Consider the following 54423-nt stretch of genomic DNA (forward strand, 5'->3'; position numbering starts at 1 on the left):
CGTCTCGGTCGCCGCCGTCCACCAGGGCCCCAGCGGGGGCGGCCCGGTCGCCGCCATCGCCGACCTGGGCTGAGTGCCGGGGCTTTTGTCCCTGGTGTCGGTGTTTGATCGTAAGGTGACTCCGGTGAACGTGATCGGCGGATACGTGCTCAGGCGTGAGCTTGGCCGGGGCGGCATGGGCGTGGTGCACCTCGCCACCACCCCGACCGGCGGCCTGGCCGCGGTGAAGGTGATCCATCCCCGGCTCACCGACGATCCGGCCTTCGTCCGGCGCTTCGAGCGCGAGGTGGCCGCGGCCCGCAGGGTGGCCAGGTTCTGCACCGCCCCCGTCCTCGACGCCGGGATCGACGGGGACGTCGCCTACCTCGTCACCGAGTACGTCAAGGGCCCAAGCCTGGCGCAGGCCGTACGGGAGCAGGGGCCGCTGACCGGCGCCAACCTGGAGGCGCTCGCGGCCGGGATCGCCACCGCGCTCCACGCCATCCACGAGGCCGGGGTGATCCACCGCGACCTCAAGCCGTCGAACGTGCTGCTGTCCCCGCTCGGCCCGCGGGTGATCGACTTCGGCATCGCACGACTCGCCGACGAGGAGAGCCTGGCCAGCCAGGCGATCCTGGGCACGCCCGCGTTCATGGCGCCCGAGCAGGTGCGCGGTGAGCCGCCGACCCCCGCGGCCGACGTCTACGCGTGGGGCGGGGTGATCGCGTTCGCGGGCACGGGCCGCCTGCCGTTCGGCGGAGGCTCCCCGCCCGAGGTCCTGTACCGGATCGTCAACGAGGGGCCGAACCTCGACGGCCTCGAAGACCGGATGCGCGCGGTCGTCGAACGGGCCATGGCCAAGGACCCCGCGCGCAGGCCGAGCGCCGGGCGGCTGCTGGGCGAGCTGATCGGCGGCAGCCCGACCCCGGCGACCGCCACCCAGGCCGTAGAACGCTCCTGGACGGTCACCGCTCAGGAGGAGCCCGCCGTCCCTGACGGGCCCGCCGTCGCCGAGCCGGGGAAGAGGGCCCGGCGCCGGTGGCCGTGGGCTCTGGGCGCGGTCGCGCTCGCCACGGCCGTCACCGCAGGCGTGGCCGTCCAGGCCGGTTTCGGCGCCGCGCCCGCCCTGCCCTACCACGCGGACTTCGCCGACTCCTGGGAGGTCGGCGTGACCGAGGGCGGCCGGAGCGAGCGGGACGGCGCCGCCTACCTGCTGACCGCCAACCCCGGGTGGCGGCTGTGGAAGTCGGCCCCCTTCCCCGGCGAACGCGCGCAGGACGTCGTGGTCAGCTCCTCGGCCCGGCTCGAAGCGGGGTCGGGGGAGTTCGGCGTGTGGTGCCGTGGCGACCTGGGCACCGGCGACCGGTACGAGTTCACGGTCGCGGGTTCCGGAGACGCCTCCATCGTCAAACGGCGCGCGGGGCGGGGCGTCGTCCTGGACGGGCCGGTCCGGGTACGGGGAACGGCGGACAGCCGTGTCGTGGCCCGATGCGGTCAACGGGGTACGGCGACCGCCCTGAGCATGTGGGTCGACGACGTCCTGGTCGCCGAGGCCGTCGACACACGCGATCCGTACGGCCCCGGCGCGGCCGGAGTCCACGCGGCGCCGGACACCGGCGCCCCGGTCCGGGTCAGGTTCCGCTCGTTCGACCTCAGCGGGCCGAAGGGCTGAGACGGTGCGGTTCGGCGTGCTGGGGCCGCTGCTGGTCCTCGACGGTGATCGCGACCTGACCCCCGGGCCCGCGAAACACCGCGCGCTGCTGGCCGCCCTGCTGCTGCGGCCCGCGCGGCCGGTGGCCGTCGACCGGCTGGTCGACGAGGTGTGGGACGGACGGCCGCCGGCCTCGGCGGAGGCGGTGCTGCGGGTCTACGTCAGCGCCCTGCGCAAGGTGGTGGAGGGGATTCGCACCGTGCCCGGCGGATACCTCCTCGACGTCGACCCCGACCGGGTGGACGCGCACCGGTTCGAGCGGCTGGTGGCGGAGGCCACGCGAGCCGGGGAGGCGGGCGGGCGGGCCGAGGCGGCAGAGGGGCTGCGCGCGGCCCTCGCGCTCTGGCGGGGGCCCGCGCTGGCCGACGTCGAGTCGGACACGCTGCGGCGCGCGCACGCCGTACGGCTTGAGGAACTGCGGCTGACCACGGTCGAGGAGCGGGTCGAACTGGACCTGGCGCTCGGCCGGGGCGCGCGGGTGACCGGGGAACTGCGCGCGCTCGTGGCGGCCTACCCGCTGCGGGAACGGGCGTGGGGGCAGCTCATCACGGCCCTCGGCCAGGCGGGACGCAGGTCGGAGGCGCTGGGCGCCTACCAGGAGGCACGGCGGCTGCTGGTCGGGGAACTCGGCCTCGAACCGGGGGAGGCGCTGCGCGAGGCGCACGAACGCGTGCTCGCGGGCACCTCGACCCGGGCCGGACAGGTGCCGAACGAGACACCGAACGAGACACCGCCGGACATCGCCGACTTCACCGGGCGTGAACACGTGCTGGACTGGATTCGCCGGTCGGTGCCCGACGCCACGGGCGCGCCCGTCCACCTGGTGCTGCACGGCCCGGCGGGGGTGGGCAAGTCCGCGGTCGCGGTCCACGCGGCCACCGCGCTCGACTTCCCCGGCGGGCGGCTGCACGCCTCGCTCGGCGGCAGGACGCCGGAGGCGGTGCTTGAGGACCTGCTGCGCTCGCTCGGCTGCCAGGAGACGGCGATCCCCGCAGGCCTGGACGGGCGCGTCCGTCTCTACCGCAGCACGGTGAGCGGACGGCGCCTGCTGGTGGTGCTCGACGACGCGGAGCGGGAGGCCCAGGTACGCCCGCTGCTGCCCACCGGGCCCGGCTGCCTGACGCTGGTGACCAGCCGCTCGCCGCTGCACGGCCTGGAGGCGGCGCGCGCCCGCGAACTCGGCGTGTTCGACCGGGACGAGTCCGTGGCGATGCTGGCCGGGGTGGCCGGGCGGCGTCGCGTCGAGGCGGAGCCACGGGCGGCGGCGCGGATCGCCGAGTTGTGCGGCGGGCTGCCGCTGGCCCTCAGAATCGCCGGGTCCAGGCTGGCCAGGCGTCCCGGCTGGACCCTGGAACACCTGGCGGGACGTCTTGAGGACGAACGCGGACGCCTGGACGAGCTCAGCGCGGGTGACCTGGCCGTGCGCGGCAGCCTGGCGCTGGGCTACCGCGCCCTCTCCGAGAGGGAACGCCTGCTGCTGCGCCGTCTCGGCGCGCTGTCGGCCCCCGACTTCGCCCCCTGGGCGGCCTCGGCCGTCCTTGGCGCGCCCGCCGAGGAGACGCTTGAGGCGCTGGCCGGGGCGGGCCTGCTGCAGGCGCGGGGTCTCGACCCGGCAGGTCAGGAGAGGTACGGCTGGCACGACCTGACCAGGCTCTACGCGGCCGAGCGCCTGGCCGCGGAGGAGGGCCCGCCCGCCGGGGTCCTGGCCGCCGCGGCCCCGGAGATCCTCGACCGCGCCCGGCGGGCCAGGACGTTGCTCCTGCCCGCGGAGCCGGGCTCGGGCCTGACCCTGGCCCGTACGGCCGAGCAGGCCGCGGCCGCGGAGACCGCACTCCTTCGGGAGTCGGCCCGCTGGCTGGCCGCGGAACGGAGGTTCCTGGTCGCGACCGTCGCCGACGCGCGGCGGGCGGGCCTGGACGAGGCGGCCTGGCGGCTGGCCTTCTACCTGACGCCCTTCTTCGAACTGGGCGCGCACCGCGAGGACTGGCGCTCGGCCGTGGAGGAGGGGCTGCGGGCCGTACGGCGCGCGGGGCACCGCAACGGTGAGGCGCTGCTGCTCAGATCCCTGGCCGACCTGCACCGTGTGGAGGGCAGGCTGCCCGAGGCGGCCGAGGCACTGCGGCGGGCGCTCGGGCTCGCGGAGCCGGGGGAGGCGGCCCGCGTCCGGTACCGGCTCGGCCTGGTCCACCTCGCCGGGGAACGGCCGTCTGAGGCGCAGGCGTGTTTCGTGGCGTGCCTGGCCGCCTTCTCCGCGGCGGGCGACCGGCGGGGCAGGGCCGACGCGCTGCGCGCCCTCGGCGGACTGCGCCGGGATCGGGACCTGCTCTCAAGGAGCCTGGAGGCCTACCGCGAGCTGGGCGACCCACGGGGTGAGGCGGCGGTCTCGCTCGACCTCGCCGGGCTTCTCCTGGACACGCGGCGGCTTCGGGAGGCGAACGAACGGGCGGAACACGGCCTCGGCCTGGCCAGGCGGCTGGGGGACCGGCTGCCCGAGGCCGCGGCGCTGACGGTCCTGGCCGGGATCGCCCTGGCGGAGGGCAGGGCGGACGTCGCCGGGCAGAACGCGCGGGAGGCGCTGGAGACCTTCCGCGAGCACGGGGACCGCGCCGGTGCCGCGCGGGCGACGCTCACCCTGGCGGAGGCGTTGCTCGGGCTTGATGAGATTGATGAGGCGTTTGATGGAGTAATGCGAGTTATGGGAGAGTTCGACGCTCTCGGTGACCGGCGAGGCCGCGCCGCGGCGGAAGAGCTCGCCGACGAGGTACGACGCCGCCGTGGCCTGCGCGTATAGCGCGCTATACGCGTCCTGAAGGTGGCCCGCCTACGGTCGGGACCGACGCGAACCACGACGGGCAAGAGGTGGAAGCACGATGGGAAGAGGGATCACGCCGGCGCTGGCCGCCGCCGTGCTGGCGGCCGTGCTGAGCGGATGCGGGGCGCTCCCCGGGCAGCGGGGCGGCGGCGGTGAGGAGAGGCAGCCGCTCCCCGCCTCCGCGGCCACGACCGGGGCTGCCGGGCAACCCGCGGAGAGGTCTTCGGAACAGCCCTCGGAGCAGCGGGACGTGCCCGTCGAGCAGGACGTCGAACAGGAGAAGGTGATCGCCGCCAGGAAGGTCAAGGCGGGCGGCGCCGACCTGGTCGTACGGATCACCGGCCTCAGGCGGCAGGGCAGGCTGGCCACGCTGACCTGGACGGTCACCAACACGGGCGACGCCAGATGGCAGATGAGCAACGACATGGGGGACACCCCGGGCGGTCTGGGGCTGACCGTCGGGGGGATCAGCCTGGTCGACCCGGTCAACGGCAAGCGCTACACCGTCGCGCGCACCGGCGCCTATCCCAAGGTCACCTGCCTGTGCTCCAGCTACGACGTGTTCACCGAGCCGGACGAGGTGCTGCCGCTGCACGCGGCGTTCGCCGCCCCGCCGCCGGACGTCACGAAGATCAACGTGGACCTCAAGGTGCTGGGCGTGTTCGCCGATGTCCCGATCTCCTGAACGTCTCACGGCCCTGGCGCTCACACTCGTCCTGACGGTGGGACATCCGGCGGCCGCGTGGGCCGACCCCGCCGACCCCGAGGCGGCCACGGCCGGGGTAGAGGAGATCGTCGCCCGTGTCGAGGACGTCGTCGCCGAGGTCGAGTCGCTCGACGGCGCGGAGAGCGAGTCGAAACGCGGGGAACAGATCACCGTCGCGCTCACCAGCGACGTGCTGTTCGCCCTCGACAGGGCCGTGCTGACCACCGGGGCGAAGCTGCGCCTGCGGCGGATCGCCGAGCGCGTCCGCGCCGAGTCCGCGGGCGGCGAGGTCAGGATCGAGGGGCACACCGACGACCAGGGGAGCGACGCCTACAACGACGCGCTCTCGCTCAGACGGGCACGGGCCGTGGGGCAGGTCCTGCGGGCCACCCTCGCCGGCACCGGGACGACCCTGCTGGCCAGGGGGTTCGGCGAGTCCAGGCCCAAGGTGCCCAACATCGTCGACGGCGCTCCCGTCGAGGCGAACCGCGCGAGGAACCGGCGGGTCGAGATCGTCTTCGACGCCGCCCGGTGACCCTCCCTCGGCCGAGGACCCGCCGGTCACCGAGGGTAGGCTTCGGGGTCGTGCCGAGCATTCCCCAGCCACTGGTCCCCGGCGACGACGGCTCAGCCGACGCCGCCGTCTCGTCCGCGCTCGCCGCCTTCTCCGCGGGCACGGCCGACGTGGGCGCGGTGATCGCCGCCCTCGGCGGGGCGCGGCTGCTCGTCCCGGTCGTGGCCCTGCTGACGGAGTCCGAGGTCGGCGAGCACGGGCTGCGGCAGGAGAAGGAGAGCGAGATGGCCCTGCCGAAGCTCGTCGGCAAGGACGGCAGGCAGGCGGTGCTCGCCTTCACCGGGACCGGCCCGCTGAAGCTGTGGCGTCCCGACGCCCGCCCCATCCAGGCGACGACCCCGCAGGTCTGCCAGGCGGCGGCGCACGAGGACGCCGCGGCCGTGGTGATCGACGTCGCGGGCCCGGTGCCGTTCGTGATCGAGGGAGCCGTGCTGCAGGCGTTCGCCGCGGTCGGGGCCGGCACCCTCGACCGGCTCGGCTCCGAGACCCCCGGGGTCACCGTGGCCCGAATGGAGGCCCGAACGGAGGCCCGGAAGGAGGCCGGATCCGAGACGGCCGTCCCCCGGCGCCGCCGCCTCGGCTGGCCGCTGGTCGGCAGGTCGTCACGCGGCCGGGACTGACCTTCCCGCGTTAGGGTTCGGGCCGTGGACGAACACGGCCGACCTTCCCCGGGGGCGCGGTGAACCACCTCCTGCCCCTCGCCGCCGCCCTGGCCGGGCTGCCGCTCGGCTTCTGGGCGAGAGACCTGGCCATCCGCCACTCGGTCGGGGAGGAGGCCCTCCTCGGGCACGCCTGCCCGCGCTGCGCCACGGCGGTCGGCGGCGGCCCGGTCGCGTCCCTGAGACTCGCGGCCGGGCGCTGCCCGGGGTGCCGGGCACGGATCGGCCCGCCGCCGCTGGTGGCCGAGGTCCTCACCGCGGTGACGCTGGCCGCCCTCGCGTCGCGGTACCCATGGCCCGAGCTGGCCGCCTACGGGTGGCTCACGGCCGTCACGGTCGCCCTGGTCGCCGTGGACGTCGCCGTCCACCGGCTGCCCGACCGGCTCACCGCCGCCGCCTTCCTGGGCACGGTGGCGCCGCTGACGGCCGCGGCCCTGACACGGGACGGCGCCCCGGACCTGGCCAGGGCGCTGCTCGGCGGCCTGGTCCTGACCGGCCTGTACCTCCTGCTCTTCCTGGTCAACCCGGAGGGCATGGGGCTCGGCGACGTCAAGTTCGCGGCGGCGCTGGGCGTGGCGCTCGGCCGGCTCGGCTGGGACGCCCTGGTCACCGGCGCCTTCCTCGGCTTCCTCGCCGGAGGCCTGTACGGCGGCGCCCTGGTGGCCGCGCGCCGGGCGGGACGCGGAAGTGAGATCCCCTTCGGCCCCTTCATGGCCGCCGGTGCCTTCGCGGTCATCCTCACGGCCCAGGGAATCCGCTGACATGCCGGAGCGTCTCAACCAGTGAGCCTCGGCCATTCCAGTGGGCGGCACATGGAAGACTTGTCACCATGTTGCGCTGGTTGACCGCCGGAGAATCCCACGGCCCCGAGCTCGTCGCGATCCTTGAGGGCCTGCCCGCAGGGGTGGAGGTGACCACGGCCGACATCGACGGGGCACTGGCCAGACGCCGCCTCGGTTACGGCCGTGGCGCCCGGATGAAGTTCGAGCAGGACGTGGTGAACATCGTGGGCGGCGTACGGCACGGCCGCACGCTCGGCAGCCCGGTCGCCATCCGCGTCGGCAACACCGAATGGCCCAAGTGGGAGACCGTCATGGCGGCCGACCCGGTCGATCCCGCGCTGCTGGAGGGGCAGGCGCGCAACGCGCCGCGCTCACGCCCCCGGCCGGGCCACGCCGACCTGGCGGGCATGCAGAAGTACGGCTTCGACGACGCCCGCCCCGTGCTCGACCGGGCCAGCGCCCGCGAGACCGCCGCCAGGGTCGCCCTGGGCCAGGTCGCCCGCGCCTTCCTCAAGCAGGCCCTGGGCGTCGACATCGTCAGCCACGTCGTCTCCATCGGAGGGGCGCAGGCGACGCCGGGCGTCCTGCCCGGCCCCGAGGACATGGCCGCCGTCGACGCCGACCCGGTGCGCTGCGCCGACCCCGAGGGCAGCGCCGCGATGGTCGCCGAGATCGACAAGGCCCACAAGGACGGCGACACCCTCGGCGGGGTCGTCGAGGTCGTCGCCTACGGCCTGCCGCCGGGCCTGGGCAGCTACACCCACTGGGACCGCCGTCTCGACGCCCGCCTGGCCGCCGCGCTGATGGGCATCCAGGCCATCAAGGGCGTCGCCGTCGGCGACGGCTTCGAGACCGCCCGCCGTCCCGGTTCCCGGGCCCACGACGAGATCGAGAACACCTCGGACGGCGTGCGCCGCATCACCAACCGCGCGGGCGGCGTCGAGGGCGGCATGACCAACGGCGAGCCGCTGCGGGTCAGCGCCGCCATGAAGCCGATCTCCACCGTGCCCAGGGCACTGGCCACCATCGACGTGCTGACCGGTGAGGCCGCCAAGGCCCACCACGAGCGTTCCGACGTGTGCGCCGTGCCCGCCGCCGCGATCGTCGCCGAGGCGATGGTCGCGCTGGTCCTCGCCGACGCCGCGGTGGAGAAGTTCGGCGGTGACTCCGTCGAGGAGGTCGCCAGGAACCTGTCCGGCTACCTCTCCTCGATGGTGATCAAGTGAGCGTGCGAACCGAGGAGGAACGGTGAGTCCCCGCGTAGTCCTGGTCGGCGCCCCCGGCGCGGGCAAGTCGACCGTAGGCCACCTGCTCGCCGAACGGCTGGGGGTCGCCTTCCGCGACACCGACGCCGACGTCGAGGCCACGGCGGGCAAACCGGTCAGTGACATCTTCGTCGAGGACGGCGAGGAGCACTTCAGGGAGCTTGAGGCGCGGGCCGTACGGCTGGCGCTCGACGAACACGACGGCGTGCTGTCCCTGGGCGGCGGCGCGGTGCTGGCCGAGGCGACGCGGGAACTGCTCGCCGGTCACCCCGTGGTCTACCTGGAGGTCGGCCTGGCGCAGGCGGTGCAGCGGGTCGGTCTGGCCTCGGCCCGGCCACTGCTGGTGCTCAACCCGCGCAGCCGGCTCAAGAAGCTCATGGAGGACCGCCGCCCGATCTACGAGGGGCTGGCCGTCCTCACCGTGGCCACCGACGAGCGCGACCCGGAACAGGTCGTCGACGAGATCGTGAAGGGACTCGGATCATGACGACCTCCAGGATCAAGGTGTCCGGAGAGCCCCCCTACGACGTGGTGATCGGCACCGGGGTGCTCGGCGAGCTTCCCGCCCTGCTCGGTCCCGCGGTCCGCACCGTCGCGGTGGTCCACCCGGCGAGCCTGCCGGAGATCGCCAGGCCCGTGTGCGGGGCGATCGAGGCGGCCGGTTACCAGGTCGTCGCGCTGCCGGTGCCCGACGCCGAGCAGGCCAAGACGGTCGAGGTGGCCGCCGGGCTCTGGTCGGCCTTCGGCGCGCACGGTGTCACACGCTCCGACGCGGTCGTCGGCGTCGGCGGAGGGGCGACCACCGACCTGGCGGGCTTCGCCGCCGCCACCTGGCTGCGCGGCGTCAAGGTCGTGCAGGTGCCGACCACGCTGCTGGGCATGGTCGACGCGGCGGTCGGCGGCAAGACCGGGATCAACACCCCCGAGGGCAAGAACCTGGTCGGCTCCTTCCACCCTCCGGCGGGCGTGCTGTGCGACCTGGCCACGCTGGTCTCGGTGCCCCGCGACGACTACGTCGGCGGCCTGGCCGAGGTCATCAAGGGCGGCTTCATCGCCGACCCGGTGATCCTCGACCTCATCGAGGAGGCCCCGCAGGAGGCCAGGCACCCCGAGGGGCGGCACACCCGCGAGCTCATCGAGCGCAAGGTGCAGATCAAGGCCGACGTGGTCGGCGCCGACCTGCGTGAGGGCGGCCTGCGGGAGATCCTCAACTACGGCCACACCCTGGCCCACGCCATCGAACGGGCCGAGGGGTACCGGATCCGCCACGGAGAGGCCGTCGCCATCGGCATGGTCTACGCCGCCGAGCTGTCCCGCCTGGACGGCCGGATCGGCGCCGCCGTCGTCGAGCGCACCCGGTCCATCCTGACCTCCGTCGGGCTGCCCACGGCCTACCGCCGCGACGCCTGGCCCGGTCTGCGCGAACACATGCGCCTTGACAAGAAGAGCCGCGGCGCCAGGCTGCGCTTCGTCGTCCTCGACGACCTGGCGAAGGTGTCCCCGCTTGAGGACCCGCCGGAGGAGCTGCTCGAAGCCGCCTACGAGGAGATCGCCAGGTGATCGGATGAGACCCGTCTACGTGCTCAGCGGCCCCAACCTGTCGCGACTGGGCACCAGGGAGCCCGACGTCTACGGCGCGGAGACCCTGGCCGACCTGGCGGCGCTGTGCCGGGAGACGGGCCGGGGGCTGGGCCTGTCCGTGGACGTCAGGCAGACCGACGACGAGGCCGAGATGATCTCCTGGCTGCACGAGGCGGCCGACGGCCGGATCCCGGTGGTGCTGAACCCCGCGGCGTTCACCCACTACTCCTACGCGCTGCGCGACGCCATCGCCCAGCGGACCGCGCCCCTGGTCGAGGTGCACATCTCCAACCCGGCCGCCCGTGAGGAGTTCCGGCACAACTCGGTGGTCGCGGGCGTGGCGACCGGCACGATCGCGGGCTTCGGGCTGAGGTCCTACGTGCTGGCGCTGCAGGCCGTGGCGGAGCTCGTGTAGTGGGCCACCGTACCTTCGCCTCCTTCGCCGCGCTGGGCGACAGCTTCACCGAGGGACTGAACGACCCCGGCCCCGGCGGCGAGGGCGGACCCTTCAGGGGCTGGGCCGACCGGGTCGCGGAACGGCTGGCCGCGCTCGAACCGGAGTTCCGCTACGCCAACCTCGCCGTGCGGGGCAGGCTGCTCGGCCAGGTCGTCGAGCAGCAGGTCCCCAGGGCGGTCGAGATGCGGCCCGACCTGGTCAGCCTCTGCGCGGGGGGAAACGACCTGCTGCGCCCCGGCTGTGACCCGGACGCGATGGCCCGGCTGCTGGCGGGAGCCGTACGGGATCTGCGGGCGACCGGCGCGGAGGTGCTGCTGTTCACCGGTGTCGACCCGCGTGACACCCCGATCATGCGCCGTGCCCGTGGCACCTTCGCGATCTTCTATATGCACGTCAGATCCATCGCCGACCTGTACGGCTGCCGCCTGGTCGACCAGTGGTCGATGCAGGGCCTGCGCGACTGGCGCGCCTGGAGCGAGGACCGGCTGCACATGAACGCCGAGGGGCACCGGCTGGTGGCCGCCAAGGTGTGCGACGTCCTGGGGGTCGAGTGCGCGGACGAGTGGCGCAAGCAGTGGCCGCCGCGTGAGCGGGTCACCCCCGGTGAGCGGCGGCGCGAGGACGTCCGGTGGGTCAGAGAGCACCTGGGCCCCTGGGTCGTCCGCAGGCTACGCGGACGCTCCTCAGGCGACGGCCTCGACCCCAAGCGCCCCGACCTGGGCCTTCTCGATCTCTAGGGCCTGTTTCGCGGACCCTCGCCACGGCGAGGATCCGCGAAACGGGCTTCAGCCCTTCCCGAGGCGCCTGAGCGCGTCGCGGACCTTCCCCGGGTCGTTGGTCGGCCAGAAGGGCGGCAGCGAGTCGCGCAGGAAACCGGCGTAGCGGGCGGTGGCGAGGCGGGGGTCGAGGACCGCGACCACCCCCTTGTCGTGCTGGCTGCGCAGCAGGCGGCCCGCCCCCTGGGCGAGCAGCAGGGCCGCGTGGGTCGCGGCGACCGACATGAAGCCGTTGCCGCCCCTGGCGGTCACGTGGCGCTGCCTGGCGGAGCTCAGCGGGTCGTCGGGGCGCGGGAACGGGATGCGGTCGATGATGACCAGCCGCAGGGAGGGGCCGGGCACGTCCACGCCCTGCCACAGGGTCAGGGTGCCGAACAGGCAGGTCGGCTCGTCCTCGGCGAACTGCTTGACCAGCAGCATCGTTGAGTCGTCGCCCTGGCAGAGCAACGGCACGCTCAGCCGCTCCCGCAGCGCCTCCGTGGCGGCCTTGGCGGCCCGCATCGAGGAGAACAGGCCCAGGGTGCGGCCCCCCGCGGCCTCGATCAGCTCGGTGATCTCCTCGAGGTAGGCCTCGGGAAGGCCGTCACGGCCCGGCTGGGGCAGGTGCTTGGCGACGTAGAGGATGCCGCTGCGCGCGTGGTCGAAGGGGGAGCCGACGTCCAGACCCCGCCAGCCGTCCTTGGCGCCCTTGCCGTCCCCCGAGCCGAGGCCCCACTGGCGGGCCAGGCCGTCGAAGGCGCCGCCGAGCGCCAGCGTCGCCGAGGTGAGGACCACCGTACGGTCGCCGAAGAGCTTGTCGCGGAGCATCCCGGCCACGGTGAGCGGGGCGATCCGCAGCAGGGGCGGGCGCCGGTCGGTCGCCGCCTCCAGCCAGACCACCTCGGCCCGGTCGACCTCCTCCGCGTGACCGAAGGCGTCCAGCATCCGCTGCGCGGTGTCGTGGATCTCGTCGAGGGCGGTGAAGGCCGCCTTGCGCAGGCCCGCGCCCTCCGGGTCGTCCTTGTCGCCGCCGGACCTGGGTCCGAGCGCGGTGATGCAGGCCCAGGCCGCGTCGCGTACCAGTGCCAGGGTCATCCCGAGCACCGGGGGCAGCTCGTCGAGGCGCCCGGCGGGGGCGACGGCGAGCAGGTCCTTGAGCTGCTCGCCCGCCTCCATGAGCCGGTCGGAGATCGCCTGCTCGATCAGCCGCCCGACCCGGCGGACCGTCACCGAGACCATGGCCTCCGACAGCTCGCCGCTGACCACCGAGGTGACCCGGTCGACCAGCTCGTGCGCCTCGTCGACCACGACCACCTCGTGCTCGGGCAGCAGGGAGAAGTCCTCCATGGCGTCGATGGCCAGCAGCGCGTGGTTGGTGACGACGACGTCGGACTCGCCCGCGCGGGCCCTGGCCAGCTCGGCGAAGCACTCGGCGCCGCTGGGGCAGCGGGTGGCGCCCAGGCACTCGCGTGAGCTCACGGAGAACTGCCGCCAGGCCTGCTCGTTGACGCCCGGCACCAGCTCGTCGCGGTCGCCGGTCTCGGTCTCCTGGGCCCACTCCTGGATGCGCTGGACCATCCGGCCGGTCGCGTTGACCTCACGCGGGTCGAAGAGCTGGTCCTGCTCCTCCTCGGGCCAGCCGGCCGCGGCCTTGTAGCGGCACAGGTAGTTGCGGCGGCCCTTGAGGATGGCGAAGGTCGGCTGGTGCGGCAGCCGGGGGGCGAGGGCCTCGGAGAGCCTGGGCAGGTCGCGGTCGACGAGCTGACGCTGCAGCGCGATGGTCGCCGTGGAGACGATCACCGCGCCTTTCGATGACATCGCGTGCCGGATGGAGGGGATCAGATAGGCCAGGGACTTGCCGGTGCCGGTGCCCGCCTGGACGGCGAGGTGGTCGCCGGAGGAGATCGCCCGCTGGACCGCCCGCACCATCTCGATCTGGCCGGGGCGTTCGACCCCGCCGACCGCCTCGACGGCGGCGCTCAGCAACTCCTCGACCTGGGGCAGGTCAGGCGCGGTCGCGGGGACCGCCGTGGGGGCGTCTTCGGCGGAGGTGATCGAGTCGGTCGGCACGACAGCCAACCGTACCGGCTTCCCCCGACAGACGCGGCTGGCTCCGGTGAGTCACCCCCTGTGCGCATCCCGGCATTCCGGGACGCGAGGCTCGCGGCGCGTGGCAGACTTGGCTGGATCAATCCGGATCACCGCCCTCGTACGGTCAAAGAAGATCGCCCGTTTCGGCTCACCGGGATGGAGGATGGGGGTGGAAAGACCGGTTCGGTAGGGTTTTCCGGGGTTGAGTGGACGAATAAAGGCTGGTTAAAGCACTATGTCCTTAGAGATCGAAGTTTGCAACGATCTGACCCTGAAGTCCCTGTAAACACGGGCTGACCTGCGAGATCTCAAGTCTCGGTAGATCCCGGGTAGACCTTTTCTTCTGGAAGCAAACTGCACCCCACAAGATCATAAAGTGGGTTCTGGGCACCTTCTGCACCTCGTCTGCACTGCGATGCACCTCCGATTTGTCACTCTATGTAACGATCTACAGGAGGTTGGCAACAGCCCCTCGGGGCTGCTAGCGTCGGACTCGTCGCCACCGAAGTTCGTCCGGTTGGGGCGGTCCATGATCGCCCTGTCGAACGGCCGAAGGCGGCGGGGATTGACCACCAAACAAGAGGTTGGTAATCTCGAAAGAGCGAGGCGCCGAAGGCCCCTCCCGGGGTCCGGAAGCACCAGGTTGACGGCCTTGCAAGAGGTTGGTAACTTGGAAGTAAGCGCACCGCAGACGAACGGCCTCAAGGCCGGGAAGCATAGCGGGGACGCGCACGATAATTGATAACTTATGGGCACCATCGCCAGTAAGAATGGTCCGGGGCAGGTAGCTAAGCGAAAACGACCCGCCTAGCCTCGTGAGGTGGAAAATCAAAGACGGCTGTCATTCGCCGCGCCCCAGTCATTGACGTTTCGTGAAACGACCGAAAACCGTGGGCTCGATCTCGGGCAAGACCGGCTCTGGGTTGGAACGCCATCTAACTTTTTCGATTTACCTCAAGCGTACGGGCAGGTCTCACGAGGATCTCGCGTACCGTGCGTTTGGCTGTCTGTCGAAACACTGTGGAAAATTTGAAGTGAGTTTTACATGCCGTATACCTTTGGTTTACCCCTTAGGGACGTGCCATCCCGAAGAGGTAAGGGGTACTATCAAGTGGGTGCACGTACACTGTCGAGGACGTGACCGATGGCCAATATCCGCATTGACGGCTTAGAACTTCGTAAGATGGTTCGAGAGGGCAAGACTTATAGACAAATTGCCGCTCACTTCAATGTTTCTGTAAGCGGTGTTCAGCAGGCTGTAGAACGTGTCGGTTTGCAGAAGAAGACCTTGTCTCACACCAAGTTTCTCCCTTGGACCTTGGCGAGAGAGCACAAGCACTCGGGCCCTGCAACCTCTCTGCGCAACCTGAGCAAGGTGGCGCAAGGGCAGCAGATCCCTCTAGCTAAGTTGAACACTGCTTTGCGGTGGGCACATCGCCTGCGTGATGCGGGCCTGGACGTTGACTACAATCCGGAGGCTGGCTTCTTTGAGAAGCCTGCGGGAGATCCTTGGCATATCAGCATGGTGCTTGAAGACGTGCGGACTGCCGTCGAGGACGAAGAATAATTAGAAACGGGCGACCCCTTATGTCGAGGGGTCGCCTTTTTCTTACCCCCCTTTAGTAGATTGGTAACACATGGTGCTGGGACCGCTGGACCTCATCGCGGGCTTCGACGCCCCCAAGGTCCTCTACAGCAACGACGGCCTCATGATCCTCGGCTCCTCAAGCCAAGCTGGAACCCTCTACGAAATCCTCCCCACCGACAAAGCCACTGTCGGTGACCTGCGAGATGGGCTGAATCACATCCCGCAGCACGCCCGCCTGAAGGATGCCTTCAGTGATCAGGGTGAGATCTGCATAAGCGTCTGGCTGTAGATCACACCTTTTCCATACCCGCAAACAAGAGATTGGTAATGATCGTTTGAGTCAACGCACATCGGTATCACGACTGACAAGCATCGCCCGATGCGGCACCGCCTACGAGCTGGAGCGTGTCGAGCGGCTTCCCTCTCTCCCAGCGGGCTGGACCATCCAGGGCATTGCCATCCACGCCGCTGCTGACGCCTGGGAGAAGTCCCGGCGCACGATGAAGCTCCTGAACGCCCAGGAGGTCTTCAAGAGGTCCTGGCGGGCCGAGATCGACAAGGCCGACCAGCGCTTCCCTGAGCGTGACCGCTGGCTCGTGGGGGGTCGGAAGAAAGTCCAGAACGACTTGTTGGACCGTTACAGCGACGGGATGCGCCAGGTCACCGACTACATCGACTACAACCTGACCAACCCGAACCTCGTCCCCTACACCATGCCGGACGGCTCGCCTGCCGCCGAAGTCGGCTTCGAGATCGACTTCAGAGGCATCACCGTCCGTGGCTACATCGACATCATCATGCAGGACACCCGCACGGGCGAGCTGCTGGTGCGCGACATCAAGAGCGGCAGCAAGGCCCCGGTCGTCCCATTCCAGCTCATCGTCTACCGCAAGGCCGTGGCCGAAGTCCTAGGCGAGGAAGCCCGCTGGGGCGACTTCTTCATGACCCGCCAGGCCAAGCCCACCCAGCCGCTCGACCTCACCACCCTGGACGAGGCCCTCGTCGAGGAGTGGTTCGTTCGCCAGGCAGCCATCGAACAGCAGGGACTATTCATCCCCAACCCCGGTGACGCCTGCCGCACATGCTCTGTCTCCATCCACTGCCCCCTCATGAACTGACAAGGAGCACCCATGTTGCAGAGACGTGTCTGCGACTGCCCGGACAGCGGTGATGTCCGCTGCCAAGACGGGCGGATCTCCGCGACCTCAGACGAGGAGCCGTCCGGAGAACTGAGCTGCGAAGGCCAGTGTCCCTGCGAGCTGTGCCACTAGGGAGGTGACGAGATACTTCTTCTTTCTCATGCGAAAAGGAAAGCCAAGGCCGCGGGCGCCCCGATCCCCGTGGTCTGGCAGACCTTAGCCGACGCCACTGTCCACATCCGGCGCAGCCAGGTTGCCATGGTGGCCGCAGCACCCGGAGTGGGGAAATCCGCCTTCACGTTGAACCTCGCGATCCGCTCGGGCTGCCGGGGGATCTACATGAGCGCCGACAGCGACGAGGCCACCCAGGCCATCCGAGCCGCCGCGATCATCACGGGCGACCGTGTCCAGGAAATCGAGGTGGCCTACAAGGCCGGCAAGGCCGACCGCTACGACAAGGCTCTGAAGGAGTTCACCCGCGTCTGGTTCGACTTCGACGCGGCACCATCACTCGCCCAGATCGAGGAGGAAGTCCTCGCATATGCGTACATGTACGGGCAATGGCCAGAGATCTTGGTCTTGGACAACCTGGCCAACGTCTTCGACGAGACAGGAGGGGAGGGCTTCAGCAGTCTGGAACACACCATGTCCTTCCTGGTGGACCTCGCGCGCAAGACCGAAGCCGCCGTCGTCGTCCTACACCATGTGGTGGGTGACGCTGAGTCGGGGGACCAGCCCCTGAAGCTCAAAGACATCCGAGGCAAGATCACCAAGCTCCAGACGCTGGTCCTGGGCCTGGCCTACACCGACACCTTCACTCCGCTCGGCCGCGCGATGGGCGTGTACGTCTTGAAGAACAGGTCGGGCAAAGCCTCGGCCGCCGGAGACCTGATGGTCGAGCTGACCGCCGACCTCGACCGCATGCTCATCACCGACATGGAATCCGGGGGAGGGGTGCCGGATGCCGTCTGGGAGGAGTTCAAGACGCCCTTCGAGACCGAGGGAACCGAAGACAGGCGCATCTATGAAGAGATGTGAAAGGTGCGGTCTCAACCGACAATTGCGTTTCTACAGCGGGCCGAGAGGTCGCATCTGTACCCCCTGTCAGAAGAGGTCCAGAAGCGATGCCCACCACCGACGCAGGGTCTCCAAGACCTACGGATTGGGTGAGGGAGAGTACGACGCCCTGTTCCTTGCGCAGAACGGGCAGTGCGCCATCTGCGGAGGAACCCGACGCCAGCGCCTGAGCGTAGACCACGACCACCGTGACGGGGCCGTGCGTGGCCTGCTCTGCCGCATGTGCAACGGACGGCTGCTGACCGCCGCCCGCGACCGGCCCGAGGTTTTGAGGGCCGCCGCCGACTACCTGGAACGCCCTCCGGCGATCGAGGTCATCGGATACCGCTACGCCTCCGAGGAAGCCAACAACAACCGAAGGCAGAGGAAGAAGCGATGAAGGGCAAGACGAAGCACTACGAGTCCAAGCCTCCGACCGACCTCAAGCGCCCGCCCGCCAAGGACCCCAAGCCCGGCAACCCGGTGATAATGAAGGCCCTGGCGGATGCTCTTTTTTCGCGCTGAAACAAGAGGTTGGTAACAATGTTCCTTCCCATCGCCCCACTGCTGGAGTACTTCGGCGCGAGCGTCCCCCACGTGGAGGAAGGAGGACGGTGGCGCGCAATGCGCTGCCCGTTTCCACGATGACACCCAAGCCTCAGCCAGCGTCCGCTACGAGGCGTTCAACTGCAACGCCTGCGGCGTCCGAGGCTCCATCTACACCCTTCTGAGGAGAGTCGAACTCGATGAAGGCGATAGTCCCGAGCGCATCCTCCAGGGCGTTTACGGAGACGACCTCAAGGGCGTACCACGACCAGCTCGACGACGAGGCTTTGGCGTATCTGACGGGCCCGGAGCGCCTGCTGACCGAAGAGGCAATCGAACGCCACCGGCTAGGCGTCGTCCGTTCACCTGAGCCCGGACATGAGGCCGTACGCAACTACCTGTCCATCCCGTACCTCACCCCGGACGGCGAGTGCATCTCGATCCGCTTCCGAAGGCTCGGGGACGGCCCCGGCCCGAAGTACCGCAGCATCTCAGGTGACATCCCACGCCTGTACGGCACGGAGGCGCTCCAGCGCGGCACGCGCAACGTCTGCGTCACCGAGGGGGAGTTCGACCGGATCGTGGCCGACATGTGCGGCCTGCCTGCGGTCGGCGTTCCCGGAGCTACCTCCTGGGAGCCCATCTGGCGACGGCTGCTGGTCCAGTTCGACGCCGTCTACGTCCTGCACGACGACGACGAACCCGGCCGCGAATTGGTCGCCAAGATCGCCGGGGGATTGGACAGTGTCCGCCCTATACCCATGAGCCGGGGGGATGTTACTTCCTTCTACGCCGAGCACGGGCGGGACGGCTTGCGAGCGAAGCTCGGAGCATGACCCTTTTTTTCAACTCAAACAAGAGGTTGGTAATAAGATGACCAGCGAAGAACTCGCCAACGAGGTCATGTCGGCAGTCATGGCCGTCCAGTCCCGCATCGTCGGCGTCGGCCAGGAGCAGTACTCCCTGGGCTCCCAGCAGAAGTTCGAGTTGATGAGCCTCGCCGAGATCATCCAGTACGCCCGAGAGGAGATCGAGGACGGTATCGCCTACCACGTGATGCTCCGCTACAAGCTCGGCCTCCTCGACAAGGCCGTGGCTCAGGCGTTCGCTGGCTACAACGCCAACCGGTCGCAGGTGGAAGTCCGCGTGCCGACTCCTCCACTGCCTGACGCCATGGTCTTCAACCAGACCGTCAACGACTTCTTCGGAGGTCAGCGCTGATGAAGATCTCCGGAGAGTGGGAGCTGACCCTTGAGGAACTCGCCACCCTCTTCGAGGCGAAAGGCTGGTGCTACCACACCGACCAGGGGCTCATCATCCCCAACGCGCGCCTCATCGAACGAGTGCTGACCGAGCTGATCAGCGACGTCCTCAAGCACCCTCGCGACGAGGCCCAAGGGGGTCGCTTCATGGTCTGGAAGGACCCCGAGCTGGCCAACGCCTACGACCTCTGGCTCAACGTGGGCTTCATGTGGGACGACGACGCACTGTCCGAAGAGGAGCGAGCCATCCTCGCCGAGGAGGACGAGTGACCGACTCCCTGCTGCTCAAGTCCAGGCAGGCCGCCCTCAAGCGACACAAGGCCCGCCAGCGCAACGGCCTGTGGTGCGAACCAGGCTGCGTCTTCCACACCGCCGCCAAGCTCACCGCCGAGAAGGTCTGGGCCACGCACATCGGTGGCTGGACCTTCATGTACTGCGACAACATCGACAAGCTCGCCAACGAGGGCCTGTTCGACGAGAACCGCGAACAGATCCTTCAGGCAGCCAAGGAGGTCATATGGGATTGACCAAGCGCATCGTGGTGATCTCAGACACGCAGCTCCCTTTCGAGGACAAGCGCGCCCTGCGCAACGTCATCGCCTTCGTCGGCGACTACCAGCCCGACGCCGTCTATCAGATCGGCGACCTGATGGACTACCCGACGCCTAGCCGGTGGAACCGGGGCACTCGGGGTGAGTACGAGCAGCTCGTGATCAAGCACTCTGACTACGGGAAGCGCAACTTTCTGGAACCCCTGCGGGCCGTCTACAGCGGCCCGGTCGGAGTCCTGGAAGGGAATCATGACGAGCGTCCTCGAACGTATCTCGCACAGCAGGCTCCTGCGCTCGCCGAGTTCACCGACACCTTCCACTTCGCCACGTTGCTCGACTTCGACAACTTCGAAGTTGACCTGATCAAGCCCTTCCACAAGATCGGCCCGGACACCGTCTTGGTGCACGGTCACGAGATCAAGGGCATGAGTCAGATCGCCGGAACCACCGCCTACGGCCATGCCGCCAAGGCCGGGACGAACGTGGTCATGGGTCACACCCACAGGCTGGGCATCCGTCGCCACACCTCCCAGTACATCGGTGGCAAGCCCATCCGCAGGTGGGGCTTCGAAGTCGGCAACCTCATGGACGTCAAGCAGGCCGGCTATCTCGGAGCCGGGGGAGTGGCCAACTGGCAGAGCGGGTTCGGCATCCTCTACGTCGGCCAGTACGACGTCAGCCCCCACGCCATCGACGTCTTCGGCGACGGCTCCTTCGTGGTTGAGGGCGAACGCTACGGCGCGCTCAAGCGAGGCCCGAGCGGCAAGTTCGCCACAGCCGCCTGAACTGCGCCCTCAAACAAGAGATTGGCAACTCATTGATCAAAGATGAGCACGCAGACCTGCTCATGCAGGTAGCCGCCCACGTCGGCCGCAAGCTCGCCTGGCAGTACCCCACCATGACGGCTGACGACATCGCCTCCGAACTCACCACCCAGGTCCTGGGGGAGTGGCGGCACATCGAAGCCCGGCTCGCCAAGGCTGGCGAACACGGTCGCAGTGAGTACGAGGTGCTGCACTTCCTTCTTTCTCAGAGGGGCGCCACCTACTGCGGGCGCCAGCACTACACCTACATGATCAGCAACCCGCAGGCGGTGGTCTACACGCCGCGCGAGGTCCGGGCGCTGCTGAAGGAGTTCTACTACCACCCCGACTCCTACGACACCCCCGGCAGGGATGCGGAGCAGGGCGTAGCCGTAGAGGCCCGGAGCCTGTGGGTCAACCTGGCTGACCTCAGGTCGGCGATGGGGCGTGTCCCGCCCCGAGTTCACGACACCATCCTCGCGACCTTCGGCCCGGAGGACCTGGACCTGCCCGAGCCCGACAAGCGGCGCGTGAGTGACGCCGTCGCTGTCGTCACCCGCGAACTAAACCGCCACCTCAACCGGGGTGCACACCACGAAGGGCCAGGGCGGCGCCGAGTTATGACCAACGCCGCCGCCGTCCACGCAACCCACAAGCAGGAGAACTGAGCTTGACCTACACCTACACCTTTGGCCCTGCGGGCGAAACCGTGTACCAGCGCACCTACAGCCGAACCAAGGCCGATGGCACCAAGGAACGGTGGCCCGAGACCGTCGATCGTGTCGTCCACGGCAACCTCGACCTCGTCGAGTTCCCCAACGTCTGGAGCTACTACACCGAGGGCGTTGCGCTGTCGAAGCTGATGACCCGTTTCGCCATCCTCCCGGCAGGCCGGCACCTGTGGGCCAGTGGAGTCCGCGGTCGCCAGTACTTGTTCAACTGCCACACGAGCGGCTGGACTTCGCGCTTCAGCGAACACTTCGAGTTCACCTTCCTGCGCCTCATGGAGGGGGGAGGCGTCGGCTCGAACTACGCCTCCAAGTACCTCGACGACTACGGCCCCGTGCAGAACCAGCTCAAGGTTCACGTCGTGTGCGACCCCGGCCACCCGGATTACAAGGTGATGAGGTCGGAAGGGCTGCTGAGCGAGAGCTTCTCCCACGAGTGGGACTGGCCCCTCGCCGTGGACGACTCCCGCGAAGGCTGGGCCGCCGCGTTGTCTGACCTGCTGGACGCCTTCATGCGCCCCGACACCATGCACTCCGACCGAGTCTTCGACGTCTCCAACGTCCGCTGCGCAGGGTCCCGCCTGAAGACGTTCGGCGGCACCGCCTCCGGACCAGCGCCGCTGGCCCGCATGCTCGTCGAAGTCGCCTCGGTACTCAGCGCCCGCCAGGGCAACGTCGTCACCCCACTGGACGCCATGGCCATCGACCACGCCATCGCGCAATGTGTAGTGGCCGGAGGCAACAGGCGGTCGGCCAGAATGGCGATGCTCCCGTGGGACGACCCCCACATCTTCGACTTCATCGACTGCAAGGCCACGGGCGGCCACTGGACCACCAACATCAGCGTGGCCATCGACGACGAGTTCACCGACGCCATCAGAGGCTACGGCCTCCCAGACGACTGCGCCCATGCGCAGGAGGTCCTGAACCGCATCGCCTCAGGGATGCTCCACAACGGAGAGCCAGGCATCTGGAACCGCGACCTCTCCCAGGTGGGTGAGACCGGACAGGTCTTCGCGACCAACCCCTGCGGCGAGATCGCCTTGGAGCCCTTCGAGAACTGCAACCTCGGACACATCAACTTCGCCGCCTTCGCTCCCTGCGACGTGGACGGCGACTTCGACCTCGTCGGAGCCGTCGAGGCGGCCCGGTTGATGACCCGTTTCCTGATTCGGGCCACCTTCGGCGACGTCAACGACCCCAACCAGCGCGCCATCCTGGCGAAGAACAGACGTATCGGCGTCGGCCTGTTCGGGGTGCAGGAGGGCCTGGCCCGCATGGGCATCCGCTACTCGGAGGCACCGTACAACCCCACCGTCCGCCGCATCCTCCGGACGCTGGCCCACTACATCCGCGACGAGGCCAGGAGGTGCGCCTTCCAGCTCCGCATCCCCGAGCCGGTCAAGGTGACCACCATCGCTCCCACCGGCTCGATTGCGAAATTGCCCGGCACCACCGAGGGCATCCACCCCATTTTCAGCCGCTACTACATCCGAAGGATTAGGTTCTCCACGCTGGACGAAGGCCAGATGCAGCAGGTCGCGGAGTACCGGGCCAAGGGCTACAACGTCCTGGACGACCCGCAGGCCGCGAACACCCTCGTGGTCGAAATCCCCTCCAAGGAGAGCGTCGTCGAACGTGTGGAGGCCGCTGGCTGGTCTGGCGAGATCGTCGAATCCGCCGATGAGCTGACCTTGCAGCAACTCCTGGCTTTCCAGGAGATGGCCCAGGTCGAGTTCGCCGACAACGCCGTCTCTTTCACGGCCAACCTGAACCCCGACGAGTACACCGTCGAGTCCCTCGCCGAGACGCTCAAGACGTACTGCCGGACTCTGAAGGGCAGCACGATCTTCCCCGAGAGGGGTTACGCGCTCGCGCCCTACGAGCGCATCACCCGTCAGGATTACGAGGACTGGGTGGCGAGCACCGGCCTGTCCCACGTCGAGGACGGCATCGACGAGGAGTGCGCGAACGGCGCCTGCCCCATTCGCTAGCGGCCCCCTTGTATAGGCCAATGAGTGACCCAGTCGGCCACAGTGGGCAATGACCAGAAAACCAAAAGCACCGCAATGATCGCAATAAAGACCGTTATCCACTGATTTCGTAAGATCTTGTCCCTAAGAGAGCCATACCTCCGGGAATCGGCTGCTTGCAGCGAGGTCTCCTGTGGCCAGGTCTCAGTTTGAACTGTTTCCAGAGTCGGCGAACTTGGGGTGGCAGGTTTTTGCGGCTGGGCTTGCTGTCGCGCATAGTGCACCTGCATGGCGGCAAGAACGGCGCTGATGATGCCAACGATTAAGGCAGCAACTTCCACGCCTTAAAGACTATCCAGTCTTACCTCTCAAGACACCCATAGCGCTACATCACCACTCGCTATGCCCTCAAACATCAGGTTGGTAGTGATCACGTGAGTTTCTACGACGAAGACCCCTGGGCCGCCGAAGCCCCCACCGACAACCCGTGGGCCACCGACACCCCCGCCGCCGACCCATGGGCTTCAGAGCCCCCCGCCGATGAGGCGCAGGCCGCCCCGAACACCACCCCCACCACCCCGAGCAAGGAGAGCACCATCACCGCGAACAACAGCACCGAGGGCAAGATCGTCACCACGATTAAGTACGGCAACGGCTTCGACGCCCCCTGGACCGTCATCCACTCCAACTCCGTGGAAGAGGCCACCGCCACTCTCAACGAGGCCAAGGGCCTACTGGAACTGACCGCCCGAGTCGCCAAGTTCGCCAAGGGCCTCGACTCGGGGACCTCCGCTACCGCCCCGCGCGGTGGCGGCAGCACCACCACCCAGCGGCCGGCCTCCACCCCGCCCGGCCAGGAGGTCAAGACCTGCTCACACGGCGAGATGAAGTACATCACCGGCAACGGAGCGAAGGGCCCCTGGGCCGGTCATTTCTGCCCGCTGGAGAAGGGCAACCCTGACCAATGCAAGGCGATCTTCGTCCGGAACCGCTGATGGACCCCAGGACCGAAGCCCTTTTGTTCTTTCTGCTCTGGGGGCTTCTCATCTGCACCGCGCTGCTCGTCATCGCGCCCTGATATAGGAGGTTGGTAGTGCGTGTCCACGAGATGCGGCTCGCGGGCCGCACCATCACCGGCCATGTCGTGGAGAACGAAGACGACCTCCCGGCCTTCGCCGACTGGGCGAAAAGGCACACCGAGTTCGGCTTCGACACCGAGACCACGAGCTTGGAGATCTACAAAAAGGATCACCGGCTCCGAGCAGCACAGTTCTCAGTCGGCGACCAGACCTGGCTGCTGCCCGTCGAGCGCCACCCGCGCTTCGCCTGGTACGCCGCCCGCACGTTGCAGCACGCCCGCCGCCTCTACATCCACAACGCGGCCTTCGACCTCCAGGTGGCCGATCGCCACCTGGGGGTCTCCCTCGCGGGGACCTTCGCCAAGACCATCGACACGGGCATCATCTCCCGCCTGGTGGACTCCAGAACCCGCAAGGAGCGCGGGCCTGGGCACAAGCTGGAGGAACTGACTGAGGTCTTCATCGACCCAGTCGCGGCCCGAGACATCAAGGGATCGGTTGGCCGGCAGTGTAAAGCGTTGAACCTGAAGAAAGAGGAGTACTTCTCCCAGGTCTCGCTCGATGACGAGGTTTTCCAGCTATATGCCTTGATGGACCCAGTCTTGGCCTGGGTCTTGGCCAAAGTACTGGGGCCAAAAGTCCCCGACAGCGCCAAACACCTCATCCCTTATGAGCACGAGATCGCCCGCATCTGCGCGGATATCTCCAAGGAAGGGTTCCTGCTCGACCAGACTTACACCACCGAGCTGGCCACCCGCCTCCGCCAGGAGGAGACGTGGTGGCAAATCGAAATCGAGCAGGAGATCGAGCGGCTCGGTTTCATCGACCCCGACGAGTTCAATCCGAACTCGACCGACCAGGTTTTCGAAGCCCTGCTCTACATGGGGCACGAGGAGTTCGAGCAGACACCCACCGGAAAGCCCAAGGTGGATGACAGCCTCCTTGAGTACCTGGCCGACAACGGCATGTACTTCGCTCGCTGTATCAAAGAATTGCGTAAGGCAGGAAAATGGGCCGCAACGTGGCCTGAATCCTTCCTCGCCAATGCCGACGAGTACGGAAGATGCCACGCCAACATCAACACTCTCCAGGCCAGAACCGCCCGGATGAGCATCACCGGCATCCCTGCTCAGACCCTCCCTTCCGCCGACTGGCTGGTCAGGCGATGCTTCCTGGCTGATGAGGGCCACGTAGTGGCGAGCGTGGACTACTCGAACATGGAACTCCGCGTGATGGCGGCCCGATCGGACGACCCCAAGATGATCGAGGCATTCAAGAGGGGTGACGACCTCCACCTCCTGACGGCCAGGGCCGCCTTCGGGCAGCACATTCAGAAAGACGACAAGGAGCGCAAGTACGGGAAGGGAGCGAACTTTACCAAGGCATTCGGAGGCGGTATCGACGCCATCGTCCAACAGTACAAAATCGACTGGGACAACGCGGCCAAGGTAAGCAAGGCATTTGATGCCACCTACACCGGAGTCACTCGTTACTCCAAGGAGCTTCAGAAATCCGCCAGGAGTGACGGCTTTATCACCTCGGCCACCGGCCGACGTCTCTACGTAGACAAAGAGCGCCCATACTCATCGCTCAACTACGACATTCAGAGCAGCTCCCGAGACATCACCGGAGCCGCCTTGGTCCGGCTCGACAAGGCCGGATTCACCCCGTACATGAGACTCCCCATTCATGACGAAGTCCTTTTCAGCTTTCCTAAGGCCGAGGCCAAAGAGATGGCTAACCAGGCCGGAGAACTGATGAAGCACACGATCAACGGCTTGGAAGTTCCCACCGACCCCGAGGTCGGAGGGCGTAGCTGGGGCTCCCTCTATGGGGCCGATTACTGATTCAAGGAGCGCCTTGCTCGTAGAGCTGATCGCATGTACCCGCTTCGACGCCCACACCTTCCAGGAAGCCACCGGCTTCCAGACCGAAGCGTGGGCCACCTGGGCAGACGGCCTGGTAGAGGCCGCAGGCCGCCAGTGCTACGAAGCCTGGGAGCGCAAGAACCCCAAGACCTCAACCAACCGGGGCTACCTCGAAAACATCGTCAGCCACCAGCACTTCTCCGTGCTGGAGCACGCCAGCGCAACCTTCCTCATCCAGGGAGTCAGCCGGTCCCTACTGGCCGAGCTGACCAGGCACCGCCACCTCAGCTTCAGCGTGCAGTCCCAGCGGTACGTGGACCAGGCCGGCCGCGAGGCCGTGACCCCGCCCGCACTGCGAGGGACCGACATGGAGGGCGACCTGCACGCCTTCCACGCCCAGGCAGTCGATCTGTACGTACAGGCGCGGAACGAGTTGGCCGACCAGGGCGTGCCCCGCAAGCAGGCGCGCGAGGCCGCGCGAGCGTTCCTGCTCAACGCCCAGCCGGTCGGCATGGTGGTCACCGGAAACCTGCGAGCCTGGCGTGAGGTGCTGACGAAGAGGTACCACGTCGCGGCCGACGCCGAGATCCGCGAGCTGGCCGAAGAGATCCTCGCTCACCTCCAGTGCATCGCCCCGAACAGCTTCCAGGACTTCGGAGACGTCATCGGCAACGAGAAGATCCGGAGGGCGGCATGACCGCCAACCGGCTCACCTTCTTCCAGCGGGACGACACGATCTGGCTCGTCCCCCACCTCCCGCACATCCCTCTCAAGGACGTCCAGGCCGAGCACAACTACGGCGACCCGAGCCTCGTCCATCTCGTCATCGAGTGCCCTGAGGGCTACGAAATCACCGAGGAGCCAGACCCCATGCCCACCAGCCAGCGAATCGCTGCCGCATCCGACCTGGCCCGCCAGCTCGTCGCCCAGATCGGGCGGCTGGAGATCGAGAACGCCGAGTTGCAGTCCCGCTTGGCCGCCACCCAGCGAAGCGACCTCAGGGCGAAAGCCAAGCGCCACGTCGAGAACTACCGGCGCAAACTCCACCGCGCCCAGAATGCCGGCGACCTCACCGCGGCCTCCCAAGCCGACCAGCGCGTCCGCGCCATCGAAAAGCTCCTCGAACTCTGAAAGGCCCCCATGGACAAGTTCGTCAAAGCCATGGTGTACGTCACCGTCGCGCTCCTCTCCCTGCTCATCAACGTGAGCTTCTTCGTCGCCGTCCTGGGTCTCGTCAAGGGGGTGCTCGCCTAGTGCACCTCTACTTCTTCAACCCCACCTGCGGACCTTGCAAGCGGATCAGCCCCAAGGTGGACGCCGCGATCGAGGCAGGCGCCCATATCCGCAAGCTCGATGTCAGCACCGCCACCGGGAGATTCGTCGCCAGGCTGTTCGGGGTCACCTCGACCCCGGCCTACGTCAAGGCGGGGACTTTCACCGTCCTGATTGGCAACGAGGCTGCGAAGGAGTTCGCGTGACAGGCGGATGCTTCCCCACCGAGATCTACTTCGTGACCGGCATCCGACCGCGAGGTCAGATCTTCCACCTCACCGGCCCCATGAGGCAGTCCATCAAGGGCTACGCCGGACGGGGCCGGAACGTCAAGGGCGTGAAGATCTGGAAGCTCAACCCGCCCGGCTGGCGCGACGTCAGCCAGGACTACGTGGACGAGAAGGGCTACCTCAAGTGGTGAGAGCGATGGGCTACATCCACCGTCACGCCGAGGCCGTGTCGGCGTACCACGACTTCGAGGAGGAGAACGTGGTGATCGTCCAGACCTCTCACTCCGTACTCGGCGCGGCCTCCTACCAGACCACCCCGCTCAGCATCGAGGCTGCGGCCAAGCTCCACCAGCAGCTCGGTGAGGCACTCGACATTAAGCGCCCCGGCTTCCCGCCAGCACATAACTGCTCGATGCTCCGCTCGCGTCTCGAAGAACGCCTCACGGCTCTGGAGAGCCGCCTCGACCGCACCCTCGAAGTCAACAACCTCTGGGACGGCTCATGAGAAAGATCAACGACATCGTTGGCCTCATCTACTCAGCCGCACTTTTCGTCGCGGTCTGGTCGATAGCGATGTGGACCATTGGATGACCGACCCTCATGGGACGACTACTTCCTTCGAATTGCCCGAGCAGTGGCGGCTCGTGGAGATTGCTCCCGGCGCCAAGTCGGCGCCGTCCTCGTCCGACCTGACCGAAGGATCGCCTCCACCGGGTACAACGGAGTTCCTCCCGGATCACCTGGATGCCTTGCAAGCCCTTGTGAACGAGTGGGCCTGGCGCTGCGCAGTGTCGATGGCGGTGGGGTGTGTCCCGGTTATAGCGACTGTCGGAGCGTCCACGCCGAGGCCAACGCCCTTCTCTACGCCAGCAAGGACGACTGTGAGGGAAGCAGCACCCTCTACTGCACCGACGAACCCTGCGTCGGCTGCTTGAAGTTGATCCGCGGTGCTGGCGTGGCCCGCATCGTTACCCCGAACGGAGAGTGTGCATGACCGTCATCACCGAGGAGCCTACGGGCCACAAGGCCATCGTCCTGGACGCTCACAGCGACGCTTGGCAAGCCCGAGGGGATGGCATCTGGCACTGCGCCATCGACGGAGACGACTTCTCGTACTGGACATGGGTCCAGCTCCTTAGGGAGCTGGGCCCTATCACCCTCATCAGCGCTGGCGACGCCGGCGACAAGGATGTCTCGGCGTGAGCGCCTGTCCGACCTGCGGCCACACCCGCGAGCCCGCGATCGACTCCGTAGTCCTGGACGTAGACAGTGACGCCTGGCAGCGTCGCCCCAACGGCTGGAACTGCACGGTCCACGAGATCGAGTACAAGGACATCTCCTGGGGCCAGCTCCTCACGGAGTTCGGACCGATCCGCATCATCCACACGTCCACGGAGTAGCCGGAAATGAATAAGCCCCCTGGCCCAAAGGCCAGGGGGTCTTTTTTTTTGTCCGAAGAGGGGACTTCTCACTTCTTTCTGCCTGGTCTAGCTAGAACCCTACTAGGCAGACTCGCTATCCGAATCGGATAGCTGTTTTCCGCAGGGGCATGTTCCATTCCCATTGGAGTCGAGCTGAACTACTGATTGACAGGAGGGGCATATTCTCCAAAATACGACGGACATGGAGATCCTTCCGAATGATTGTTAGTGAGAATCGACGGATGCAGGATGAGGCCCGGCAGGGGAGGGGAAGTGAGAGCCAAATCAGACAAGGAGGCTTTCCTGATGTCTGAACCCCTGCCGGGGAGCCTTCAGACGGCCTCGGGCCGGATGTCGCGCAGGCTGACGAGAAGCTGCGTGGCCAGGGCCCGGGGCAGGAGGTGGATGTCGTCCAGGCCGATCGCCATTTGGTGGCGGGTCTCGACGAGTCGGCCGTCATCGTCGTGGCCGTAGAGGTTGGCGAGCACGCCGATGGGGGTGTAGTCGCTGACCGTGCAGACGAACGGTGACCCGTGCCGCAGGTGCGGGCAGGCGGTCAACGCCTCCGCTATGTGTTCCCGGCAGGTCGGCGGGCTCACGGTCGGCCAGGGGGCTGCGCCGTCAGTCGGCGGGGGCGAGGCCAGCACCCACCACAGGCGCCCCGTTTCGGGGTCGGCGGCCGGTCGGCCGCACACCCGGCACAGTCCCTTAAGCATGCAGCGGCGCTGCCGCAGGGTGTGGACCATGGACCATAGGACCGTCCCGTCCTGCCTGTTACCGCATCGCGCCCACAGCACCCCGAACATGAACTCACCCGGCAGCGTGTCCCGGTAGGTCAGCCAGTCCACCCCGGCGACGTGCACGAAGGTCAGCGGCAGTTCCACCGTCTCCTCGGCGTACGGCGTGATGTACGGCTTGCGTAGGTCAGCCGTAGGAGCGGTCACCGTGCCCTCCATTGCGGGGTCAGTGTCCACGTCACCCGTACGGCCAGGCACTCCAGCTCAAGCGCCCGGAACGTTGGGGCAGTCACGCTGGGGGCGGTGGTTGCCGGGGCGCCCCTGCGGTACGCCTCGAAGGAGCCGTCTTCCCGCTCGACCACGTCGAACTCCGGGATCTCCCGTGTCATCAAGTCTCCTTCGGAAGCACCGCGACGATCACGTTCACCACCGCGTCCGGCCGATCACCGCTTATCACCTGGCAGTCGATCCCGATCACGGGCAAGCAGACCATGAAGCACCCGGAGCGCAGCCCCACGGTCACGGTGGCCACCTCCCAGCCCTCACGGCTGGAGACCGCCAACTCAACCTGATCGGTACGGGGGAAGAGGTTCGTCTCGTCATCGCGCAGGCGAAGCCCTACCCGGTGGGTGATCGAGGTCCTGACGTCTTGGGCTCGCAGCAGGTGTTCAAGCTCAGACAGCAGGCTCGCCTGATGCTGCTGCGCGCTGCCGTCCGTGGTGCTGTGGCCCTCCGCGACGGGTTCCAGTGCTGTCTGTGCGGAAGTCATGCCTCGACGGTAGGAGTAGGCGTTCCGTGGTCTCAACGAGTGTGCGAAAACTTGCAAAAATTGCGGGAACCCTAGGCGGGCGCGTCGATGGCCGCGGTGATGAGCGCCCGCGCCTGCGCACCGTATACGGCTGATTCGGCCAGTTCACCAAAACCACGCACATACAAGGCCACTTCATGGGGGGCAGTGACGGTGACGGCCGCCGACAGCAGCTCGATGAACACCCTGTTGTCGTCGAAGATGTTGAACGCTTCCAAGGTCCACATGCGCCGGGGGGCACTGCGAGGGATCACCCCGAGGGACACCGAGGGCAGCGACATGACCGCTAGCAAGTGCCCGAGCTGGCCGGCTGTGGTCTCGGCATCAGCGATACGTGCGTACAGCACCGACTCCTCCACCAAGATGGCGAACCGGTGGCTCCCCTCGTATAGCACTCGGGACCGAGCCATACGTGCCTCCACCGCCTCGTCGGTGTCGTTGGAGGCTCCGTGGAAGGCGCCGAAGGCCGCCAACATGGCGTGGGCGTATCCAGGAGTTTGGAGAAGGCCGGGAATCACATTGGAGCAGTACACCCGAAACAGCTCGGTGGCCTGATAAAGCGGGACACTGGACTCCTGGATTTGCCGCAGGCCGCCTCTGTGTCGCCGACGCCACTCCACATACATCTCATGAGCTGCGCGGGAGGCCGCGACCAGATCAGGGATCTGATCCTCGGCCCCGCATGCCCTGCACCAGGCCCGGATGTCAGCATCGGAGGGTGCTTTGTGACCGTGTTCGAGGCGCGATGACTTGCTTTCGTGCCACCCCGCCGCCTTCGCAACAGCACGGGCGCTTAGACCTGCGTCAAGGCGGATCTCACGCAGACGACCAGCTACGGACTTCCTGGCCGCTTGTGCACTGGAGGAAGGAGACGGGGTTGAACGGGACATGGCGAGCGATCAAGAGATCCGGTACTCCGCATGGTCAACTGCGCGCTCCCACACGGCGTCGAATGCCGCTGCGCAGAGCTTGATCACTGCCTGATCGTCGGTCAGTTCCTCACCGAGGTAGTCACCAGCCCCAGAGAAGAAGCCGAAGCGCACCAGGTGATCGTCGAACAGCCAGAAGTCGTTCCCCGGAAGCGCCAGGTCGGACGCCTGTCGTCGAGGTAGCCAGCGGACCTCTTCGCCCGCAGCCACGTTCATGGGGCCGGTTAGGTCGTACTCGTGGCGGATGAAGTCGGTTACCGGCTCGGACACGATGCGAGCCCGACGCACAGCCACTCCGCGCTGCACCGTGGAGGAGACGATGCCCATCCACTGCTGCCAACGCTCCTCGGACGGGTCGATCGACCCGTCCGCCTTCCACCGCAGGTACTGCGGGTCATCAGGGGTGTAGATGTCGCGCATCTCCAAGTGCAGCGCTGAGCGATGACACCCCGCAATCATATCAGCGAACGTCATCGGGCCTTGGATCACTGCATGCCTCCTTCAGGATGTGCTTCATGCGATCAGGAATCCTGATGATTCTCTCGTTGTCGGCGATCGGGCTGCGGGCCGCGATCTGAGCCCGCTCCTCGGGGTCGGTGACCTCCCAGCCCTGGATCACGATGGAACCATCCCTTTCATCGACCCAGACCGATGGGCAGTTGGCGTCGCCAGTGTCGGGGTCGATGCCAATGAACCGTAGTGCCATTGCCGCCTCCAGTAGTAAAAACTTGCGGGAACTTGTGCCCCTGAGAGGCTGGACCCTTAGGAGGCGGGCAGTCAAGGACTTGGTCCGATGTATACCAAGGAAGTTCTCCTCCACCTGGAGAGCCCTAGCCATCAGGACACACAAGAGGTTGGTACTATAGGAGCCTGGCACCAACTTCTTACTTCTTATCGGGTCCTGGTCCTCGGAGGGAGCGGACAGCATGGCTACCAAGATGATCACCATCTGCGACAAGCACGCCGACGACAAGACCGAGGCGACCTACCACAACTCCTGGACCAACATCCGTGGTGAGGAGCGGGAGAACGACCTCTGTGACAAGCACCAGAGGGAGTTCGAGAAGGCTTGGGAGGTCATCGACGACGGCTCGGCCCTCAGCACCACCCGCACTTCCACGCCCACACACATCAGCAGCGGCCGTCGCCGTGCCAGGGAGAGCCGGATCACTGACGCGACCCTCGCGAGGGCCTGGGCCAAGAGCGTGGGGATGCCGGTGAACACTCACGGCCGCGTCAGCTTCACCGTCGAGCAGAAGTGGCGCAAGGCCGGTAGGCCTAACGTCTTGGCGAGCTAAAGGAAGATCCTCCTTTACCTTCCTTGGGTCAGCTTTGACTTGCTCTTTACCATGTGTAATGGTCCCGAGACCGTATGGGGGCCGATCAACTGGTACAAATTTCAACATGTCCGAAGTCAACCCTCAAATGACAAAAGGCCCGTCCAGACACGGGCCTGCCGACCCTCTTCGCCCCGTCAAGGACCCTGAAATCATGATCCTTCGGCCGGACGGGTTCTCTGTCGTCCGCCATGCATATGGGGATGGGCATATATTCGAGTATGCGATCCCGAAAGGGATGAATATCGGAGCAGAAACGAGTTACTACACCGTACCCTTTTTCGAAGGGCAGGTGATCTCAGCTCACTCCGATAGAAAAGCAAGCTATGTGGGCGTCTGGATTCCCAGGAACCCAGAGAACACGGGGTCGCTGCCCTTCGAGGGCGCTCCGATGCCATTCGAGTTCGGACACTGCAAGCCGGTGGGCGAGCCGCAGACCCTCCACGAGTCGAACAACCTGTTCGTCATCCGGGTCCCGTACGACGGAGGCTGGCTCTACAAGGTCACAAGGACCTTGGGCATTCCCTGGCCCAACCCCATGGAGGTCATCTGCCTCCAAGACGTCGTGGGCAACCCCGTTATCGGGGTCGAGGTGAACAGCTTGCTCTACACCACGAAGTTCTGGATTCCCTACGACCGAGTTCCTGCCTGAAGATCACGCCCGAAACACCCCCCCAAGTCCCCAATCCCAGGGGCAGTTTCAGGGCCGCCGACCAAGAGTTCAAAAGCCTCCCAAAAACACCCGTCGAAGGCCCTGGAAAGGCCCTCTGAGCGGGTTTTTGGCGTCCGGGCGTCCTTCCTCCAAGCCCTGGCCGGCAGGCCCTTGAGGGGCCTTGCAGCGAGGCCCCAGACTTGTACTTGGTCGGAGGAGGCAGGACCCTCGGGCTCGCGCGCAGGCGTATGTATGTACCCCCCCACTCCCGCGCTGACCAGCGCATCCCATGATCGACAGCGGGTGAGTACGCCCCGACGCAAGAAGTAACGAACTCCCAGCTCGGCCCCCTTCTTTCTTCTCGCTGCGCCATGCCTCGTGTTGCCGCGCGCCCTTAGTCGCGCTCTCTGCGCCGCTCGCTGCGCCACGCTGCGCCACCTCACCGCGCCCTCTCCGCCCCTGCACGCTGCGCCACAGCGCGCCTTGCCGCAGGTCAGCCATCAATTACCAACCTGCTCTTGCCAGTTACCAACCTCCTGTGCCAAGCTGTTGCCACGCCGAGAGCGGCCCGCCCACCAGGGCAGGCAGGCTCCCAGCGGCCCCCGCCTCACAGCGGGGGCACGCCTCCCAGCGAGGCGGCAGGGGTGGCGAAAGCTACCAACCTTCTGTAGAGTGGAGACTACGCCGCACCGGATGGCCCGCGACGAACCCGCCAGAGTGCGGGGGAGCGCGCCGCCCGACCGGCGAGAGCCCCGCCCAGCAGGAGCACGGCGCACCGCGCCGCCCCGCCGCCCCAACCGGGCGGCCCCCGCGAGCCGGGGGAGAGTGTGACTCCCTCGGCCGCCTGACCCAACAGCGATGGCGGGCGCCTCAGCCCGCCGCCTGCGCACTGGCCAGCACCACCGGCCAGTTGAAGTTGACCACGAAGCAGCCCCAGGAAGCGCCGCGACCACCGACCCCCTACGGGGGGCGGCCCTGTCGAGCACGGCCCAGCCTGGCAGAACGCCGAGTGCACAGATGGCAGCGCACGCCTGAAGATGCGCGCCGTACCGGAACCCCAGCGGGCAGCCCTAGAGCCCTGCGACGATCCCCGGACGGTACGGGCATGGGCACCCCGTCAGCACTACCACCGCCCCCCGGCGGTGGCCACGGGGCCGGACATGCGGTCCGGCTCCCTGGTCACAACCGGAGGACCCCATGCTGCGCAAGCTAGCGATCGCCTTCGTCCTCGCCGCCGCCACGGTGGCCGGAACGGCGGGGGTCGCACACGCGGCCCCGACCAAGCCCGCGAAGCCGACGGTGGCCTACGCCGCTCACGGCAAGGTCGCCCAGGAAGCGTTCTGGGCGCTCAGCTACAACCACCCCGGCGTGATCATCTGCGTCACGAAGGGGGACCGGTCGGAGGCCGTCTACAAGATCGCCCGGTACGCGAAGGCGCACCGGAAGCTCGGCTACTACTGGGGCGGCGAAGCCGCCGCCAGGTACGACCGGCTCTGCGCCCGCTAGGCGGGCGCGTTCGCCCTGGTGGTCAGCCCCCCGCAAGGGGGGCTCGGGGTTCGATCCCCCGGAACGCACGCAAGACCACCGGAAACGGAGACACGCATGATCGACTTTGAGTACGGGGCTCATCCCCATCGGGACGGCCTGGCGATGATCAGCGGGGCCGGGGAGACGAAGGGGCTCACCATGCGCCGCAGGGAGCGGATCAGCTCGACCACCTGGGAGTTCCACGAGGCTTACGTGGTGAGGGAGGAGAAGGTCTGCCTGATCGGGACGTGCTTCGACCAGTGGGAGGCGTTCTCCCTGATCGAAGGCTGGTATCGGGACCAGACAAACTACTTCGCCGCCTGAGGGTGGGGAAGGGGAGAGCGATGTTCAAGATCCGTCACGCGATGCGCCGCCGCCTGCTGCGGGAGACCCAGGATTATGGGTCCGCGGTTGAGTGGGCACGCAGCTATCCGGTCGGGTCCGGGATTCCGGTTCAAGTCTGGTTCGCGGTCGAGGGTGGCCGGTACGAGTACCTCGCGTATGAGGCTATCTAGGCCCTTTTTTTGGGCTCAAACAAGAGGTTGGTAAAAAGAGGTTGGTAGATATGCGGGTGCGCAAGGAAACGCGGATTCTGAAATGCGGATGCAACGTCCGCATTCACATCCACCCGGACGGCCGGAAAAGCTCCATGGGATATGCGGACCAGTGCAGGTATGCGACTCAGCTATTCATCATGCTCAATGCCGCACGCAGAAATAAGGAGGATATGGAGCCATTCAGTGCCGCTCTGAAGTCCCACGCAATCGACGACTGATCGACAGTCCCTAGCCCTGTGACCAGGGAGTAAGCGCCTCAAACGCGACTAGGGACACTCGCATTCCTAGCTCAATAATGCCCGGAAAGGGTTTGTGATGGTCATCCCCCTCAACCCAGACAAAGAGGCTCGGGAACTCCTTGTGAGTAACGTTCTCGCCGTCTGGGATTCCGCCACATACGGCCAGATGTCCCGTGGATTTACGTGGTATACGGGTGCGAATCAACTCGCCCGCCTGCTGTCGGGAGGGAATGTAGCCGCTGGTGCTGGCGTTATCGCCGCGCTTTCGGCGAATACCTCTTGGGATTACAACGTGAAACTCGCTGCCCGCGCATTTGTGGAGGGGAAGCCCTCCGGGCATGTGGGGGATGCACTCCGGAAAGCTGCCCGGATTATGTCTGGGGAACGCCCGGAGGATGTTCTCCCGATGGCTAGCAAGACCGGGCATTTCTACCGATGCATTCTCAACCCGTCTGACCCTGAACCGGTCTGCATTGACCGGCACGCGCATGACATCGCTGTGGGTGAGCGGTACGGGAGTCGAGACAGGGGCCTGAAGGCGGGATCTCGATATGACCTGCTGGTGCAGGTCTATCGGGAATCCGCTCAGAGGGTCCATTGCATTCCGCAGGTGGTTCAGGCCGTGACCTGGGTCGTCTGGACTGAGGCTAAAGGGAAATAGCGATGTGCATTATGGGCGCCCTTGACTTGATCAAGGACTTCACGATTAATGACGCGGACTACGGCATGGAACTGAAATGCGTCCACTGCAAGTCCGTGGTTTACGAAATCGAGAGCGGCGACTGGCTTGAATGCCTGGTTGTCAAAGGATACGAGCACAAGTGTGAGAGGGCTTCAGATGCAGTGTGAAGTGTTCCTGTGCCAGGACGATGCAACGCACAAGGCTCAGGTTCTCCTGCCAGCCGAAGTCAAGTGGAGTTTCAGCGTATGCAAGTCCCACGCCTCCGGGGAAAGGCGGATCGAGGCCACGGTCATCTCAACAGAATTGCTGGAAAAGCCGCGCTGCGAATGGAACATCAGCGGAGGTTTGCCGATCGAACAATGCCCGGAGGATGCCACGGGTGAAGAGGACGGCGAATGGTACTGCGGTGAACACATGGAAATGTTCCTCGCCGATTACTAGCTAGCGGAAGGTTGGGCCTGGCGGCCTTCGGGCCGCCTTACCGAGCAATCCGCTCAAAGATCTACAGCATAAAGGAGACAGCCATGCTTCTTTCTTCTCGCACTGGTTCCTCGACTATGCGGGTGCACTTCTGGAACCTCTCCGCCTACGTCGGCGGACACCTGATCGGCGGGTGGGTTGACCTCGACGACCACTCCGACGCCGACGAGTTCAAGGCGAAGGTTTTTGAGGTCACGAAGGGTGCCGAGGAAATCATCCTCGGGGACTACGAAAGCGACTACGGGATCTCAGTCAGCGAATACCCCGACCTTGACCGGATCTGGGAGACGCACGAAGCCCTCTGCGAAATCGCCGAGAGCGACCGGGACGCTTTCAGTGACTACCTGGCGCACATCGGAGGCATGGAGAACCTCGACGAGGCGCTCAGCAAATGGCAGGACGCCTACTGCGGCCGGTACGACTCCATTGAGGACTACGCCTGGCACATGGCCGATGAGCTGTATCCCGAGTTGGCTCACTGCCCGGCTGGGTTCCAGGTCACCGTGGACACCATCGCTTGGGAACAGGACCACTGGATTTCCTCCGGTGGCAACGTCTTCCGCTACATGTGAGGAGCCGAGAAATGCTGATCACGGTAGCCCGGAAGGGCTCCAAGAACCCCGCTGATGCGCTGGCTGCGAAGTACACCCTCACGTGCGACGCGCTACCGGGGAAGCGGTTCGGCCCGCACAGCTTCCTAGGCATGCGGAATGAACTCATCGTGTTCGTGGGCCTGAGTGCTGTTGAAGCGCGGGACGTACTGCTGAATGCATGGATGCAAGGCGTTACTACCTATTCCAAGAGCTAGCCCGTTTGGGATTGGCGGCCTTCGGGCCGCTTCTCCGAGATTGGCTCGATCTCGGGAAAGGTGAATGCGATGTGTGAAGGCTGCGGTGAACCACTCAATGAGTGGGTCGTGGAAAACGGCCACACCACCTGCGGGCTCTGCCTCCTGAAAGAACTGCTCGGACTTAACGAAGAGACGGAGAACTGACCATGAGCGACTCGATTTCCAGGGCATGCAGCGTCCAGCAGGACTACCGGAACAAAAACGTGAACGACGGCGACGAGGTCGAAATGGCCGTGGACATCATCGCCGACCAGCTCCGGGCCGTTCCTGAAGAGGGGTGGGCCGAGGTCCTCAGGCGTGCCGTGATTCACGCTCACGAGGAAATCCACGGATGGGGTACGGCCGAGAGCCTGTCCTTGTGGGTCGAGGGCCTGAGCGACGAGCTGGAAGAGGCTATCTGAAGTGAAGACCGTCTCTCTGATCTGCGACTGGTTCGCCCCGTTCGAAGACTCACAGCCGGTTGTTCTCGTCCTCGTGATGCCCGAGGAGATGGAGCTGACCGGTCTCGACGAACACCCGGAACTGTGGAGTGCTTTCCAAGAGGCATTCGAGAAGGACTTCGGAATCGACGAAGAGGACGGGTATGTCAGCGACTACATCTATGAGGTCTGCGCCATGCATGTGGACGTGAGCCCGTTCGTGTACCCAGACACCGCCCATTTCCTGCACTTCACATTCAACTAGCAGTTGGGTTCGGGCCCCTTCGGGGGCCTTTGCTGAGCTTCTAGCTCGCTTTGATCCACCCATTCCTTGAAAGGGACATACCATGGGTGTTACCCCTCAGGACATCGCCGAATTCCCTTACATCGTCGGCTACTGCCACTACGTGGGCTCATTCGACCATTGGACGGCAGACCAGGTCCGAATTGCCCGCGAGCACGGCGCTCCTCAGAACGCTTTCCGAGTGTGGATTGAGCCGGTGCATGGCCGCCTGCGGGTTCGCACCATTGGCCACTGTGGGCCGGAACTGAAGAAGGCCCTGACCGAACACATGAAGCGTGTCGGCCTTCTCAAGGGCGAGCTGGCCGTCGCGTAGCGGTTGGGCCTGAGGCATCCGGCGTCGGATGCCTCTCACCGAGCTTCTACAACGGCTTACTTCTTCCTTCATACAGGAGATTGGTAATGAGCAGCACCTCGAATCAGATGCCCACCCCAGCGCCTGAGATGTTCACCGGGCCGCTCGGGAAGATGGTCACCGAGCTGGACAAGTACACCGAAGGATCGAAGGTCGGCGTGTTGGCAACCCTGCTGTCAGGGTTCAGCGCCGCCGTGGGAAACCTCCCTGGTGTCGGTACGGGGAAGGGGTCGATGCCCTTGTCCTTCTGGCCGGTCCTGGTTGGCCCGACCGGCGTCGGCCGCAAGGGAACGGCGACCGGCATCGCGATGAAGGTCGTTGAGGCGGGCCTGGCCTCCTTCCACGAGAACAACGTGGTGTACGGCTGCCCCGCCACGGGGCTCGGGTTCGCCGGGGAGCTGGCCGAGCGCGCGATTCGCGGAGTGGCCGCCCCTGTCCTCTTCGTCGAGGAGGAGATGGATACTTTCATCTCGAACTCGAAGCGGGACACGAAGATCGGCACCTACCTGCGCAAGGCGTGGGACGGCGCATCCATCACCCACCGCACCAGCCAGACAGACCTGACGATCAAGAAGCCACACGTCGCGATTGTCGGGCACATCCAGCCGAAGAACTGGGGTGCAATCAGCGGCTCGAAAGACGCCACCGGAGGTACGTACAACCGGTTCTTCCCGGTCTGGGTCATCCAGTCGAAGAAATTGCCGGTGTTCGCCACGCCGAACCCGGAAGAGACCATCGCCAAGCTGGGGAACCGGTTCCGGAGCATGGTCAACTACGCGCAAGAGGTCACGGACCTGGTCGTGCCCGAAGAGGTCGCGAAGGTCTTCGAGGGCAAGCACAGGGAAATCTGCGACGGGCTCACGACCGGCAACGAGGAACTGGGACAGTATACGGAGCGGGCCATGGCCTACATGATCCGCATCGCCGGGCTCTACACCCTCGCCGACAAGCGAACCGAGGTGAGCGTGGCCGACTTCGACGCTGCCTTGGGCTTGGTTCAGTACATGGTCGAGACGGTCACGTACACCCTGCCGGAAGCCGAGGCGGACGGCAGTGACATCCCGGCTCGGATCATCGCCTACGTCCGGGAGGCCGGAGAGCAGGGCGTGACTTCGACCGAGGTCGCCCGCAAGTTCCAGAGGGTCCGGGCTCAGGAGATCCGGGCCGTCGTGGATGGCTGTGCACAGATCAAGACCACCAAGATGCGCTCCGAAGGTGGGCGCCCCGCGACCCTCTTCACCTGGATTGATGAAGTCGCCGATGAGGACCAGGAGCAGAGCGTCAAGGTCCTGGCCGCATTCTGAGCCCCCCGAATCCCCCTGATCGTGTGCGGCCTCGGGTCGTGCACGGTCAAGGCCGTTCGGTCCGGCCTCAACCAGCAGGTTGGTAACAGGAGGTATCTGATGGGTTGCGGCACGTCCCTTCAAGGGCGAGCAGTTATCGAGGTACACGCCGCTGGCGTGCAAGTCGTCGAGTACGACCAGTGGGTCAAGAACTACATCGGCGCTCAGCAGAGAGTGGCTGAAGGCCAGATCACTCCTAAGGAAGCCGACTGGTCGGGCGTTGCGCTCTACCTGAAGGAGGCCAACGAGACCTTGCTGACCAGCGTTCAACTGGTGGACGTGTCGAGGAGGGGCCGCCACGAAGCTCGCTGGACTTACTGGGACGACTACAGCGATGGCGAGTACGACTACCACGTTGGCAAGGTGTCGCTGTCCTTCAGCTACGACCCGTACGAGGGCCTGACTCGGTACACGCTGACGATCGTTCCTCGCGAGTCCGTGGACGACCCGATCCCGGAGAGCTGGAACGGCAGCCTGCTGTTCGAGAAGGGGTGTCCGCTTCTGGTGATGGACGTTCGCCGCGAGGTCTGGGAGTGGGTCGAGGCCCACACGCTGAGGGCCGGCGTCAACGGCGACCTCCTGGTGACACCGCACGGCGAAGATCCCGGTGTCACCAACGCCATCGCTTCCCGCGAGATCGCGGTCAGGCGCTCCGCGGACTAGCCACATCCTTGTGGCTCCCCCTCCCGTGCAGGCTAAGGGCTAGAACAATCCCTCTATGTTCTTCAAGTCCTACGATCTGAGCGATGTAGAGGAACCATTCACCTGCACGGAGGTCACGTACCCGTTGATATGGAACGGGTATCAACTGCGCTGCCGAGAGTGCAGATCAGAGCGGTTCCTCGTGGTTGTGGAGCGCCACGGGGAGGCATCAGGAGAACTCAATTGGGCGAAGTGCCCAGACGGGCATATCTTCGGCGATCCACTGATATACCCAGATTTCTCCCACCTGCTGTTCAGGCGTGCAGAGATATGGGCTCTAGAGGGCATCGAAGCGCTCCCCCCACTCGAAGAGGACCTCGCAGTGCTTCCGTGGCGTCCCCACGTCATGCTCTGCTCGGAGCCACTACCGCAGTACGGCGGTCGAGCTGCCACCAGTTGGGCCACCTGGGAGACCCAGTCCAAGAAGTACTGGCTGTCTCGGGAGCCACGTCTAGTGGAAGCCGCCTCAAGAACTGAATACGCGCTTTAGCTGAGTTCCCGGAAGGCCCCCTCGGATGACTGAGGGGGCCTTCTTGCTGTCTGGGAAGGTCACATGTTTACGATCAAGGACTACATCACCGGCGTGCGGCTGAACCGCACCCTCACGGTGCACGGCTACGACAATGGCACGACAACGTTCACTGCTCGGGTCTCCGGGGCGGCCGTGGAGATGGTCGGGACCGTCGCGGTCAACCCTGAGGAGTTGTCACAGCTCATCGACCACCTGATCGGGATCTACAACCGCCACGTGGACAACGGCCTGGTGGCCACGACGAAGTACCCGACGTCATGAGCTACGACCCCGACGCCATCGTTTGGAAGCCGAAGATCCCTAAGGACAGGAAGGGGCGCAGGGTTCGCTACTACGAGAGGGAGGACCGAGACATCGCGGGGGCCGGAACGGTGACGTTCACCCTCGCTGGTGGCAGTGGGAGGTGGTTCGTTCAGCGCAGCCACTTCGGTGCCAGTCCTGACCCGCACAGGACCCGCTACTTCCCCAACCGGCGTACGGCCACGGCCTGCTTCGAGCACCTGGCCTACGGGTAGTTTCCGGGCGAAATAGGCCCGATCGCGAAGGCTGTACCCTCGTGTCTCATCTGACGCGAAGGGACCCCCTGCCTTGAAGCACCTGACCAAGATCCTCATCGTCACCCAGGTTCTGACGCTGGGTGCGCTCGCCTACGCCCTCATCTCGGCGTACGGGCCACCCGACGAGGACGAGCTGCGGCGATCCCTCTTCTACGCGAACGGCCGCCAGGCGGCCATCGTCATGGACCTCGACGTGCCAGTGAAGAACTACGCGACCTGCACGGAGGCGCTCGCCCACTCGGTGAGCAATGTGGTGAAGGGGCCTGAATGGTCCAGGCCGAAGGGGGACGCGGACGAGGAGGCGTTCTTGCTCGGGTGCAAGGAACAACTGCTGGAAAAGGCCCAATAACCGAATAGCAAGATCCGCCCCGGTCGCCCTCGGCCGGGGCTTTTTCATGCCCAAAAACAGGAAGGGGCCGGATGCGCCCTGAACGCCCGATCGCCGAAGCAGTGAATGCAGCGTGGTATAGCCACTACGGATCAGGGGGGATGGAGGTCCCCGTGGGCGTGGTGGCCTCCGTGCTCGTCACGAGCCCACAGGCTCTGACCCGGCTGCCCACCATGACCAACGGAGAGTTCACGGACCTGCTGCGGAAGGTCTGGGGGCACTGGTGGCTGGAGCACCCGCACCTCGCGACGATGGCCCGCCCCATCACGAGCTGGCTCGACCAGCCCAGTGATCACCTCGTGACAGCGGCCAAGGCCGTCGCGGAGACGGCCCTGCGTAGGCGGATCAAGTCCTACCAGGGGCTTGAGACCGACATCCTGAGCTTCGTCGTCACCGGGCTGCGCTCGCGTGGGGCTCGAAAGTGGTTGGGGGAGTTCCACACCCCGCCCGATGTCTGCGACACCATGGCCGCCTTCATGCTCAGGGAGCTGCCTGAGAAGGGTGAGCAGGTTATGGAGCCTGCCTCGGGCACCGGAGGTCTGGTCCGTGCCTACGCCCACCGCATCAAGCAGCTCGGGGGAGAGCCTGCGGACTACCTCTGGCACATGGTGGACATCGACCCCATCTCGGCGGCCTGCTCCGCAGCCAACGCCCTGGTGTGGAACCTGGGTGCGGAGGTCTACGTCTACTGCGGGGACACGCTCCGTGAGGCCGGTACCTTCGAGAAGGCTGCTCGGCACCGCGCCGAGGCGCTACGTGCATGGTGTGAAGTCGTCGAGGACGGCCGGTCCATGAAGCGGTTGATCGACGCTACGACCGCCTTCGAGAAGCTGCTCAACGCCTGAGGGGTGAACCTCGTCGGGGCGCAGACAAAGACCCCGGCTTACATGACGGGGCCTCGGGCGATAACGTCCGAGGCCCACTCACTCATTTTAGGGAATACCAGGTCGGGGTTAACTAGCTGGCTCCGCTTGAACCTTCTCCTCGGCCTCGATCGCCCGGGACTCCGGGCGATTAGGCGGGTCAGGCACTTCGTAGCATTCGATCTCTAGCGAAGGCTTCATCCCCAGTGAAATAGCGACGCGCTTGATCGGCAGGGTGGATTCAGTGCGCAGAAGTTGCGCAACCCCTCTGAACCAAACCAGCGACAGCACGATCACCAGCAATCCAAGGATGACAGGGAGGACATCACCGAAGGTGACGCCTCCCAACTTCCTAGACCTCGATCTCCGTCTTGGTCATGCTTCGTGAACGAGGGACAGAGATCAGGAGTTCCCGTCCTAAACGACGAAAGGCCCCCAGCCGTGAGGCTGGGGGCTTGGTCCATCTGGGAAGGGCCTTCGTTCAGTTCCCGCCGACGAGCGGGAAGAACGGGGTGGAGGTTCCATACGTTTCAGGATCAAAAGAGGCCGGAAGGGCGGACACTCCGAACTGATAGAACCCCCGCTTACGCAAGGGAACTGTCCCTGGGACGGGGATGGCGAACCACGCCGCGTTCGCGTCATTCGCTTGGGCCGGAGCCGGGATGAAGAGGCCCGCCATACCTCCTGCAAGGATCACGATGTAGACGAAGCGCCCCTCCTCTTGCGCCGGAATCGGAGAGGCCAGTGCACCTCCGCGCCAGCCTGCGGCAGTCCACAGGTTGGGGTCCGGTGCAAGAGATGCGACGTAGAGGCCGCTGTCTGTGTAGAGCCCGATCGTGTTCGGCGTGCTGCTGGTGGCGTACGTTCCACCGTTGCGGACGGCAGCCCACAAGTTAGCGATCGGGACCCCACCCGGCACCCAGACACGTGCCCCTTGCAGCAGGTTGTTGTCCAGGGTGTTGCTGGCCATGAACTCTGCTGGATCGGCCGAGGCAAACTTCAGGCCGTACCCCCGGAGCGGGAACACGCTGAAGTCCCCAGGTCCGAACATGGACCCGCCGTCGCCAGGGTCTCCCTTGGGCCCTTGAATGCCCTGGGGGCCTTGATCCCCTTGGTCACCCTTCGGCCCCTGGAGACCAGGGGCGCCGTCAGCGCCTGCGGGTCCCTGAGCACCATCAGCCCCCGGAGGTCCCTGTAGACCTTGATCGCCCTTAGGCCCCCGCTCACCAGGATCACCCTTCGGGCCAGGTTCACCCTGGAGACCAGTGGGGCCGACCGGCCCCTGAGGGCCTTCGACGCCCTGAGGACCTGAGGGTCCTTCGAGGCCCTGGTCACCCTTCGGCCCCTGGACTCCCGCAGGTCCTTGAGGGCCGGGTTCGCCAGCAGGCCCTTCGAGGGATGCGAGCCACTGGGACTTGGTCCCGGCGAAGCCTTCCTGAACGGCGATCTCGTAGGCGCTGTAGCCTCTCGGGCCTGTACCTCCTGAGCCGCCGCCAGACAGGTAGCCCACCTCGACGACTTCGAGCGTGTCGGAGAACTCGAAGCTCAGCACGTCGTCGATGTCGATCTCAACGATGTCACTCACCGGTCGTCACCTCCGCAGAGATCACGACGGGGCCTTGGAGAAGACGAACCACGGTCTCGTCGGGGAAGACGATCTCCAGGTCGTAGACCCCCTGGAACGTTCGCCAGGTCGAGGAGATGGCAGCCGGGATACGGATCAGGATCGTGCCGGCTTCGGCACCCAGGACCAAGCCTCCGTTGGAGGTGTCCAGCCGGTGAATCAACGTGCCGCCTGCGGCCGTACGGATCTCCATCCGGGCCTCGGCGCCGGTCAGATCCTTCGGCTCGCCATCGTGGAGCCAGCGCAGAGGGCGGTTCAGGGTCGCGCCCTGGTCGATCTTCAAGCGGTAGGTTCCCGCCATACCTCTTCCTTGAATGCGAAAACCCCCGCCCGAGAGCCGGGCGAGGGTTGGGGGTTCTTTCTTCTTGCTACGGGGTCACTCGGAGGTGTCCTCCGCGCGCTTGTCCGTGTGGAGGTAGGACACGATGGCGGTCAGTACGGCCTGGGCAACCAGCAGCCCCAGCACGCGCCAGTCGATGTCGGCGTCTAGCTGGATGGCACCCAGCACGCCACCCACAGAGACCAGGACGGTCGCCAGAAGGCCCTGGACGCCGGTTCGCTTGGCTCGGTAGGCCGCGTTCGCGGTCTTGGTGGTAGTCACATCTCCTGCTTCCTCGTTGACCACGAGCAGGTGGTCGTCGAACTCGTTGGATCGGTCGGGGGGTTGGGCTACGGGCACGAAGTAGCGCTCGTAGAAGTCGTCGGGAGCAGCAGCTACCAGCACGTCCGTCGTCTCGACAGGCGTCGGCTCGGGCTGAGGAGCCGGGGCCTGCTTGGCGGCCTGCTGGTTCATCAGGGCCTGAAGGCTGGCCTGGAGTTCAGTCACATCCATCGGGTTCTCCTCACAGGCCCAGGGCCTTGCGGGTCGCGGCGTCGAGCTGGCCGGTCACCTTCAGCCGGTGGCGGGCCTGGGCGTCCATGACGGCGACGGTCTGGAGAGGGCCCCACTTCAGGCCCGGCTTGAGGTAGCTGTAGCCGAGAGAGATCAGCCGGTCGCGGGCACGCTTGACCTCAGGCCCGGAGTCGCCGACCTTCAGCACGGGGGAAGCCGCGGGCGCCTTCGTCGCAGGCTGGGGGGCTGCCTTGGGCTTGGCCGCCAGCGCCTTCCAGGTGTCCTTGCCCACGACGCCGTCCACCGTCAACCGGACGGACCGCTGGAAGGTTCGCACTGCCTGTTCGGTTGAAGGCCCGAAGTCGGCGTCCACCGCCAGCTTCGCGCCGAAGGTGTTGAGGAGCTGCTGGACCGCCTTGACCTCTGCGCCGTGGTCGCCCCTGCGGATCAGGTGGCCGGGGTAGGACTTGCCGTCCCAAGGCTCATCGGGTGCGTCAGAAGCCCCGGCGTACCGTGGCCGGACGTAGCCGTAGATCAGGTGGTTGCCCAGGGAGACGGTCTTGCGGTAGCAGCCGTCTCCTTCGCCCTGGATGCCGTTGCCGTCCGATCCGGAGGTGTTGCCTCCGATCGTCGTGATGCTGCTGGCGGAGACCTTCTCCACCAGCTCGACGTGGTAGATGCCGGCTGATCCGCCCTTGGAGTACAGGACAAGGTCGCCAGCCTTCGGCGCGGCGTGCCACTGCTTGTTGGTCTTGGCCCAGTTGTACTGGGCGATCGTGCTGGCGGTGTGCGGGTAGTCCGCGTTCGGCTTGAGTCCGGCCGTCCGGCACCAGATCGAGGTGGCGGCGGCGCACCACGGGTAGCCGTAGCCTCCACCGGGGTAGCCGGGAATCCGACCGAACTCGCGGGTGATGGGTACGAGGTTGGAGCCGGGAGGCTTCTCACGCATGCCCAGGTCTGCCCTGGCCTGTGCGATCACCTGCGCAGCGGTTGTCATCGAGCAGACCTCCAAACGACGAAGGCCCCGCCGACCGGCAGGGCCCTACTTCTTTCTTCTTGATCAGAGCCTGAAGAACTGGACGCCCGCGAAGACGGCGCTGACCACCGCGACCAGAGCGGTCACGAAGGTGAGGATCAGCCGGGTACGGTCCTTGAGCTGCTCGTTGGTGACGGCCTGCTTGTCCACTGTGTTCAGCCGGTCGGATATCTCATCGACCTGCTTGGCCAACTCGGCGTGCTTGCCGTCAACCTGGTCCAGCCGCAGCAGGATGAGCGCGGTCTGACCGGAGGTCTTCTCGAACCCGACTTCCACCAGGCGCTGAAGGCGTTCCAGGGCAACCCCGAGGTAGGGGTCAGTGTCGCTCATGTGATCACCCCAGCATCCAGGAGCCGGTCAGATCGACGGAGAGCAGGTTGTTCGACGCCGTCGAGTCGGTGAGGATGGTCATCTGGCCGACCGTGCTGATCAGCGCGGATAGCGGGTAGACGGCGGTGGTGCCGTTGCGGCCGGCCAGGCTGAGGGCCACCGTCGTGGACGGGAAGAAGCCAGCGGGCAGGGTCAGCACGACCGTCGCTCCTCGGACGGCAGCAGCCAGAGCGGTTCCGTTCGTCCGGCGTAGCGATCCCCGGATGTAGACGACGGCGCCCTGTCGGCGTACCTGGATCGTCGAACCCACGACACTGCCCAGGCCGGTGCCGAAGGATGTGATGTCCACCCAGGTCCCGAGCGGGAGTTGGGCGAGCTGGGCCTGTGCGGTGGCTAGGCTGGCTTCAGCCGTATCCAGATCGGTCTGGAGCGTCGTGACCTTGCCTTCCAAGGTCGTGGCTCGGTTCTGGAGTGAGGTGATGGACGGCCCGTAGGCGCCGTCGTTGTTGAACACCTGCGCAGCAGGCACCCATGCGCCACCCGACCCGACCACGAGGAAGTGGTTGGCGACGTCCACCCCGAACTCCCCGTCGTACGGGGCAGGGTCGAGGAACGGCGCGCTGCCTCGGATCGGACGCACCTGCTTGCCGACGAACCACCTGCGGTCGATCGGCTCCGTCAGCAGGCCGCTGTTCTTGACGACGTCGAGCTGGACGAGCGGGACCTCCTCGGAGGTCTCCAGGTCGAGGACCTGGTTCACCATGTCGATCGCGTTCTTGATCTGCACGAACCGGAAGCCGTTGTTGTCCCGGTCCAGCCGTAGCGTCACCAGGTCGCGTCGAACGTTCGAGCCGTCCCACACCGAGCCCGTGATGTCGAGGTCGAAGACCTTGGGCAGCTTCAACTCGAAGTAGTGGCCACCGATGGTGGCGACTCCAGGCAGGATCTGGATCTGGGTCGCACTGATCCTCGTAGCGAACAGTCCGCGGTTGCCATCGGACGGATTCGCCACGGTCTCGGGGTAACCTACGACGCCGCTGGACTGCCAGGTGTTGGCCATGGTCTCCCAGTCGTGCACGGAGACGACCTGGCCAGGGCCAGCCGCGAAGGGCCACCCGTGCTCGGTGCTGGGGGGAGTGGTCAAGGTGGGACTCCTTAGCGCAGGGGGTAGTGCCAGGTGACGTCGAGGGGGTTGGACCAGGCGGACTCCTGGCTGCCGATTCGGGCCTTGGCCCGGTAGCGGAGGATCTTGTACGGCTGGGGCTTGGCTGGTTGTGAGCTGTAGACGTAGGTCCGCCAGGTGCCGTCCCGCTTGACCGTGGTCTTCAGCGGTGTGTCGCCGACGCGCCCCCAGGAGGTGACGGCGGTGACCTCGAAGACCAGCTCGGTGCCGGGCAGGCCCGTGCCGAACAACTCCATCCAGCACCCGCCGCGCTGGTTGTGGTTCAAAGGCCCGGAGATGATGGGGGCCTGCAAAGTGGATGGCTGGCCGGGAGGTCCGGCGATCATGTTGAAGTAGTTGAGGGTGCCCCAGCTCGGGTGGTGGTTGCGGACCAGCCGGACTACGACCATCCATTGAGACCCTGCCGGGAACTCGATCAGGTTTGTCTTGAGGGCTGTGGACCAGAAGCCGTCCGCGTCGGGCTTGACCAGTCCGTCTTCGCCCACGGGCTTCCACAGGCCGATGGTGTCCTTCGGCGCGTACTCAACCTTCATCCACTCGCTTCCATCGGAAGCCAGCGGCCTGGCGTCCGCCACCGCTTGGATGATGACTGTTTCGCCCGGGAAGAAGGAGGACGTCTCCTCGGTGGAGGGGAGCGGACCCGCACTGCCGGAGTCCGCCTGGACGACGTGCCACAGGAACGGGGCAGCCTCCCAAGACCCGTTCACCTGGATCTCGGCCTTGATGAGGTGCTTGGCTCCATCGGCAGGGATGACGACGGTCCGGGGTTCGTAGTCACCGTTGCTCAAGACGATTTCAGGGCCCGACACCTTGCCGTCCATCGTCAGACGGCTGGTGAAGGTTCCGGAGGTCTCACCGTCATGCGTGACCTTCACGGTCACGTACTTCGCGTGGGTCTGAGGGTCGGGAATCGTCTCGACGATCTCAGCCTTGAGCACCCCGACGCAGGTAGAGGTCAGTACGAGAGGCGGGCTCGACGCCGCGACTGTGCCAAGCCTGCCGGTGTCTACGAGCTGCACCGTGTGCGCCTGGCCGTCGTTGGGGATCTCGATGACGAACCTGGCGGTCGAGTCACCGCCCTTCGGCCAGACCACGGGCGTGGTGCGTCGGTAGCCGTCGATCTGCACCTCGACGTAATGCGTGGTGGTGACCTGCGCAGCGACCTCGTAGGAGCCGACACCTAGCGGGTAGTTGTCCACTGCGGAGGTGAAGCAGCCGTAGCTGGTCGTGCTGATCGAGCCGATGCTCACGTATACATCACCTTCCTGATGGAGCTGGTCACGTCCGGCTGGTCCTGAGGCGGGAAGGGGCTTTCCCGCGTCTCCACGCCGTGGACTCTGTCCCACAGGGCTCGGATCGCCGTGTAGAGGTAGGGCGATTCAGTGGAGCCGAAGGTGCCGATAGTCGGGGAGACCAGTGGTCCACCTTCGACGGTGGAGCTGAAGCGGACCTCGCGTACGACTTCGTCGCGGACTTCGCCGTCGATGATGACCCGGATCAGATCGCCCAGTCCGTAGGTGCGGCCGTACATGGTGGCGGGGGTCTCCAGCGGGTCGATCGTGATGGAGGCCACGGGGCCCGAGTCGAGGGCGAACGCCTCAACCTCGTCTTGGATCAGCCGGTACTGGCTCGACCAGATGGGAGGGTCTTCCGCCCAGCCTGTCGGCTGGCCTTGGACCTGAGTCCACATCCACGGGATGTCTCGCTTGTCCCGGTAGCGTTCCGCAGTGACACCCCACTCGGTTTCGATCGCGCTGTATCCCGCGTTGGCCCAGGCCAGCGTGTGCTGGCGGTCAGCCGGCGTCCTGTAAGGGTCTCCCCACCACTCAGGGTCGAACGTGGTGTTGGAGTAGTAGCCGTACCAACGTTCCGGGCCGTGCTTCTCCTTCGAGGTGTAGGTGAAGCCGTCCCCGATCCCGCTGTCGTTGAAGGTGGTTTGCTTCTCCTGCTCACGCCAGGTTCGGTCCTGGGCTCCCAGCACCAGGCGGGTCGCCTCGGGGGCGCGGGTCATGTAGCTGTAGCCCCGCAGGTTGCCGAACTCGACGCCGAATCGCACCGAGTTGGTGAGGTTGGAGATGGGTTCCAGCTTCAGCAAAATCCCGGGGCCGCTGGCGGCCGAGTCGCCGTTGGACGCGACGGCGGCAGGGTTGGGGTGCCAGAGGAAGCGAATGCGGAAGCCGTAGACGGCGGACAGTGCGGCCACGAGCTGGTCGGGTTGGTCGAACCTGATCCGCGCGCTTCGGGAGGTGTCGTCTCCGAGGAGGGCTTCGGTGGTTTCCGGGCCGGGGATGAACAGCCGCTCCAAGCGGCGGAAGGGGAGCCCCTGGGCGTTGTCCAGGAACAGGTTGCGAAGCACTTCGGCCACGTTGGGCCAAACCGGGTTCATCTTCCAGTACTTGAAGACGGTGGCCAGGTGGATGTCCGCCTTGGGGTTGGGCCACGCCAGCCGTTCGGCCAGCAAGCAGTTGTCGTCAACCCCGACGACCTCCACCGAACCGGCGCCTGCGTTTTCTGCATCCCACGTCTTCTTGATCTGCCGGATAGGACCGGAGAAGAGAGGTTCGGCCAAGCCGTCCTGGAAGACAACGATGCCTCGACCAGGGGTGAACATCCGAGATTGGATGTGGCCGGCAGGGATGGTCAGACTCCACGAGCCGATGGCGTTGTGCCGGGCGAGTGCCTCGAACTTGGTGTGGGCGTCGGCTTCACCGACGAGGGCGAGCGGGGCCAGGTCGTCGCCGCCCTCCGCGCGAGTGCGGGGAAACAGCGACTCCCGGACGAAGACTCGGAAGTTGCGCATTCAGATTCCCATGAAAGAGGGCAGGAAGGACGCCACGACGTTCGGCCGGTTGGCTGCTTGCCACGCGGTCTCCTGTTCGGGAGACATGCCGGTCGGCTTGTCGATGACGAGGGACACGCGGTTGACGCCAGGCTGGAGGGCCCACATCGCGGAGGTGATGTCGAGCGCCTGCCAGGCGGACTTGCCCTGGAGCGGGTCATAGTCCGCGCCGATGTCGCGGGCCGGGTAGACGCGGATGAACTGGGCTCCCCGTGCGGTCTCGATGACCAGTACCTCGCTGGAGGAGATGGGGATCGCCGCGGTGAGCCGCAGCTCCTGGACGACGTTGTCGTTGACGTCCTTCAGGACGAGCGACAGCCGGGAGGTCAGGGGGCCACGGATCTCCCAGCGAGGCTGAGCCTCGACGTCGCCGACGTACTCAAGGTCGATCGTGTCGGTATCCACCGGAGTGGGGGACAGAGCCAGCCCCTGACCGGGAGTGACGCCGTCGATGCTGAGGAACGGCGCTGCGCCCTCGGGCGGGTTGATGAAGGGCCGTGACACGCCGTACGTCTGGAAGGTGGCGAAGGCCCGATTGGCGTGCTGGAAGTAGGGGTGCGGTGCCCGCAGGACCAGGCCGTAAGTGGCCCAGTGAACACCGTCCTCGCTGCTCTCCCCGCCCTCCATGCCGTTGACGTAGTAGCAGGTGAGGACGCGGGGAACTTCGGCCACCAGCAGGTCGGCCACTTCGGCGTACTCCGTCGTCTGGAGGGTGACCAGACCCCTCTTCGGGTTGAGGCTGGCGATGAAGCGCCGCTTGAGCGCCATCATCTCGGCCCTGGAGGAACCGGTGATTTTGAGGGGGAGGAAGATTTCGCGGATGGGCGCGCGGGCGAACCGGTAGAAGCCTCCGTCGATCGCGGGGTACTCGTCTGCCTTGACGTCGAAGGCCGGTGCGTCGAGGCCCTTGGCTCCGGGCTGGAGCAGGATCGCGGCTCCGGAGAAGCTCTCGTCGGTCAGGGTGAACAGAGCCCCGTCCACGCCCCGTAGCTGCACGACGGTCGGCTTGAACAGCACGAACAAACCTCCTGGCATGGGAAAGGGAAGGCCCCGGTCATCTGACCGGGGCCCATGGAGAAGGGGCGTTAGCCGTACAAGGCGTCGGCGTAGGAGAGCTGCTTGCGCAGGGTCTCCTCCGTGGGGACGTTCGGAGCGGCGTGGACCGTGAAGTTGTAGATCTTCGTCACCCCGCCCTCCTGCGCAGTCGGCTTCGCGCTGTTGGGCTTGAGCGTGCTGGCGTAGGAGGTGACCCCGGCAACCAGCTCGGCCACGGAAGCGGTGTTGGTGTCGAGCGTCTTCAGCGCGACCGGCTCAGCCATGAGCATCAAGCTCTGCGGCTCAACCAGGTTGAAGTTGTTGGGAGCGAAGCTGCCTCCACCCCCGCCGCCGCCACCTCCGCCGCCTTCGACGGTGGGCGCCGAGATGGTCGGCCCGGCGAAGGTCTGGTCGAGCTGGCTCAGTGAGGCGATCATGTCCGCCACCGCCGAGGAAACCGCCGACTTGGCCTGCTCCATGGCCGACTGGACCGCGCTCACGAAGCCGGACAGCTTCCCGTGCTCAGCCGCCTGGGTGGCCAGGTTCTTGAACTGGGTCACGCACTGCTCGACAGCCTTGGTGATGGTGTCGAGGACCTTCTTCATGTTCGCCTCGACCACAGACGGCGTCTTGTCCGCCGTCGCAGCAGCGGCCATATCAGTCGGCAGCTTCTGGAAGGCCGTGGTCGAGGTGGTGACGCCCGTCGTGATCGCGGTGTTCACCTGGGTCATCTGGGCGGTCACCGCAGCCACAACCGAGGAGTCCGAGGAGACCGCTGACGACAGACCAACAGGAAGCTGCGCGAAGGCCGTCGTCGCCGTGGAGACTCCGGTAGTCACCGCAGTGGTGATGTTGGTCATGATCGTCGTGACACCGGTCGAGATGGTCTCAGCGGAGATCGCCTGGGCCATCCCATCAGGCAGCTTCTTGAACTCGGCCGCACCCTCGGTGGCCTTCTGCCCGATGATGGTGTTCATCTGGCTCAGCTTGGCCGCCAGCTCCTCTGGGGTCTTCGCGGAGTTGATGATCTCCTGCATGACCTGGGGAAGCTTCGAGAAGCTCGACTGTGCGCTAGCCACACCCGTGTCGATCTGGGCCGTGGTGTTGGTCATCTCGATGCCCATCGCCTCAGCGATCTGGGCAGCCTGGACCTGGTCCTGCATCCCCTGAAGCATCTGCCGGACCTGCTCGACGCCCTGCGGGCCAGCCGCGACGAGGGTGTCGAGGATTTTCTGCATGTTCGCGCTCATCGCTTGGGCCAGCGGGTCGCCCGAGGAGGCCGTGGTCGCGATGAGCTGCTCGAAGTTCTGCTTCCAGGTGGAATCCAGCTCGGTGCCGGTGAACTTGACGGTGTTGAGCAGTTCGAGGAGCTGCGCCCGTAGCGCCTCGTTGAGGGTGCGGCTGCCCTCCTGAGTCGTGGAGGTCATCTGGTCGATGCCGGCCTTCCACGACTCGTTGACCTCGCGCATCTTGTTCACCGACTCAGACACCACAGTGCCGAACACGGCCTGGAGCTGCCGCTGGAGGTTGTCCGCGGCTTCCCTGGTCGAGTCGGCCTGCTGGACGAGTCCGAGCAGGTGCTGGTTGGTGACCGAGGTGGCGTACTCCAGCTTCCCGGACAGGCCGTCCACGAAGTTGGCCATCTGGCTGGAGATGTCACCGACGTAGGAGGCTACGCCAGCGGCGGCTTCCACGGTCGCCAGCCCAAGAGCGATCAGCCCTTGGGTCAGGGTCGTGACGCCCTGGACGACTGCCGGGTCCGACAGGGTCTCACCGAGCGAAGACATGGCGGTAGCGAGGCTGGCCAGGATGTCCGGAGCCATCTTGGCGAAGGCGGCAGCGACCTGCTCCAAGGCGGGAGCCATGTCCACCAGGGCCTGAGCGAAGGCTTCGGCGGCGGCGGCGTAGACGTCCCTGTTGGCAGAGAATGCGTCGAAAAGCCGCGCAAAGGCAGCAGCTACGCCATAGATCACAGAAGGGGCAAAAGTGGCGAAAACACCCGCCAGGTTGGCCAAGGAGGTGAGGAGCAGCCCCATCCCCTTGACGAGCGCATCGAACGATTGTGCGAATTGCGGGGCGTAGTCGGCCAAGGTGGAGAAGAAGGACCCGAAGGCGACACCGAGGGTGTCGAGACTCTCCCCGATCTGGTCGAAGAACCCCGCCGAGTTCAGCTTCTCCAGAGCGTCGGCCATCCCGCCGATCGCGGTCGTGGTGAAAGCGATGATCCCCTCAGAGAGCGGGACGATCGCCTTACCCGTCGCGGCGAAGGCCCGCTCCAGTTCGGCGTAGAGCGGGGTCCCCTCCTTGATGGCGTCGGCCGCGTTGCTCATGGCGGTCGTCAGGCCCTTGACCGCAGGAACGGCGGCCGAGGAGAGGGACTCGACTACGGATTCGGAGA

74 protein-coding genes and 1 pseudogene (2 of these 75 only partly in view) are annotated in these 54423 nt (G+C 66.2%); 55 read left to right on the forward strand and 20 right to left on the reverse strand.

Features of this window, described 5'->3' with window-relative positions; all coding sequences use genetic code 11:
• The 12 genes from bar to ABT340_RS15490 form a co-directional block, all read left to right on the forward strand.
• Window positions 1-73: the 3' portion of a barbiturase gene (gene bar / locus ABT340_RS15435; protein WP_352011383.1), read on the forward strand. The gene continues 1019 nt to the left of window position 1, outside the view; the window shows 73 of its 1092 coding nt (coding positions 1020-1092); its start codon lies off the left edge, out of view; the stop codon is at window positions 71-73.
• Between the two features lie 51 nt (window positions 74-124).
• Window positions 125-1651, forward strand: a complete 1527-nt coding sequence (locus ABT340_RS15440; protein ID WP_352011384.1) for a serine/threonine-protein kinase — start codon at window positions 125-127, stop codon at window positions 1649-1651.
• Between the two features lie 4 nt (window positions 1652-1655).
• Window positions 1656-4481: an AfsR/SARP family transcriptional regulator gene (locus tag ABT340_RS15445; protein WP_352011385.1), complete on the forward strand. Its 2826-nt coding sequence runs from the start codon at window positions 1656-1658 to the stop codon at window positions 4479-4481.
• A 79-nt stretch (window positions 4482-4560) separates the two neighbouring features.
• Window positions 4561-5187 (forward strand): hypothetical protein, encoded by a 627-nt coding sequence (locus ABT340_RS15450; RefSeq protein WP_352011386.1) that lies wholly within the window; start codon window positions 4561-4563, stop codon window positions 5185-5187.
• The gene (locus tag ABT340_RS15455; protein ID WP_352011387.1) at window positions 5171-5743 is read left to right on the forward strand and encodes an OmpA family protein; all 573 of its coding nucleotides are present in this window, start codon (window positions 5171-5173) and stop codon (window positions 5741-5743) included. The genes ABT340_RS15450 and ABT340_RS15455 overlap by 17 nt, the downstream gene beginning before the upstream one ends.
• A 50-nt stretch (window positions 5744-5793) precedes the next feature.
• The gene (locus ABT340_RS15460) at window positions 5794-6402 is read left to right on the forward strand and encodes an SseB family protein (protein WP_352011388.1); all 609 of its coding nucleotides are present in this window, start codon (window positions 5794-5796) and stop codon (window positions 6400-6402) included.
• Window positions 6403-6461: 59 nt separating this feature from the next.
• A complete protein-coding gene (locus tag ABT340_RS15465; protein WP_352011389.1) occupies window positions 6462-7202 on the forward strand; it encodes a prepilin peptidase in 741 nt (246 codons plus the stop codon).
• A 68-nt stretch (window positions 7203-7270) separates the two neighbouring features.
• Window positions 7271-8449 (forward strand): chorismate synthase, encoded by a 1179-nt coding sequence (gene aroC, locus ABT340_RS15470; protein ID WP_352011390.1) that lies wholly within the window; start codon window positions 7271-7273, stop codon window positions 8447-8449.
• 22 nt (window positions 8450-8471) lie between these two features.
• Window positions 8472-8975: a shikimate kinase gene (locus tag ABT340_RS15475; RefSeq protein ID WP_352011391.1), complete on the forward strand. Its 504-nt coding sequence runs from the start codon at window positions 8472-8474 to the stop codon at window positions 8973-8975.
• Window positions 8972-10048 (forward strand): 3-dehydroquinate synthase, encoded by a 1077-nt coding sequence (gene aroB / locus ABT340_RS15480; protein ID WP_352011392.1) that lies wholly within the window; start codon window positions 8972-8974, stop codon window positions 10046-10048. The genes ABT340_RS15475 and aroB overlap by 4 nt, the downstream gene beginning before the upstream one ends.
• A 4-nt stretch (window positions 10049-10052) precedes the next feature.
• Complete coding sequence (aroQ, locus tag ABT340_RS15485) at window positions 10053-10484, forward strand: type II 3-dehydroquinate dehydratase (protein WP_352011393.1); 432 nt, start codon at window positions 10053-10055, stop codon at window positions 10482-10484.
• Window positions 10484-11263 carry an SGNH/GDSL hydrolase family protein gene (locus ABT340_RS15490; protein ID WP_352011394.1) on the forward strand — a complete coding sequence of 260 codons (780 nt, stop codon included), beginning with the start codon at window positions 10484-10486 and terminating at the stop codon, window positions 11261-11263. The genes aroQ and ABT340_RS15490 overlap by 1 nt, the downstream gene beginning before the upstream one ends.
• Window positions 11264-11311: 48 nt before the next feature.
• Here ABT340_RS15490 and ABT340_RS15495 read toward each other — a convergent pair whose 3' ends face one another.
• Entirely contained in the window at window positions 11312-13351 is a 2040-nt protein-coding gene (locus ABT340_RS15495; RefSeq protein ID WP_352011395.1) for an ATP-dependent DNA helicase, read from the reverse strand.
• A gap of 1165 nt (window positions 13352-14516) precedes the next feature.
• Here ABT340_RS15495 and ABT340_RS15500 point away from each other — a divergent pair.
• From ABT340_RS15500 to nrdJ, 13 genes are all read left to right on the forward strand, one after another.
• Window positions 14517-14939 (forward strand): hypothetical protein, encoded by a 423-nt coding sequence (locus tag ABT340_RS15500; protein WP_352011396.1) that lies wholly within the window; start codon window positions 14517-14519, stop codon window positions 14937-14939.
• 70 nt (window positions 14940-15009) lie between these two features.
• Window positions 15010-15249 (forward strand): hypothetical protein, encoded by a 240-nt coding sequence (locus ABT340_RS15505; protein WP_352011397.1) that lies wholly within the window; start codon window positions 15010-15012, stop codon window positions 15247-15249.
• A gap of 46 nt (window positions 15250-15295) precedes the next feature.
• Entirely contained in the window at window positions 15296-16078 is a 783-nt protein-coding gene (locus tag ABT340_RS15510) for a PD-(D/E)XK nuclease family protein (RefSeq protein WP_352011398.1), read from the forward strand.
• 222 nt (window positions 16079-16300) lie between these two features.
• Window positions 16301-17137, forward strand: a complete 837-nt coding sequence (locus ABT340_RS15515; protein WP_352011399.1) for an AAA family ATPase — start codon at window positions 16301-16303, stop codon at window positions 17135-17137.
• Window positions 17124-17555, forward strand: coding sequence for an endonuclease VII domain-containing protein (locus ABT340_RS15520; RefSeq protein ID WP_502992507.1), 432 nt, complete (start codon window positions 17124-17126; stop codon window positions 17553-17555). The genes ABT340_RS15515 and ABT340_RS15520 overlap by 14 nt, the downstream gene beginning before the upstream one ends.
• On the forward strand, window positions 17552-17680 hold the full coding sequence (locus tag ABT340_RS15525) for a hypothetical protein (RefSeq protein WP_352011401.1): 129 nt from the start codon (window positions 17552-17554) through the stop codon (window positions 17678-17680). The genes ABT340_RS15520 and ABT340_RS15525 overlap by 4 nt, the downstream gene beginning before the upstream one ends.
• Window positions 17681-17901: 221 nt before the next feature.
• Entirely contained in the window at window positions 17902-18537 is a 636-nt protein-coding gene (locus tag ABT340_RS15530) for a toprim domain-containing protein (protein ID WP_352011402.1), read from the forward strand.
• 37 nt (window positions 18538-18574) lie between these two features.
• Window positions 18575-18922, forward strand: a complete 348-nt coding sequence (locus ABT340_RS15535) for a hypothetical protein (protein ID WP_352011403.1) — start codon at window positions 18575-18577, stop codon at window positions 18920-18922.
• A complete protein-coding gene (locus ABT340_RS15540) occupies window positions 18922-19233 on the forward strand; it encodes a hypothetical protein (RefSeq protein ID WP_352011404.1) in 312 nt (103 codons plus the stop codon). Before ABT340_RS15535 ends, ABT340_RS15540 begins: the two co-directional genes overlap by 1 nt.
• On the forward strand, window positions 19230-19490 hold the full coding sequence (locus tag ABT340_RS15545; RefSeq protein WP_352011405.1) for a hypothetical protein: 261 nt from the start codon (window positions 19230-19232) through the stop codon (window positions 19488-19490). Before ABT340_RS15540 ends, ABT340_RS15545 begins: the two co-directional genes overlap by 4 nt.
• Entirely contained in the window at window positions 19481-20299 is an 819-nt protein-coding gene (locus tag ABT340_RS15550) for a metallophosphoesterase (protein ID WP_352011406.1), read from the forward strand. Before ABT340_RS15545 ends, ABT340_RS15550 begins: the two co-directional genes overlap by 10 nt.
• Before the next feature lie 32 nt (window positions 20300-20331).
• Complete coding sequence (locus tag ABT340_RS15555; RefSeq protein ID WP_352011407.1) at window positions 20332-20985, forward strand: hypothetical protein; 654 nt, start codon at window positions 20332-20334, stop codon at window positions 20983-20985.
• A 2-nt stretch (window positions 20986-20987) separates the two neighbouring features.
• Entirely contained in the window at window positions 20988-23039 is a 2052-nt protein-coding gene (gene nrdJ / locus ABT340_RS15560) for a ribonucleoside-triphosphate reductase, adenosylcobalamin-dependent (RefSeq protein WP_352011408.1), read from the forward strand.
• On the opposite strand, the gene ABT340_RS15565 is transcribed toward nrdJ, so the two are convergent.
• The gene (locus tag ABT340_RS15565) at window positions 23036-23359 is read right to left on the reverse strand and encodes a hypothetical protein (protein WP_352011409.1); all 324 of its coding nucleotides are present in this window, start codon (window positions 23357-23359) and stop codon (window positions 23036-23038) included. The genes nrdJ and ABT340_RS15565 overlap by 4 nt on opposite strands.
• 93 nt (window positions 23360-23452) lie before the next feature.
• Between ABT340_RS15565 and ABT340_RS15570 the strand changes: the two genes are divergently transcribed.
• The 10 genes from ABT340_RS15570 (at window position 23453) to ABT340_RS15615 (ending at window position 28867) form a co-directional block, all read left to right on the forward strand.
• Window positions 23453-24013, forward strand: coding sequence for a D29-gp49 family protein (locus ABT340_RS15570; RefSeq protein ID WP_352011410.1), 561 nt, complete (start codon window positions 23453-23455; stop codon window positions 24011-24013).
• A 98-nt stretch (window positions 24014-24111) separates the two neighbouring features.
• The gene (locus ABT340_RS15575) at window positions 24112-25944 is read left to right on the forward strand and encodes a DNA polymerase (RefSeq protein ID WP_352011411.1); all 1833 of its coding nucleotides are present in this window, start codon (window positions 24112-24114) and stop codon (window positions 25942-25944) included.
• Window positions 25945-25957: 13 nt separating this feature from the next.
• Complete coding sequence (gene thyX / locus ABT340_RS15580) at window positions 25958-26662, forward strand: FAD-dependent thymidylate synthase (protein ID WP_352011412.1); 705 nt, start codon at window positions 25958-25960, stop codon at window positions 26660-26662.
• Window positions 26659-27096, forward strand: coding sequence for a hypothetical protein (locus tag ABT340_RS15585; protein ID WP_352011413.1), 438 nt, complete (start codon window positions 26659-26661; stop codon window positions 27094-27096). Before thyX ends, ABT340_RS15585 begins: the two co-directional genes overlap by 4 nt.
• A gap of 122 nt (window positions 27097-27218) precedes the next feature.
• Window positions 27219-27443, forward strand: a complete 225-nt coding sequence (locus ABT340_RS15590) for a thioredoxin family protein (protein ID WP_352011414.1) — start codon at window positions 27219-27221, stop codon at window positions 27441-27443.
• Window positions 27440-27658: a hypothetical protein gene (locus ABT340_RS15595; protein WP_352011415.1), complete on the forward strand. Its 219-nt coding sequence runs from the start codon at window positions 27440-27442 to the stop codon at window positions 27656-27658. Before ABT340_RS15590 ends, ABT340_RS15595 begins: the two co-directional genes overlap by 4 nt.
• A gap of 5 nt (window positions 27659-27663) precedes the next feature.
• Window positions 27664-27972 (forward strand): hypothetical protein, encoded by a 309-nt coding sequence (locus ABT340_RS15600; protein ID WP_352011416.1) that lies wholly within the window; start codon window positions 27664-27666, stop codon window positions 27970-27972.
• A 78-nt stretch (window positions 27973-28050) separates the two neighbouring features.
• Window positions 28051-28461 carry a deoxycytidylate deaminase gene (locus tag ABT340_RS15605; RefSeq protein ID WP_352011417.1) on the forward strand — a complete coding sequence of 137 codons (411 nt, stop codon included), beginning with the start codon at window positions 28051-28053 and terminating at the stop codon, window positions 28459-28461.
• Window positions 28458-28670 (forward strand): hypothetical protein, encoded by a 213-nt coding sequence (locus tag ABT340_RS15610; protein WP_352011418.1) that lies wholly within the window; start codon window positions 28458-28460, stop codon window positions 28668-28670. Before ABT340_RS15605 ends, ABT340_RS15610 begins: the two co-directional genes overlap by 4 nt.
• A complete protein-coding gene (locus tag ABT340_RS15615) occupies window positions 28667-28867 on the forward strand; it encodes a hypothetical protein (RefSeq protein ID WP_352011419.1) in 201 nt (66 codons plus the stop codon). The genes ABT340_RS15610 and ABT340_RS15615 overlap by 4 nt, the downstream gene beginning before the upstream one ends.
• Before the next feature lie 353 nt (window positions 28868-29220).
• Here ABT340_RS15615 and ABT340_RS15620 read toward each other — a convergent pair whose 3' ends face one another.
• The 7 genes and pseudogenes from ABT340_RS15620 to ABT340_RS15650 form a co-directional block, all read right to left on the reverse strand.
• Entirely contained in the window at window positions 29221-29832 is a 612-nt protein-coding gene (locus ABT340_RS15620) for a hypothetical protein (protein WP_352011420.1), read from the reverse strand.
• On the reverse strand, window positions 29829-30014 hold the full coding sequence (locus ABT340_RS15625; RefSeq protein WP_352011421.1) for a hypothetical protein: 186 nt from the start codon (window positions 30012-30014) through the stop codon (window positions 29829-29831). The genes ABT340_RS15620 and ABT340_RS15625 overlap by 4 nt, the downstream gene beginning before the upstream one ends.
• On the reverse strand, window positions 30014-30394 hold the full coding sequence (locus tag ABT340_RS15630; protein ID WP_352011422.1) for a hypothetical protein: 381 nt from the start codon (window positions 30392-30394) through the stop codon (window positions 30014-30016). The genes ABT340_RS15625 and ABT340_RS15630 overlap by 1 nt, the downstream gene beginning before the upstream one ends.
• A 71-nt stretch (window positions 30395-30465) precedes the next feature.
• The gene (locus tag ABT340_RS15635; protein WP_502992511.1) at window positions 30466-31053 is read right to left on the reverse strand and encodes a DUF5753 domain-containing protein; all 588 of its coding nucleotides are present in this window, start codon (window positions 31051-31053) and stop codon (window positions 30466-30468) included.
• A gap of 60 nt (window positions 31054-31113) precedes the next feature.
• Window positions 31114-31323, reverse strand: a pseudogene (locus tag ABT340_RS15640) (helix-turn-helix domain-containing protein); the annotation flags it as partial.
• A gap of 9 nt (window positions 31324-31332) precedes the next feature.
• Complete coding sequence (locus ABT340_RS15645; RefSeq protein ID WP_352011423.1) at window positions 31333-31851, reverse strand: DUF6879 family protein; 519 nt, start codon at window positions 31849-31851, stop codon at window positions 31333-31335.
• A complete protein-coding gene (locus tag ABT340_RS15650; RefSeq protein ID WP_352011424.1) occupies window positions 31823-32290 on the reverse strand; it encodes a hypothetical protein in 468 nt (155 codons plus the stop codon). The genes ABT340_RS15645 and ABT340_RS15650 overlap by 29 nt, the downstream gene beginning before the upstream one ends.
• Here ABT340_RS15650 and ABT340_RS15655 point away from each other — a divergent pair.
• The 20 genes from ABT340_RS15655 (at window position 32289) to ABT340_RS15745 (ending at window position 43128) form a co-directional block, all read left to right on the forward strand.
• Window positions 32289-32660, forward strand: a complete 372-nt coding sequence (locus tag ABT340_RS15655; RefSeq protein ID WP_352011425.1) for an Lsr2 dimerization domain-containing protein — start codon at window positions 32289-32291, stop codon at window positions 32658-32660. The genes ABT340_RS15650 and ABT340_RS15655 overlap by 2 nt on opposite strands.
• A gap of 106 nt (window positions 32661-32766) precedes the next feature.
• Complete coding sequence (locus ABT340_RS15660) at window positions 32767-33351, forward strand: hypothetical protein (protein ID WP_352011426.1); 585 nt, start codon at window positions 32767-32769, stop codon at window positions 33349-33351.
• 1197 nt (window positions 33352-34548) lie between these two features.
• Window positions 34549-34857, forward strand: a complete 309-nt coding sequence (locus ABT340_RS15665; RefSeq protein ID WP_352011427.1) for a hypothetical protein — start codon at window positions 34549-34551, stop codon at window positions 34855-34857.
• Window positions 34858-34953: 96 nt separating this feature from the next.
• On the forward strand, window positions 34954-35202 hold the full coding sequence (locus ABT340_RS15670; protein ID WP_352011428.1) for a hypothetical protein: 249 nt from the start codon (window positions 34954-34956) through the stop codon (window positions 35200-35202).
• Between the two features lie 20 nt (window positions 35203-35222).
• The gene (locus ABT340_RS15675; protein ID WP_352011429.1) at window positions 35223-35393 is read left to right on the forward strand and encodes a hypothetical protein; all 171 of its coding nucleotides are present in this window, start codon (window positions 35223-35225) and stop codon (window positions 35391-35393) included.
• A 357-nt stretch (window positions 35394-35750) separates the two neighbouring features.
• Window positions 35751-36335 carry a DUF7178 family protein gene (locus tag ABT340_RS42470; RefSeq protein ID WP_502992508.1) on the forward strand — a complete coding sequence of 195 codons (585 nt, stop codon included), beginning with the start codon at window positions 35751-35753 and terminating at the stop codon, window positions 36333-36335.
• An 11-nt stretch (window positions 36336-36346) separates the two neighbouring features.
• Window positions 36347-36523 carry a hypothetical protein gene (locus tag ABT340_RS15680; protein ID WP_352011430.1) on the forward strand — a complete coding sequence of 59 codons (177 nt, stop codon included), beginning with the start codon at window positions 36347-36349 and terminating at the stop codon, window positions 36521-36523.
• Entirely contained in the window at window positions 36513-36797 is a 285-nt protein-coding gene (locus ABT340_RS15685) for a hypothetical protein (protein WP_352011431.1), read from the forward strand. The genes ABT340_RS15680 and ABT340_RS15685 overlap by 11 nt, the downstream gene beginning before the upstream one ends.
• 122 nt (window positions 36798-36919) lie before the next feature.
• Entirely contained in the window at window positions 36920-37408 is a 489-nt protein-coding gene (locus tag ABT340_RS15690) for an antirestriction protein ArdA (RefSeq protein WP_352011432.1), read from the forward strand.
• Between the two features lie 11 nt (window positions 37409-37419).
• The gene (locus ABT340_RS15695) at window positions 37420-37644 is read left to right on the forward strand and encodes a hypothetical protein (protein ID WP_352011433.1); all 225 of its coding nucleotides are present in this window, start codon (window positions 37420-37422) and stop codon (window positions 37642-37644) included.
• 188 nt (window positions 37645-37832) lie between these two features.
• The gene (locus tag ABT340_RS15700) at window positions 37833-38087 is read left to right on the forward strand and encodes a hypothetical protein (protein ID WP_352011434.1); all 255 of its coding nucleotides are present in this window, start codon (window positions 37833-37835) and stop codon (window positions 38085-38087) included.
• A gap of 1 nt (window position 38088) precedes the next feature.
• Window positions 38089-38370, forward strand: a complete 282-nt coding sequence (locus ABT340_RS15705; RefSeq protein WP_352011435.1) for a hypothetical protein — start codon at window positions 38089-38091, stop codon at window positions 38368-38370.
• An 82-nt stretch (window positions 38371-38452) separates the two neighbouring features.
• On the forward strand, window positions 38453-38722 hold the full coding sequence (locus tag ABT340_RS15710) for a hypothetical protein (protein ID WP_352011436.1): 270 nt from the start codon (window positions 38453-38455) through the stop codon (window positions 38720-38722).
• Between the two features lie 86 nt (window positions 38723-38808).
• Window positions 38809-40065 (forward strand): DUF3987 domain-containing protein, encoded by a 1257-nt coding sequence (locus tag ABT340_RS15715; RefSeq protein ID WP_352011437.1) that lies wholly within the window; start codon window positions 38809-38811, stop codon window positions 40063-40065.
• A 156-nt stretch (window positions 40066-40221) separates the two neighbouring features.
• Entirely contained in the window at window positions 40222-40767 is a 546-nt protein-coding gene (locus tag ABT340_RS15720) for a hypothetical protein (RefSeq protein WP_352011438.1), read from the forward strand.
• Between the two features lie 55 nt (window positions 40768-40822).
• Window positions 40823-41296 carry a hypothetical protein gene (locus ABT340_RS15725; protein ID WP_352011439.1) on the forward strand — a complete coding sequence of 158 codons (474 nt, stop codon included), beginning with the start codon at window positions 40823-40825 and terminating at the stop codon, window positions 41294-41296.
• Window positions 41297-41359: 63 nt separating this feature from the next.
• Window positions 41360-41599 carry a hypothetical protein gene (locus tag ABT340_RS15730; RefSeq protein ID WP_352011440.1) on the forward strand — a complete coding sequence of 80 codons (240 nt, stop codon included), beginning with the start codon at window positions 41360-41362 and terminating at the stop codon, window positions 41597-41599.
• Window positions 41596-41853 (forward strand): hypothetical protein, encoded by a 258-nt coding sequence (locus ABT340_RS15735; protein WP_352011441.1) that lies wholly within the window; start codon window positions 41596-41598, stop codon window positions 41851-41853. Before ABT340_RS15730 ends, ABT340_RS15735 begins: the two co-directional genes overlap by 4 nt.
• 73 nt (window positions 41854-41926) lie before the next feature.
• A complete protein-coding gene (locus tag ABT340_RS15740; RefSeq protein WP_352011442.1) occupies window positions 41927-42244 on the forward strand; it encodes a hypothetical protein in 318 nt (105 codons plus the stop codon).
• A gap of 140 nt (window positions 42245-42384) precedes the next feature.
• The gene (locus ABT340_RS15745; protein WP_352011443.1) at window positions 42385-43128 is read left to right on the forward strand and encodes an N-6 DNA methylase; all 744 of its coding nucleotides are present in this window, start codon (window positions 42385-42387) and stop codon (window positions 43126-43128) included.
• A 108-nt stretch (window positions 43129-43236) separates the two neighbouring features.
• Here the strand turns inward: ABT340_RS15745 and ABT340_RS15750 are convergent, their stop codons facing one another.
• From ABT340_RS15750 to ABT340_RS15800, 11 genes are all read right to left on the reverse strand, one after another.
• The gene (locus tag ABT340_RS15750) at window positions 43237-43449 is read right to left on the reverse strand and encodes a hypothetical protein (RefSeq protein ID WP_352011444.1); all 213 of its coding nucleotides are present in this window, start codon (window positions 43447-43449) and stop codon (window positions 43237-43239) included.
• Window positions 43450-43627: 178 nt separating this feature from the next.
• Window positions 43628-44731, reverse strand: a complete 1104-nt coding sequence (locus tag ABT340_RS15755; RefSeq protein WP_352011445.1) for a collagen-like domain-containing protein — start codon at window positions 44729-44731, stop codon at window positions 43628-43630.
• Window positions 44724-45071 (reverse strand): hypothetical protein, encoded by a 348-nt coding sequence (locus ABT340_RS15760; RefSeq protein WP_352011446.1) that lies wholly within the window; start codon window positions 45069-45071, stop codon window positions 44724-44726. The genes ABT340_RS15755 and ABT340_RS15760 overlap by 8 nt, the downstream gene beginning before the upstream one ends.
• Before the next feature lie 75 nt (window positions 45072-45146).
• The gene (locus ABT340_RS15765; protein WP_352011447.1) at window positions 45147-45602 is read right to left on the reverse strand and encodes a hypothetical protein; all 456 of its coding nucleotides are present in this window, start codon (window positions 45600-45602) and stop codon (window positions 45147-45149) included.
• 10 nt (window positions 45603-45612) lie between these two features.
• Window positions 45613-46599, reverse strand: a complete 987-nt coding sequence (locus tag ABT340_RS15770; protein WP_352011448.1) for a peptidoglycan-binding protein — start codon at window positions 46597-46599, stop codon at window positions 45613-45615.
• A gap of 63 nt (window positions 46600-46662) precedes the next feature.
• Entirely contained in the window at window positions 46663-46968 is a 306-nt protein-coding gene (locus tag ABT340_RS15775; protein WP_352011449.1) for a hypothetical protein, read from the reverse strand.
• A 4-nt stretch (window positions 46969-46972) separates the two neighbouring features.
• On the reverse strand, window positions 46973-48112 hold the full coding sequence (locus ABT340_RS15780) for a hypothetical protein (protein ID WP_352011450.1): 1140 nt from the start codon (window positions 48110-48112) through the stop codon (window positions 46973-46975).
• Window positions 48113-48123: 11 nt separating this feature from the next.
• Window positions 48124-49401: a hypothetical protein gene (locus tag ABT340_RS15785; RefSeq protein WP_352011451.1), complete on the reverse strand. Its 1278-nt coding sequence runs from the start codon at window positions 49399-49401 to the stop codon at window positions 48124-48126.
• A complete protein-coding gene (locus tag ABT340_RS15790; protein ID WP_352011452.1) occupies window positions 49398-50951 on the reverse strand; it encodes a Gp37-like protein in 1554 nt (517 codons plus the stop codon). The genes ABT340_RS15785 and ABT340_RS15790 overlap by 4 nt, the downstream gene beginning before the upstream one ends.
• The gene (locus ABT340_RS15795) at window positions 50952-52007 is read right to left on the reverse strand and encodes a phage tail family protein (protein ID WP_352011453.1); all 1056 of its coding nucleotides are present in this window, start codon (window positions 52005-52007) and stop codon (window positions 50952-50954) included. It lies immediately after the preceding gene.
• Between the two features lie 68 nt (window positions 52008-52075).
• On the reverse strand, window positions 52076-54423 hold the 3' portion of the coding sequence (locus ABT340_RS15800; protein WP_352011454.1) for a hypothetical protein. It continues 859 nt past the right edge of the window; the window shows 2348 of its 3207 coding nt (coding positions 860-3207); the start codon falls outside the window, past its right edge; it ends in the stop codon at window positions 52076-52078.

The organism is Streptosporangium sp. NPDC000239, from assembly GCF_040300765.1.
Taxonomy (GTDB): Bacteria; Actinomycetota; Actinomycetes; order Streptosporangiales; family Streptosporangiaceae; genus Streptosporangium.

Excerpts from the sequence above, each read along its gene's own strand:
- ABT340_RS15450 (WP_352011386.1), top strand. The coding sequence starts at position 4,561 with ATGGGAAGAGGGATCACGCCGGCGCTGGCCGCCGCCGTGCTGGCGGCC.
- ABT340_RS15455 (WP_352011387.1), top strand. The coding sequence starts at position 5,171 with ATGTCCCGATCTCCTGAACGTCTCACGGCCCTGGCGCTCACACTCGTC.
- aroC (WP_352011390.1), top strand. The coding sequence starts at position 7,271 with ATGTTGCGCTGGTTGACCGCCGGAGAATCCCACGGCCCCGAGCTCGTC.
- aroB (WP_352011392.1), top strand. The coding sequence starts at position 8,972 with ATGACGACCTCCAGGATCAAGGTGTCCGGAGAGCCCCCCTACGACGTG.
- aroQ (WP_352011393.1), top strand. The coding sequence starts at position 10,053 with ATGAGACCCGTCTACGTGCTCAGCGGCCCCAACCTGTCGCGACTGGGC.
- ABT340_RS15500 (WP_352011396.1), top strand. The coding sequence starts at position 14,517 with ATGGCCAATATCCGCATTGACGGCTTAGAACTTCGTAAGATGGTTCGA.
- ABT340_RS15505 (WP_352011397.1), top strand. The coding sequence starts at position 15,010 with ATGGTGCTGGGACCGCTGGACCTCATCGCGGGCTTCGACGCCCCCAAG.
- ABT340_RS15520 (WP_502992507.1), top strand. The coding sequence starts at position 17,124 with ATGAAGAGATGTGAAAGGTGCGGTCTCAACCGACAATTGCGTTTCTAC.
- ABT340_RS15525 (WP_352011401.1), top strand. The coding sequence starts at position 17,552 with ATGAAGGGCAAGACGAAGCACTACGAGTCCAAGCCTCCGACCGACCTC.
- ABT340_RS15530 (WP_352011402.1), top strand. The coding sequence starts at position 17,902 with ATGAAGGCGATAGTCCCGAGCGCATCCTCCAGGGCGTTTACGGAGACG.
- ABT340_RS15535 (WP_352011403.1), top strand. The coding sequence starts at position 18,575 with ATGACCAGCGAAGAACTCGCCAACGAGGTCATGTCGGCAGTCATGGCC.
- ABT340_RS15540 (WP_352011404.1), top strand. The coding sequence starts at position 18,922 with ATGAAGATCTCCGGAGAGTGGGAGCTGACCCTTGAGGAACTCGCCACC.
- ABT340_RS15550 (WP_352011406.1), top strand. The coding sequence starts at position 19,481 with ATGGGATTGACCAAGCGCATCGTGGTGATCTCAGACACGCAGCTCCCT.
- ABT340_RS15585 (WP_352011413.1), top strand. The coding sequence starts at position 26,659 with ATGACCGCCAACCGGCTCACCTTCTTCCAGCGGGACGACACGATCTGG.
- ABT340_RS15600 (WP_352011416.1), top strand. The coding sequence starts at position 27,664 with ATGGGCTACATCCACCGTCACGCCGAGGCCGTGTCGGCGTACCACGAC.
- ABT340_RS15610 (WP_352011418.1), top strand. The coding sequence starts at position 28,458 with ATGACCGTCATCACCGAGGAGCCTACGGGCCACAAGGCCATCGTCCTG.
- ABT340_RS15625 (WP_352011421.1), bottom strand. The coding sequence starts at position 30,014 with ATGACACGGGAGATCCCGGAGTTCGACGTGGTCGAGCGGGAAGACGGC.
- ABT340_RS15630 (WP_352011422.1), bottom strand. The coding sequence starts at position 30,394 with ATGACTTCCGCACAGACAGCACTGGAACCCGTCGCGGAGGGCCACAGC.
- ABT340_RS15655 (WP_352011425.1), top strand. The coding sequence starts at position 32,289 with ATGGCTACCAAGATGATCACCATCTGCGACAAGCACGCCGACGACAAG.
- ABT340_RS15650 (WP_352011424.1), bottom strand. The coding sequence starts at position 32,290 with ATGCTGTCCGCTCCCTCCGAGGACCAGGACCCGATAAGAAGTAAGAAG.
- ABT340_RS15660 (WP_352011426.1), top strand. The coding sequence starts at position 32,767 with ATGTCCGAAGTCAACCCTCAAATGACAAAAGGCCCGTCCAGACACGGG.
- ABT340_RS15665 (WP_352011427.1), top strand. The coding sequence starts at position 34,549 with ATGCTGCGCAAGCTAGCGATCGCCTTCGTCCTCGCCGCCGCCACGGTG.
- ABT340_RS15670 (WP_352011428.1), top strand. The coding sequence starts at position 34,954 with ATGATCGACTTTGAGTACGGGGCTCATCCCCATCGGGACGGCCTGGCG.
- ABT340_RS15675 (WP_352011429.1), top strand. The coding sequence starts at position 35,223 with ATGTTCAAGATCCGTCACGCGATGCGCCGCCGCCTGCTGCGGGAGACC.
- ABT340_RS42470 (WP_502992508.1), top strand. The coding sequence starts at position 35,751 with ATGGTCATCCCCCTCAACCCAGACAAAGAGGCTCGGGAACTCCTTGTG.
- ABT340_RS15680 (WP_352011430.1), top strand. The coding sequence starts at position 36,347 with ATGGGCGCCCTTGACTTGATCAAGGACTTCACGATTAATGACGCGGAC.
- ABT340_RS15685 (WP_352011431.1), top strand. The coding sequence starts at position 36,513 with ATGCAGTGTGAAGTGTTCCTGTGCCAGGACGATGCAACGCACAAGGCT.
- ABT340_RS15695 (WP_352011433.1), top strand. The coding sequence starts at position 37,420 with ATGCTGATCACGGTAGCCCGGAAGGGCTCCAAGAACCCCGCTGATGCG.
- ABT340_RS15700 (WP_352011434.1), top strand. The coding sequence starts at position 37,833 with ATGAGCGACTCGATTTCCAGGGCATGCAGCGTCCAGCAGGACTACCGG.
- ABT340_RS15710 (WP_352011436.1), top strand. The coding sequence starts at position 38,453 with ATGGGTGTTACCCCTCAGGACATCGCCGAATTCCCTTACATCGTCGGC.
- ABT340_RS15715 (WP_352011437.1), top strand. The coding sequence starts at position 38,809 with ATGAGCAGCACCTCGAATCAGATGCCCACCCCAGCGCCTGAGATGTTC.
- ABT340_RS15725 (WP_352011439.1), top strand. The coding sequence starts at position 40,823 with ATGTTCTTCAAGTCCTACGATCTGAGCGATGTAGAGGAACCATTCACC.
- ABT340_RS15730 (WP_352011440.1), top strand. The coding sequence starts at position 41,360 with ATGTTTACGATCAAGGACTACATCACCGGCGTGCGGCTGAACCGCACC.
- ABT340_RS15735 (WP_352011441.1), top strand. The coding sequence starts at position 41,596 with ATGAGCTACGACCCCGACGCCATCGTTTGGAAGCCGAAGATCCCTAAG.
- ABT340_RS15745 (WP_352011443.1), top strand. The coding sequence starts at position 42,385 with ATGGAGGTCCCCGTGGGCGTGGTGGCCTCCGTGCTCGTCACGAGCCCA.
- ABT340_RS15760 (WP_352011446.1), bottom strand. The coding sequence starts at position 45,071 with ATGGCGGGAACCTACCGCTTGAAGATCGACCAGGGCGCGACCCTGAAC.
- ABT340_RS15765 (WP_352011447.1), bottom strand. The coding sequence starts at position 45,602 with ATGGATGTGACTGAACTCCAGGCCAGCCTTCAGGCCCTGATGAACCAG.
- ABT340_RS15770 (WP_352011448.1), bottom strand. The coding sequence starts at position 46,599 with ATGACAACCGCTGCGCAGGTGATCGCACAGGCCAGGGCAGACCTGGGC.
- ABT340_RS15775 (WP_352011449.1), bottom strand. The coding sequence starts at position 46,968 with ATGAGCGACACTGACCCCTACCTCGGGGTTGCCCTGGAACGCCTTCAG.
- ABT340_RS15790 (WP_352011452.1), bottom strand. The coding sequence starts at position 50,951 with ATGCGCAACTTCCGAGTCTTCGTCCGGGAGTCGCTGTTTCCCCGCACT.